The organism is Pseudomonas sp. FW300-N2F2 (assembly GCF_017351655.1).
In the GTDB taxonomy this organism is placed as follows: domain Bacteria; phylum Pseudomonadota; class Gammaproteobacteria; order Pseudomonadales; family Pseudomonadaceae; genus Aquipseudomonas; species Aquipseudomonas fluorescens_AA.
The window spans coordinates 567,643-621,626 of record NZ_JACNDQ010000004.1; the positions used below are offsets into that span (position 1 = coordinate 567,643).

Here is a 53,984-nt window from a genome sequence, read left to right on the forward strand (position 1 = left end):
CGTTGTACGCCAACCTGGTGAAACATGACGCCAGCCTGTTGGAAGCCGCGTCGGACCTGGGGTCGAGCACCTTCAACAGCTTCTGGAAAATCACCGTGCCGCTGTCCAAGAACGGCATCGTCGCCGGCTGCATGCTGGTGTTCATCCCCGTGGTGGGCGAGTTCGTGATCCCGGAACTGCTGGGCGGCCCGGAAACCCTGATGATCGGCAAAGTGCTGTGGCAGGAATTCTTCAATAACCGAGACTGGCCGGTGGCATCCGCCCTGGCGGTGGTGATGCTGGCGATCCTGATCGTGCCCATCATCCTGTTCAACCGCAGTCAGGCCAAAGAAATGGAGGGCAAGGAATGAAGCGCTTCAGTTTTTCAAGCCTGATGCTGGTGCTGGGTTTGCTGTTCATCTACGCACCGATGCTGATCCTGGTGATCTATTCGTTCAACGCCTCGAAACTGGTGACGGTGTGGGGCGGCTGGTCGATCAAGTGGTACGTCGGCCTGCTGGACAACAGTCAGCTGATGGGCTCGGTGGTACGCTCGCTGGAAATCGCCTGCTACACGGCGATTGCCGCGGTGGCCCTGGGGACGCTGGCGGCCTTCGTGTTGACCCGCATTACCCACTTCAAGGGCCGCACGCTGTTCGGCGGCCTGGTCACTGCGCCGCTGGTGATGCCGGAAGTCATCACCGGCCTGTCGCTGTTGCTGCTGTTCGTCGCCATGGCGCAGATGATTGGCTGGCCCCAGGAGCGTGGCATCGTCACGATCTGGATCGCCCACACCACGTTCTGCGCGGCCTATGTGGCGGTGGTGGTCTCGGCACGCTTGCGTGAGCTGGACCTGTCCATCGAAGAGGCAGCCATGGACCTGGGTGCCCGGCCGTGGAAGGTGTTCTTTTTGATCACCATCCCGATGATCGCGCCGTCACTGGCGGCGGGGGGCATGATGTCGTTCGCGTTGTCCCTGGATGACCTGGTGCTGGCGAGCTTCGTCTCCGGCCCCGGCTCGACCACCTTGCCGATGGAAGTATTCTCGGCCGTGCGCCTGGGGGTAAAACCGGAAATCAACGCCGTGGCGAGCTTGATCCTGCTGGCGGTGTCGCTGGTGACCTTCCTGGTCTGGTACTTCAGCCGCCGCGCCGAAGAGAATCGCAAGCGCGCGATCCAGCAAGCCATCGAAGAAAGCGCCGCCGACTCCTGGAAACAACCGGAAGTCCGCCGGGTCGAGACCGCACCGGTCTAACCCGACGCAGCTCTACCTGTGGGAGCGAGCTTGCTCGCGATAGCGGTGTGACAGTCGACGAAGATGTTGAATGTCAGTCCGCCTTCGCGAGCAAGCTCGCTCCCACAGTTTTTTGGGTCGCCTACAAATCCGCAGCCGAACGCAGATCCCATTGTGGGAGCGGGCTTGCTCGCGATAGCGGTGTGACAGTCGACGAAGGTGTTGAATGTCAGTCCGCCTTCGCGAGCAAGCTCGCTCCCACAGTTTTTTTGGGCGCCTACAAATCCGCAGTCGAACGCAGACCCCATTGTGGGAGCGAGCTTGCTCGCGATAGCGGTTCAGTTATCGCCGCTCATTTCTTCAGCGCGTCATGGGCCTCCAGGGCTCGCAGGGAATAGATGTACGCCGCGCCGGCATTCAATGACACGGCGGTGGCCAGGGTGGCGGCGATTTCTTCGCGGGTGGCGCCGGCCTTGATGGCGGCGTCGGTGTGTACGCCAATGCAGCCGTCACAGCGTGTGGTGATGGCCACGGCGATGGAGATCAGCTCGCGGGTCTTGGCATCGAGCACGTTGTTTTCAGCCGCGGCTTCGTCCAGGGCCATGTAGGCCTTGACCATCTTCGGATTGCTCTTGCCCAGGGCGCCAAAGGCGCTCTTGATGGTGGGCAGCAGTTCGGACCAGTTATTGAACATAGCGTTGACTCCTGTGAAAGAGGCGGGGAAGTGAGCCCCTGTAGTCTTGACCATCCGTGACGATCGAGCCCGGTTCAGTGATGAAAAAGATCGGCACGCACGGTTCAGGGCGCCCGGGCCGGCAGCAGCTTCAGGGTTGCGCGGGTATTGGCGACCACTTCTTCCTCGGCCAGGTGCGCCTGGTGATAGACCCCTTCGATGTACGCCTCGGCCTGATCCTCGTAATGCTTGTCGAACGGCACGCCGCTCTGGCCGACGGGGTTGATGGTGACGCTATGGCTGGGGTCGGCGAAGTCGATGATGCGCCGGGTCGAAGGCCCGTAGGTCACCGGCCACGGCGCCGGGCCGATTCTGGCGGAGAGGTTGTTGGGCACTTCATGGGTACCAGGGGCCGCAAATGGCCCAACGTTGAAGACACGGTCCAGCGGCTTTTGCTGACCCAGCGGATGACCATGGGTCAGGGTGTGAGCCTTGCCCCATTGCCATTGCGTGGCATCGTCGCCCAGGGTGGCCCGCAGGTGCGCCAGGCTTTTCTTCCAGGCGACGCTCACCGTGTCGGCACGGGTTTCCGTGCCCAGCGTCGTGCGGTCATCCCACCACGGTGAATCCTTCGATGCCGCCAGGCGTGGCAGGGCCGCGTCGATTACCCGGGTCGACAGCGCGGTGTCGAAGAACCCGTCACCCAGTTCATCGTGCAGGGCGGCGTCGGCCAGGTTGAACAGGAACTGGTTGAACAGCGTGGCGCTGATGGAGTCCAGCGGGTAATCGCCCGGCCATTGGGCCAGTTGTTCCACCCATTTGCGTTCCTGCGGGTCGCTGACCACTTCACGCAGCACCGGCAACAACGGCGCGAGCATGCGAGGGCCGTAGGCGGTGGTGGTGCCCAGTTGCAGCTTCTGGGTGGTTTGGATGTCCCATTTCGCCTGTTTGTCGCTGAGCTGCTGGTTGAGTTGCTGGCCGCGGTCGGCGGGGTTGTAGTAGCCCGGGATCTCGATGCCGCTGGCCGGCACCGGCTGAAAGTTGGCCGAGACGATGTAGCCCCGTGCCGGGTTCTCTTCCTGGGGGTTGCTGCTGAACGGGTAGAAGCCTTCCTTTTCCGACTCCGGGCTGCTGCCATCGAGGATGAACGCGGGTTTCACGCCGGCGGGGCGCTTGGGCAGTAGCGCGGCGGCCCACCAACCGATATCGCCCTTGGCGTTGGCCCACACCACGTTCAGCCCCGGCGCGTGGATCTGGGCCGAGGCGCCACGGGCCTTGACCAGGGTATCGGCGCGGTTGAGCTGGTAAAAGGCGTCGAGGATCGGGTTGCGACTTTCCAGGAACCCCCACCACATGGCGACCGGGGTCTTGCCGGCGTTCGCACCGAGGACATCGTTGACGATCGGGCCGTGGGGCGACTGGCGCAGCACCAGCCTCACCGGCGCCTGGCCCTTGACCGCGATCTGCTGTTCGCTGCGGGTCATGTCCACCCATTGGCCGCGGTACCAGACCTGCTCGGGATTGTCCGGGTTGACCTTCTCGGCGATCAGGTCCAGGTCGTCGTTCTGGAACATGGTGATGCTCCAGCCGAAATCCTTGTTCATGCCCAGCGTGGCGAAGGGCATCAAGGCCTGATAGTGCCCGTAGAGTTCGAAACCCGGCGCGGACAGGTGCGCCTCGTACCACACCGACGGCGTGGAAAAACGGATATGCGGGTCGCCCGCCAGCAACGGCTTGCCGCTGTGGGTACGGCTGCCGGCGACCGCCCAGGCGTTACTGCCCTCGAACTGCGGCAGGCCGTTTTCCGCCAGGGCCTGTTCGCTCAGGCGGGCCAGGGCATTGAGGTCTTTCCAGTCGGCGGCGGCCAGGGCCAGGCCGCGCTTGGGACCGTCGGCCAGCACACCCTGGGGCTGCCAGTCGAGGTCGAAGATGTTCAGGTAATCGGCGCCCAGTTGATCGCGCACGTAGGTCAGCAGCGGTTCGGTACGAAAGGCCGCCGCGAAGCTGTAGGCCATGTAGCCGGTGATGCTTACGGTGTCTTCCGCTGTAAAGGGGCGCTTGGGAATGCCCAGCACATCGAACTCCACGGGCCGGGTGTGGCTGTCCTGGTAGGCATTGATGCCGTCCAGGTAGGCCTGCATGGCGACCCAGGCCGGGGATTGCGGGTCTTGTTCGGTCACATAGGCCGCGGCGCGTTCGCGAATGCGCAGGCTGCGCATCAGTTTGTCGGTGTCCAGCAGCTTCGGTCCCAGCACCTCGGCCAGTTCGCCCCGGGCGAGACGACGCATGATCTCCATCTGGAACAGCCGGTCCTGGGCATGGACATAGCCGAGGGCGCGGTACAGGTCGGTTTCGTTCTCGGCGCGGATATGCGGCACACCACGTTCGTCGTAGCGCACCGTCACCGAGCCCTGCAGCCCTTGCACCTGCATCGTGCCCTGGCGGGTGGGCTGCTTGCTATAGAGGTAGCCGCCCGCGACGATGATCGCGGTGACCATCAATGACAGGAAGGCGATGAGGGTGCGTTTCATGGTGATTCCTTATTCTGATGACAGCGGTTCCATGGTCTCGCTGTTGATTCCCTGTTTAGCATGCCACTGCTTTCCTGCGCATCGCCCCTCGGAGGGATTACTTATTCTTTGGCAGATGTGTCCTTGTCCCACGGACAATAACAACCCACCGCCATCGTATGGGTCGCATTGACCGTCCGACCAGCGCTCAACGCCTCGAGAATCGGCTCGATGAAGCTGTTGCTCGAATTGCAGGTCAAGCCTTCACTGTAAGGGCCGAAGTACGCCAACTGGCCGCTGCGATCCCAGATCGCCACCGCTGGGCTGGCAGGAATCTGGCTTGAACCCGGAAGCGTCGGGAGGGTTTTCAGGCTGTTCAAGGTGGCTGGCAGTTGACCTTGGCTGCCGGCTTTTTGCACGGCATAAAACTCAACGCCTTGCGGTACATACTTATCGATCAGTTCGGCAAGGTGCTGCTGGTTGCCAACGTTGCACGGGCACGCCGGGTCCCAGAAATGCACCAGGCGGATCGCGCCAGGGCCGGCCAGGTCGGCGGGCAGGCGCAGAGGGTCGCCGGAAAACACCGCGGTGTGTTGACTGAAGGCCCGCAGGAAACGGCCCTGGAACCAGTCGTAGGCCACCCACAAGACGACGGCGCATCCGAGGGCAAGCAGGCTGGCAAGCAAGGTCGTGCGGTGGGTCGGGCGCATGGAGTCGATCCTCTGAAGCCGCGTAGCTTGCCATGCTTGCCGCGACAGATGAATATCGCAGGCCTGTAAAGTCTGTTTCGCGCAATGCGCCCATGCCTGGAAACCTTGATGCCTGCCACTTTCGACCCCGATCTCCTGCGTGCCAGCCTGCAACCGCTGGCCCAGTGGCAAGCCCTGTCCGAGCAAGCCCGGGCTTACCAGCGGTTCTATGGGCTGGATTTTCCCCAGCGCAGTGTGCGCAAAGGGTTGGGGCGTTTCGAGGTGGGCGGGTATGAGGTCGTCAGTCAGGTCTGGTGGCCGGAAAAGGCCGTGGCGACGTTGTTTGTGTTCCACGGTTACTACGACCACATGGGGTTGTACCGGCACTTGATCGAGTGGGCCCTGGAGCAGAAGTTCGCGGTGATCGCCTGCGACCTGCCGGGCCATGGCCTGTCCAGCGGCGAACGCGCCAGTATCGAGGATTTCGCCGAGTACCAGGCCACCTTGCAGGGGCTGTTGGCCGAGGCCGCGACGCTGGACCTGCCGCACCCCTGGCACCTGTGCGGGCAGAGCACCGGCGGGGCGATCGTGGTCGATCACGTGCTCAACCACGGGGCGCAGAGTCCGGCCCAGGGCCAGGTCATCCTGCTGTCACCCCTGGTGCGGCCACGGGCCTGGGGCTGGTCGCGCCTGAGTTATTACTTGCTCAAGCCGTTCGTGACGGGTATCGCCCGGCGTTTCAGCGAGAACTCCACCGACCCGCAGTTCCTGCCATTCCTGCAAGCCGACCCGCTGCAGCCGCTGCGCCTGCCTACTGCCTGGGTGGGGGCATTGGCGCAATGGATCAAGCGTATCGAAGCGGCCCCGAGCAGCCCGCGCCAGCCCTTGATCGTGCAGGGGCAGGCGGACATGACGGTGGATTGGGTGCACAACCTGCAAGTGCTGCGCGCAAAGTTCGACCGGCCGCAGGTGTTGATGTTACCTGAAGGACGGCATCACCTGGCGAACGAGGCCTTGGCGTTGCGGCAGGAGATGTTTGGGTTCTTGAGTAAGCGGATGAGTCGGTTTCGGGGTTGACCTGGATATAGCTATCGCGAGCAGGCTCGCTCCCACAGGGGGATTGGGTGAAATCGAATATTGCGATCGGCCACGATCCAATGTGGGAGCGAGCCTGCTCGCGATGGCGTAATCCCAGGCACTGGAGTTCTATCTACTGCCCCAGATTCTGCCCCACCGCCAACCCCGCCCGGATCGCCGCCAAAGCCGCCTGGTAATAAGCCTGGCCCTCGGCCGATTCGGCGAAGGTGGCAAACTCTTCCAGCTCGGTATCCGACAGGTCACGGTAGACGTACAACAACGTGTTGTTCAGGTCCGCGCCGATCTGTTCCATCAGTCGCTGGCGCTGGCCGTTGAGCATGCCTTGGGCCTGGCCGGCCCCCAGCAGGCCGGGGATCATCGAACTCAGGCTGTCGGCCGCCACGCCGGCGATCGCCAGGCTGACTTCGGCGCCGGCTTCGCGGGCGGGCAGGGCCTGGGCCAGGTGGCCGATGATCAACAGGCGGTTGTCGCTGGCTTGCATCTTCGGCAGGCCCTTGGCGTTTTTCGCCAATTGATCGCGCCGGGTCGCCAGCAACTCGGCCGCCACGACCTTGCGGCCCAGGGGCGACTGGAAAAAGGCCAGGGCCGGGTTCGGGTCTCGAAGCTTGCTGCGTATTTGTGCCTCGGCCCGCTGGTCCATGGCCTGGGGGGCGAAACGTTGATTGCTGTTGTTGACCAGGGCCTGGAACACCGCCGGCGGCAGGCTGCTCTGATAGCGCTGCTGGGCGGCGTTCAAGGCATCATTGAAATGCGCCCGCTGTTCCGGCCAGCCGGCGACCTTGTACAACTGGTCGTAGCTGTCTGCCCAGGCGGGCAAAACGCAGAACATCAACAGTGAGAAAAGCAAACGGCGCATAGGGACTCCTGTCAGCAGCCGACTATTCTCCGTGGGGTGTGGGGTCTTGTCGAGAATTCGTATCAAGTTCGTACGGTGGTGCTATCCGACGCAGCGAACCCGCTGCGTGGCGCTGTCGGTTTTGCAGGCACAGGCATACTATGCGCGCCATGCAAATACCTTCTGATCACCCACTGCTGTTACGTATCGTCGACGACCTGGCCGAGCGCGGCTGGTCGCAGCAGAACCTCTTCCTGCCGGACGCGCTGACCCGTGCCCTGGCGGCCGAATGCCGCCAGCGTGCCGCCGAGGGCGAGCTGGCTCCGGCAGCGGTCGGGCGGGGGCCGTTCTCGGAGATTCGCGAAGGCATTCGGGGTGATCGCATCCAGTGGATCGAACCCGGCCAGGCGCCAGCCTGCGACCGTTACCTGGGGTTGATGGACAGCCTGCGCGAGGCGATGAATCGCGGGTTGTTCCTGGGGCTGGAGGATTTCGAAAGCCATTTCGCCCTGTACCCGCCCGGTGCGTTCTACCTCAAGCACGTCGACCGCTTCCGCGATGATGACCGACGCGCGGTGTCTGCGGTGCTCTACCTCAATGACGATTGGCTGCCGGAGCACGGCGGCCAGTTGCGCATGTATCTGGAGGATGGCGTGGAGCGTGACGTGGTGCCCATCGGCGGTTGCCTGGTGGTGTTCCTGTCGGGGGACATCCCCCACGAAGTACTGCCAGCCACCCGGGATCGCCTGTCCTTGACGGGGTGGTTCCGGCGCCGCGGCAACGAGTTGTTCTGACGATGGAAAAGATCCTGGTCAGTCGCTGCCTGCTCGGCCATCGCGTGCGCTACGACGGCGGTGCCAGCGGGCCGTTCGATCAGCTTCAGCACTGGCTCGACGAAGGCCGGATCGTGGCGCTGTGCCCGGAAGTCGCCGGCGGCCTGCCCACGCCTCGGGCGGCGGCGGAGATTCCTGGCGGGCAGGGCGGGCAAGTGCTCGACGGCCACGCAGCAGTGATCACTACCGACGGTGAAGATGTCAGTGCGCAGTTTTTGTCAGGCGCGTATCAAGCGCTGGAACAGGTGCGTGAACACGGCATCCGTATCGCTGTGCTCAAGGCCAACAGCCCGTCGTGCGGCAATCTGCTGACCTATGACGGGACGTTCAGCGGTGTGAAGGTCAGTGGCGAAGGCGTGACGGCGGCGTTGCTCAAGCGCCATGGGGTGCAAGTGTTCAGTGAGCTGGAGTTGGCTGAAGCGGCTTTGGCGCTCAAGGCCTTGAACAACGATTGATGGATTGCTTTTGTGGCGAGGGAGCTTGCTCCCGCTGGGCCACGAAGTGGCCCCGAAATGCTGAAGCGCGGTAGGCCTGACACACCAAGGTGTCAGGTTTTGGGGTTGCTTCGCAACCCAGCGGGAGCAAGCTCCCTCGCCACAGGGCTGTGTACTTGGCACAAGGTTTTGTGTCGCTTAGAGCTGCTCGGCCAACTGCTCGATCTGCTCCTGGCGTTCTGCCTGGCTCAACCGCGCCTGGGGATTGAGGGATGACCATTGTGGATGCGCCCGGGCCTTGTTCAGGGCGTCGGGCAGCTTGCCTTCGCGCCAGGTCTTGTCCTGGGGCGTGGCGATGCGGATGCTGTCCATCGCCGCGTGGCCGCGCAGGTTGAGGGCTTGCAGCAATTGTCGTTGACGCAGGGCCAGCAGTCGCAGCACGCCATCGTCCACCGTCAGTTCCCGTTGCCCCTTGAGCTTGCCCATCAGCCGGTTGCCGTAGCTGCGGGCGGTTTGCAGGGTGCCGCCGACAATGGCTCCGGCCAGGGCGGCGGCACCGAGGGTCAGGCCGCCCACCAGCAAGTCCACGCCGGCACCGGCCGCCGCCCCTGCCGCGATTCCGCCGCCGACGCGTACACCCAGTTGCTTGAGGGTTTCAGGGTTGAACAAATCATCGCCCCAGCGTCCGTCGAGCAGCGGCAGGTCGCTGGCGGCAGCGTCCTGGGGGCGGAACGCGTAGAGCTTGAGCAAGGCTTCGACGCAACGCTGTTCGCGCTGACGCACCGCGTTGCGCAGCTCACTGATGGCCTCGCGTTCCAGCTCGGCATCACTGGCCACGCTGCGTCGGCAGGCAGCGCAGTCGATCAGCAATTCGGCGATCAAGCGCGCCGCGCTCTGCTGGCGGGCCAGGCGTTGGGCCTGTTGGTCGGCGACCAGTCGCTCCAGTTGCCCACGGGCGCTTTCCAGCAACAACGCGAGGCTTTCATACAGGCGCCGCTCGCCGTCCTCGGGCGGGGCGACGCTGTCAAAGCGCACCAGGGCGTGCAGCCCCAATCGCGCCAGGGCTTCGCGCCAGTCGGGCTCGCGATGGTGGGCGCTGCTGACGAAATTCAACACCGGCAGCAGCGGTTTGCCACAACTGGCGAGGACTTCCAATTCATCGCGGTACTTGGCCAACACCGGCTCGCGGGCATCGATCACATACAGCCCGGCGTCGCTGGCGAGCAGTTGTCGTAGCACCTTGGCTTCCTGTTCGAAGCGTTGCCGCGCCTCGCTGCCCTCGAGGAAGCGAGCCAGGCGCGCCGGGCCGTCCAGGCGTTCGCCAGGGCGCTCCAAGCGCTCGAGGTAATCGAGCAGGGCGATGGCGTCTTCCAGGCCCGGCGTGTCGTACAGCTCCAGCAGCGCTTCGCCGTCCACCGACAAACGTGCGCCCTCGACGTGCCGGGTGGTGCTCGGACGGTGGGATACCTCGCCGAAGCCGACGTCCCGAGTCAGGGTTCGTAGCAGGGAGGTCTTGCCGACGTTGGTATGGCCGACCACGGCCAGCTTCAATGGCTTCATGGGTTCAGTCATGGCCGGTCTCCAGCCAGTTCAAGGGCATGCAGTCGGCGAAGGGTAGCTGCAACTGCTGAAGCGCGTTGTGCCAGTCGCCCAGGCGTTCAGCGTCCAGGGCTTCGCCGGGCGGCGCCTGCAACAGCCAGACGCGGGTGGCGCTGGCGCTGCGGGCCAGCTCGGCGATCAGCGCCAGGCTGCCCCGGTCTGGTGAGCGGCGTGGGTCACAGGCAATGGCCAGGCGTGCGGGCGGAAAGCGCGACAGTTGTTCCAGGAGTTTGTGGCGCGACTCGCGGCTGTCGAGAATGCCGGCGCTTTTCACGGTTTCGGGCAGTTTGGGCGGCCAGGGCCGATCGTCCAGTTCGATCGCCACCAGCAGCGCGCCGTCGCTGTCCATCGCGCCGACGGCACTTTCGATGGGGTGCAACTGCGCGGGCGCGGCGTCGTTGACGCCCAGGCGCTCGCTGCTGGGCATCAGCCGTTCACGCAATTGGGCGTAGCCCGGCAGGTTCAAATCCAGGTGCAATGTGGCGCGACCGCGTCGCCAGCGCCACAGGCACAGCAACGCCAGGCCCAGGCGCGGCAGCACGCCATAGACCAGCAGCACGCCGACCAGCCAGGCGGCCCAGGCCTGGCGGGCGCTCTCGATGGCCAGGGCGCCGTCGCCGCTGGCGCGGATCATCTCCACCGTCGGCACACTGAAGCCCAACAGGGCAGGCAGCGCGCCGAGGCCTCGGGTCATGGCGACGAAGGTCTCGCTGCCGAGGAGGGTGGTTTCCCAGACAAAGCCATAACGCCGGGTCGCCATCAGCATCAGTAGGATGACCAGCGCGCTGAGCATCGCCAGCAACCACACGCCGTTGACCAGCGCACCGAGGGCCCAGCGATTGAGCTTGTGCCGTTGCAGCAACAGCAGCAGGGCCGGCGCCAGTTGGGCGGCCTTGGCATCACGGGCGAGTTTTTCGCTGAGCCACAGCCACAGGCGCCCCAGCGCTGCACCTTGCTCGCCCGCGAAGATCAGGCCCAGGACCCAACCGACGAGCAGGATCAGGTTCAGCCCCAAAAGACTGCCCAGTGCCCAGAACACATTGACCGGTGCCTGGCCGTCGCCGAGGGCGGCGAACCCGAGGCCGGCGCCGCTGATGATGGCGAGCACCGCCAGCACGATCAGCGCCAGGCGTGCCCCTTGCAGCCAATGGCGCAGGGCTTGGGTGAGGCCATCGCGCTCGGCCAGCCAGCGGGCGCGGTGGCGGATGCGGGTGGAAAGATCGCCGCCTGCCGCGCGGGCCAGGCGATTGGCTTCCTGGTCCTCGAGGGGGCCGGCGTGCTCTTCACGCAGGCGGATCGTCTCGGTCAACCAGAGGTTCTGCAGTGCTGTCACGGGGGCTTCCGTTGCTCGAATGAGGGTTGAGCATAACCGCTGTGATGCCTGTCGGGGTACGCCGGGCCTCTGGTATCCTCGCGGCCATGAACAAAACTCTCCCCTTAAGCCTGATCGCAGCCCTCGGTGAAAACCGCGTGATCGGCGTCGACAACAGCATGCCCTGGCACCTGCCGGGGGATTTCAAATACTTCAAGGCCACCACCTTGGGCAAGCCGATCATCATGGGACGCAAGACCTGGGATTCCCTCGGCCGACCGCTGCCGGGGCGCTTGAACATCGTGGTCAGTCGCCAGCCGGACCTGGTGCTGGAAGGCGCGGAAGTGTTTTCCACCCTGGAGGCCGCAGTGGCGCGGGCCGAGGCCTGGGCGCTTGAGCAGGGCGTCGATGAGCTGATGTTGATCGGCGGCGCCCAGCTGTACGCCCAGGCCCTGGCGCAGGCGGATCGACTGTACCTGACCCGCGTGGCGCTGAGCCCGGAGGGGGATGCCTGGTTTCCGGAATTTGATTCGAGCCAGTGGGAATTGGTCTCGAACCAGCCGAACCCGGCGGAAGGGGACAAGCCGGCCTACAGCTTTGAGGTGTGGGAGAAGCTGTAAGCCCTGTGGGAACATGTCTGTGGAAGCATGGCTTGCCCGCGATGAAAGCGACGCGGTCTTCCATGGACCGAGGCGCCCGGATCGCGAGCAAGCTTTGCTCCCACAAGTGTCAGGCCATCAAGCGTGCACCAACTCCCCATGCTCCTCGGCATCGAGCAAGGCCTTGTCAGTCTGCTGCATCACCTGGCTGGTAATCGCCCCGGCAGTGATCGAGCCACTGACGTTCAACGCCGTACGGCCCATGTCGATCAATGGCTCGACGGAAATCAGCAAGGCGACCAGCGCGACCGGCAAGCCCATGGCCGGCAGCACGATCAGCGCGGCGAACGTCGCGCCGCCACCGACCCCGGCCACCCCGGCTGAACTCAACGTCACGATCGCCACCAGCGTCGCGATCCAGACCGGATCCAGCGGGTTGATGCCCACGGTCGGCGCGACCATCACCGCGAGCATGGCCGGATAAAGGCCGGCGCAACCGTTCTGGCCGATGGTGGCGCCGAACGAGGCGCTGAAGCTGGCAATCGCCCGTGGGATGCCGAGGCGGCTGGTCTGGGCTTCGATGCTCAACGGGATGGTGGCGGCGCTGGAGCGGCTGGTGAAGGCGAAGGTCAGCACCGGCCAGATCTTGCGGAAGAAGCGCAACGGGTTGATCCCGGCAGCGGACACCAACAGGCCATGGACCACGAACATCAGGCCCAGGCCGAGGTACGACACCACGACAAAACTGCCGAGCTTGATGATGTCTTGCAGGTTGGAGCCGGCCACCACCTTGGTCATCAGCGCCAGCACACCGTACGGCGTCAGCTTCATCACCAGGCGCACCAGGCGCGTCACCCAGCTTTGCAGGGTGTCGATGGCGTTGATCACTTTCTGGCCTTTCTCCACGTCATCCTTGAGCAACTGCAACGCCGCGACACCGAGGAACGCGGCGAAGATCACCACGCTGATGATCGATGTCGGCTTGGCCCGCGCCAGGTCGGCAAAGGGGTTTTGCGGAATGAACGAAAGCAGCAGTTGCGGGATGTTCAGGTCGGCGACCTTACCGGCGTAGTCGCTCTGGATCACTTGCAGGCGCGCCAGTTCCTGGGTACCGGCCACCAGGCCTTCGGCGGTGAGGCCGAACAGGTTGGTCAGGCCGATGCCGATCAGCGCGGCGATGGCGGTGGTGAACAGCAGCGTGCCAATGGTCAGGAAGCTGATCTTGCCCAGGGACGAGGCGTTATGCAGGCGGGCCACGGCGCTGAGGATCGAAGCGAAGACCAGCGGGATCACGATCATTTGCAGCAATTGCACGTAGCCGTTGCCCACCAGGTCGAACCAGCCGATCGAGGCCTTGAGGACCGGATTGCCGGCGCCATAAATCGTGTGCAGGGCGATGCCGAACACCACGCCCAGCACCAGTGCCAGCAGCACCTTCCTGGCCAGGCTCCAGGTGCTATGACGGGTTTGCGCCAGGCCGAACAGCAAGGCGAGGAATACCAGCAGATTGAGGATCAGCGGCAGATTCATCAAAAGAGCTCCATCAGACTTGTGCCAGTCGCCTGAAGCCGCGACTGCGAACCGGGGAGCCTAACAGCCTGATAACTAATGAATTAATACTAAAAAAGCATGTAGATTGTCGTTTATGGAATAAGGCAATGACGTTTACGGATACGCGGCTGGCGTGATCACGATGTAAGCGGTCGCCCACAGGCGAGGACTGTCACAAGCATTTGTTAGCGTCGGATTCTTTGAACCCGGGAGAAATGCCGATGAAACTCGCACCTCGTTTTCTCGCTGTCGCCTTGAGTCTTGGCCTCGCTGGCCAGGTGCTCGCCACCGAACTCAAGCACTGGCCGGCGGAACAGGCCAAGGCCCTGGACGCGATGATCGCGGCCAATGCCAACAAGGGTAACTACGCGGTGTTCGACATGGACAACACCAGTTACCGCTACGACCTTGAGGAGTCGTTGTTGCCGTTCATGGAGAACAAGGGCCTCATCACCCGCGAAAGCCTGGACCCGTCCTTGAAGCTGATGCCGTTCAAGGACACGGCCGACCACAAGGAAAGCCTGTTCAGTTATTACTACCGCCTGTGCGAAGTGGATGACATGGTCTGCTATCCGTGGGTGGCCCAAGTGTTCTCGGGCTTTACGCTCAAGGAGCTCAAGGGCTATGTCGATGAGCTGATGGCGTCCGGCAAGCCGGTGCCGACCACCTATTACGATGGCGACAAGGTGGTCCAGTACAACGTCAACCCGCCGAAAGTCTTCACCGGCCAGGCCGAGCTGTACAACAAGCTGATGGAAAACGGCATCGAGGTCTATGTCATGACCGCCGCTTCCGAAGAACTGGTACGCATGGTCGCCGCGGACCCGAAATACGGCTACAACCTCAAGCCGCAGAACGTGATTGGCGTGACCACGTTGCTCAAGGACCGCAAGACCGGCGAACTGACCACCGCCCGCAAGCAGATCACCGCGGGTAAATATGACGAGAAGGCCAACCTCGGCCTGGAATACACGCCTTACCTGTGGACCCCGGCGACCTGGATGGCCGGCAAGCACGCGGCGATCCTGACGTACATCGATGAATGGAAAAAACCGGTGCTGGTGGCCGGCGACACGCCGAGCAGTGACGGCTACATGCTGTTCCACGATGTGGACGTGGCCAAGGGCGGGATTCACCTGTGGGTCAACCGCAAGGACAAATACATGACCCAGATCAACGGCATGATGGCCAAGCACGCCGCGGCCCAGGCCAAGGAAGGACTGCCGGTGACGGCGGACAAGAACTGGGTGATCGTCAAGCCGGAAGATATCCAGTAACACGGCATCAAAGAGGCAAGGTATTGCCTTTGTGGCGAGGGAGCTTGCTCCCGCTGGGCCGCGAAGCGGCCCCAAAACCTCCAAGTGCGGAGCATCAGGCACACCGCACCCGCCGGTTTACGACTGCTTCGCAGCCGAGCGGGAGCAAGCTCCCTCGCCACGGGGAATCATGTGGTTCCAGAGTTCGAACAGGCGCTAAAAAAATGCCCCGCACTTGGCGGGGCTTTTTTTATTGCGACTAACGACGCTTACAGACCGTCAAGCATCGCCTTGTTACGTACCGCACCCTTGTCGGCGCTGGTGGCGAGCAGGGCGTAGGCCTTGAGGGCCGTGGTGACTTTGCGCGGACGCACTTCCACCGGCTTCCAGCCCTTGTTGTCCTGTTCGATGCGGCGCCCGGCCAGTTCTTCGTCGCTGATCAACAGGTTGATCGAGCGGTTCGGAATGTCGATCAGGACCTTGTCGCCATCGCGCACCAGGCCGATGGCACCGCCAGCCGCCGCTTCCGGCGAAGCGTGGCCGATGGACAGGCCCGAGGTGCCGCCGGAGAACCGGCCATCGGTCAGCAAGGCGCAGGCTTTGCCCAGGCCTTTGGACTTCAGGTAGGACGTCGGGTAGAGCATTTCCTGCATGCCCGGGCCGCCTTTCGGACCTTCGTAGCGAATGATCACGATGTCGCCGGCCTTCACTTCGTCGGCGAGGATGCCGCGCACGGCGCTGTCCTGGCTTTCGAAAATCTTCGCGTTGCCTTCGAACACATGGATCGACTCGTCGACGCCGGCGGTCTTCACCACGCAGCCATCCAGGGCGATGTTGCCGTAGAGCACGGCCAGGCCGCCCTCCTGGGAGTACGCGTGCTCGACGCTACGGATGCAGCCATTTTCACGGTCGTCGTCCAGGGTTTCCCAGCGGGTCGACTGGCTGAACGCGGTTTGCGTCGGGATGCCCGCCGGGCCGGCCTTGAAGAAGTGATGCACGGCCTCGTCGCTGGTCTGGGTGATGTCCCACCTGGCGATGGCCTCGGCCATGCTCTTGCTGTGCACGGTCGGCAGGTCGGTGTGCAACAGGCCGCCACGGGCCAGGGAGCCGAGGATGCTGAAGATCCCGCCGGCACGGTGCACATCTTCCATGTGGTACTTCTGGATGTTCGGCGCGACCTTGCACAGTTGCGGCACGTGGCGGGACAGGCGGTCGATGTCGCGCAGGTCGAAATCGATCTCGGCTTCCTGGGCCGCGGCCAGCAAGTGCAGGATGGTGTTGGTGGAACCGCCCATGGCGATGTCCAGGGTCATGGCGTTTTCGAACGCCTTGAAGTTGGCGATGTTGCGCGGCAACACCGACTCGTCGTTTTCGCCGTAGTAGCGCTTGCACAGCTCGACGATGGTCCGGCCGGCCTGCAGGAACAACTGCTCGCGATCGCTGTGGGTGGCGAGGGTCGAACCGTTGCCCGGCAGGGCCAGGCCCAGGGCTTCAGTCAGGCAGTTCATCGAGTTGGCGGTGAACATGCCGGAGCACGAACCGCAGGTCGGGCAGGCGCTGCGCTCGTATTCGGCAACCTTCTCGTCAGAGGCGCTGGAGTCGGCGGCGATCACCATGGCATCGACCAGGTCGAGGCCGTGGCTGGCGAGCTTGGTCTTGCCGGCTTCCATCGGGCCGCCGGAAACGAAGATCACCGGGATGTTCAGGCGCAGGGCGGCCATGAGCATACCCGGGGTGATCTTGTCGCAGTTGGAAATGCACACGATGGCGTCGGCGCAGTGGGCGTTGACCATGTACTCGACGGAGTCGGCGATGATCTCGCGGCTCGGCAGCGAATACAGCATGCCGTCGTGGCCCATGGCGATGCCGTCGTCCACGGCGATGGTGTTGAATTCCTTGGCAACGCCGCCGACGCGTTCGATTTCCCGGGCAACCAGTTGGCCGAGGTCCTTGAGGTGGACGTGGCCGGGTACGAACTGGGTGAAGGAGTTGGCAATGGCGATGATCGGCTTCTTGAAGTCGTCATCCTTCATCCCCGTGGCGCGCCACAAGGCACGGGCGCCGGCCATGTTGCGGCCATGGGTGGATGTTTTCGAGCGGTAATCAGGCATGGAGCACTCCGGGCGGCTAATCAGGTACTTATCAGGTATCAATGGGGAAGTGAGCTTCTGTCGACGTCTGGAGCACCCGGGTTTGGCCGTGTGTCCGGAAGTGGCCGATGACTTTGCAGGATCGCTGCGCGCCTCGGCATGAGCTCATAAACCCGCCGGGGATGAATGGCGATGAATGCCACGATTCTACACCGCTGGCGCCAGGATGAAATGACGCAAAGCGCTGATCGGGCGCCAATGTCGTGCACGGGATGACGACTGGCAGGGTTCAGCCGGTCAACAACCCCCTGTCACGCTGTCGGACCAGGGCATTGAGCGCCAGCCCCAGCAGGCTGAGCAGGACCAGGCACAGGGCCAGGGTGAGCTGCAAGTCCAGCGGGGTGAGGCTGATCGCGGCACTGGTCAGCCCGCCGACGATGAAGATCAGCACACTGCCGGCGGAGGCGGACGTGCCGGCCCGCCCAGGAAATCTGTTCATGGCTTGGGTGTGGGCGGCTGCGCGGGCAATGGTCGTTCCGGTGGTGCACACGATCATGGGCAGTAACAGGGTGGTGACTGACAAACCCAGGTGATTGGCAAGCCCCAGCATCAGGAGGCCTGCGGCGAGGATCAGGACCAGCCCCGTGATGATTTGCGTCTGTGGATCGATTCGATTGCTCAGCACGGACGCTACCGCGCCCCCGCCGATGTAGGCCAGCCCATAGCCCAGCAGCGCCAGGGAAAAAGCCTCGGGGGAGAGGCGCAACTGGTCGATCAGGACCAGCGGCGAAATGACGATGAACGAAAAGTGGCAGGAAAAAGCCAGCGCCGAGGTTAACCAATAGGCCATGAAGCTGAAGTCGCCGCAGACCTTTCGATAGGAGGCGATGAAATCCAGGCGCCTGGGTTGGCTGTCTGCCACAGGGCGTTGAAGTAAACGACTGGCGCTGATGAATGCACCGATTGCCAGGGCAATGAACACCAGGAAGCTGCCTCGCCAGCCCATCCAGCTTTGCAGCCCGGTGCCGGCCAGGGGCGAAACGGAAATGAAAATCCCCCCGCAGGTGACCAGAAAGATCCGCAGGCGCTGCTGTTCCCGACCGGTGAACAGGTCTTGGATCAGCGCTTGGGACAGTACGAAGCAACCGCATCCCAAGGCCTGGACGACACGCAAGAACAGAAAGGCCCCGTAACCGTCGGCGAGCACGCAACCGGCGGCTCCAACGGCGGAAACGGTGATTCCGATCAACAGCAGGTTTTTTCGTCCCATGACGTCGGAGAGCGGGCCGACCAGCAGTTGGGAAAGGGCAATCCCCACCGCGAACAGGCTGACAGACAGGGCAATGTCCGCGGATGAGCGTTCGAAATGCTCGGACAGGGCGGGGAACGAGGGCAGCACGACATCGATGGGAAAGACGCCGAGCAGTGTCAGCGTCAGCAACAAGCCGACGGTGGCTGGTTTGCGGGCAGCCAGGCGATTTTGCGGATCAGTCATTGACGAGGTCCAAGGCGTACCTGAGGGGCGCTTTCAATCCTAATGCGTCATGCCCGCCAGGCGCGGGGAGATTGAGTAGGAAGGCTCTGGTAATTGCGTGGGAGTTCTCCTGCGGACTTATTCAGACGTGCAAAAAAAATCGCAGCCGAGGCCGCGATCAGAATGCGATTCGAGTGCGCGGGGCGCAGCGCTGCGGCACTGGCCCCGCCCGGTGTCAGCTGTTGGGCAACAACCGGCAGGTGATGCTCTTGATGTAGCGGGTCTCGGCGATGGCCGGGTGTACCGGGTGGTCTGGCCCCTGGCCGCCGCGTTCGAGCAGTTGGATGTTGCGGTCCAGATGACGGGCACTGGTCAGCAGGATGTTTTGCAGGTCGTCTTCGGGCAGGTGCATCGAGCACGACGCGCTGACCAGGATGCCGTCCTTGCTGAGCAGGCGCATGGCTTGCTCGTTGAGACGGCGATAGGCGCCTTCGCCGTTCTTCAGGTCCTTCTTGCGCTTGATGAAGGCCGGTGGGTCGGCCACGATCACGTCGAAGCGTTCTTCGCTGGCCTTGAGCTCTTTCAGGGCCTCGAACACGTCGCCTTCGATGCAGGTCAGCTTCTCGGCGAAGCCGTTCAACGCGGCGTTGCGCTCGACACCGTCGAGGGCGAAGGCCGAGGCATCGACGCAGAATACTTCACTGGCGCCGAACGCCGCGGCTTGCACGCCCCAGCCGCCGATGTAGCTGAACAGGTCCAGCACGCGCTTGCCCTTGGCGTACGGGGCCAGGCGTGCGCGGTTCATGCGGTGGTCGTAGAACCAGCCGGTTTTCTGGCCTTCCATGACCGGCGCTTCGAATTTCACACCGTTCTCTTCCAGGGCCACCCATTCCGGCACCAGGCCGAACACGGTCTCGACGTAGCGGTTCAGGCCCTCGGCGTCACGGGCCGCGGAGTCGTTCTTGAACAGGATGCCGCTGGGCTTGAGCACCTGGGTCAGGGCGGCGATCACGTCGTCCTTGTGGGCTTCCATGGTGGCCGAGGCGATCTGCACCACCAGGATGTCGCCGAAACGGTCGACCACCAGGCCTGGCAACAGGTCGGAGTCACCGTAGACCAGGCGATAGAACGGCTTGTCGAACAGCCGCTCGCGCAGGGACAACGCCACGTTGAGGCGATGCACCAGCAGGGATTTGTCCAGCGGCAGCTTCACGTCACGGGACAGCAGCCGGGCGCAGATCAGGTTGTTGGGGCTCATCGCAACGATGCCCAACGGCTTGCCGCCGGCGGCTTCGAGGACGGCCTGGTCGCCGGCCTTGAAGCCGTGCAGGGGCGTGGCGGCCACATCGATTTCGTTGCTGTAGACCCACAGGTGGCCGGCGCGCAGGCGACGGTCGGCGTTGGCTTTGAGGCGCAGGCTAGGCAGGGACATGACGTCGCTCCGGAAAAAAGAGCGGGAGTATACCGTGTTGCAAGGGTTGACGGGCTTGAAGGACGATCGGTGGCCCGGCGGTGTATCGGATCCATCTTTAAGGGTTAGAATCCCCGCCTGACCCGGAGTGTGTACTCATGTCCAAAGAACTTTCCGCCGAACAGATCCAACAGTCCCTGCAAGGGATCAGTGTGCCGCCCCAGCCGCAGATCATGGTGGATCTGCAGATGGAGCAGTACATGCCCGACCCGGACCTGGAGACTATCGCCAAGTTGATCTCCCAGGACCCGGGTCTCTCGGGAGCCTTGCTCAAGATCGTCAACTCGCCCTATTACGGCCTGCGCAACAAGATCACCTCGATCCAGCGCGCGGTGAACCTGCTGGGCAGCCGTTCGATCATCAACCTGATCAATGCGCAGTCGATCAAGGGCGAGCTGCACGACGACGCCATCGTGACCCTGAACCGTTTCTGGGATACGGCCCAGGACGTGGCGATGACCTGCCTGACCCTGGCCAAGCGCGTCGGCTTGGAGAACGGTGACGAAGCCTATGCCTTGGGGTTGTTCCACGACTGCGGCGTGCCGTTGATGCTCAAGCAGTTCCCCAACTACATGAGCGTGCTGGAGGAGGCCTACGCCAGTGCCAGCGCCGAGTGCCGGGTGGTGGACACCGAGAACCGCGTGTTCAACACCAACCATGCGGTGGTCGGTTACTACACCTCCAAATCCTGGCGCCTGCCGGATCACGTCAGCCAGGCGATCGCCAACCACCACAATGCCCTGGCGGTCTTCAGCGACGACTCTTCACGCAACAACAGCCAGTTGAAAAACCTGCTGGCGATCCTGAAGATGTCCGAGAACATCTGTGCGTCCCACCGGGTGCTCGGCAACCAGGCCGAAGACCACGAGTGGGATAGCGTCGGGAGCCTGGTGCTCGACTACATCGGTTTGTCGGAATACGACTTCCAGACCCAGAAACAGGAAATTCGCGACCTCGCCTCTCGTTGAGTGCGTGGCGTCGCCTGACGCGAGAACCTCATGCCAGAACTGCCGGAAGTCGAAACCACCCGTCGCGGCATCGCGCCCCATCTTGAAGGCCAGCGGGTCAGTCGCGTGGTGGTCCGTGACCGCCGCCTGCGCTGGCCGATCCCGGAAGATCTCGACGTGCGGCTCTCGGGCCAGCGCATCGTGCAGGTGGAGCGGCGGGCCAAGTACCTGCTGATCAATGCCGAGGTCGGCACGTTGATCAGCCATCTGGGCATGTCCGGCAACCTGCGGCTGGTGGAGGTCGGCATGCCGGCCCTCAAGCATGAGCACGTGGACATCGAGCTGGAGTCCGGCCTGGCCTTGCGTTACACCGACCCTCGGCGCTTCGGCGCGATGCTCTGGAGCCTCGACCCGCTCAATCACGAGCTGTTGATTCGCCTCGGCCCCGAGCCACTGACCGACCTGTTCGATGGCGAACGGCTGTTCCAGCTGTCGCGGGGGCGTTCCATGGCGGTCAAGCCGTTCATCATGGACAACGCGGTGGTGGTGGGCGTGGGCAATATCTACGCGACCGAGGCGCTGTTCGCCGCCGGGATCGACCCGCGTCGGGCCGCCGGAGGCATTTCCCGGGGGCGTTACCTGAAGCTGGCGATCGAGATCAAGCGCATCCTCGCCCATGCCATCGAGCGCGGCGGCACCACGTTGCGGGATTTCATCGGTGGGGACGGCCAGCCCGGCTATTTTCAGCAGGAGCTGTTCGTCTACGGCCGGGGCGGGGAATTGTGCAAGGTCTGTGGCACGGGGCTGCGGGAGATCCGCCTGGGCCAGCGCGCCAGTGTCTGGTGCCCACGCTGCCAGAGCTGATTCGTCCGACGGTCTATAGTCAGTAGTCATATTGATTTAGCCGAAGGATCGCCCGATGAAACCGCTTCGACCTGTCGTTCTAGCGCTGCTGCTGAGTGTCGGTTTGCCTGCCCTGGCAAACAGCGGCAGCGGCGACCCACGCTACACCATCCAGAATCCGCCGGCCTTCGCCATGCTCGGTGACCTGCTGATCGCCCGCCCGCTGCTGCTCGCCGCTACGGTGATCGGGGCTGGGGCATTCGTGGTGTCGTTGCCCTTTACCGCGCTGGGCGGCGGGGTCGGCGATGCGGGGAAGGCGTTGGTGGTGGACCCGGCCAGGGCCACGTTCGTGCGGTGCCTGGGGTGTGTGGGGGAAGGGTTTGAGCGGCAGGAGTGAGGCGGGCAGCTGGATCTTGGGTGTTGCTGCTGGCCTCATCGCGAGCAAGCTCGCTCCCACAGGGATCTGCTGCGGTTACACCATTCGTGCCTGAAGCAAAGCTCCTGTGGGAGCGAGCTTGCTCGCGATGGGGCCTGTGGGGCCGCCTAAAAGCTCAATCCTTGCCAGTAATCTTGCGATATTTCGCCATCAACTGCTCTTCAGTCTCCGGATGAGCCTCGTCCAGCGGGATGCAATCCACCGGGCAAACCTGCTGGCACTGGGGTTCGTCGTAGTGACCGACGCACTGGGTGCACAGGTTCGGGTCGATGACGTAGATCTCCTCGCCTTGGGAAATGGCCTCGTTCGGGCATTCGGGTTCGCAGACGTCGCAATTGATGCAGTCGTCGGTGATGATCAGGGACATGCAGGCTCCTGCCGGGGCGTTGGGTCCGGGCATCTGAAAACGTATGGGCGCAATTGTGCCGCATTGGCGAGCGCAGTGCACGCGGGCGCGATGGACTGCGTTGCGCTGCGAGGTGGCTCGCAGCGCCTGCCGGTCATTTCTTGAAGCGCAGGGTCAGCGCATCGGCCACGGCCGGGTGGACAAACTTGGTGATATCACCGCCCAACGCCGCAATTTCCCGTACCAGGGTCGAGGAAATGAAGGAGTAGCGCTCCGACGGCGTCAGGAACAGGCTCTCGACGTCCGGTGCCAGTTGGCGGTTCATGTTGGCCAGTTGGAACTCGTACTCGAAGTCCGAGACCGCACGCAGGCCGCGCAGGAACACATTGGCGTTCTTTTCCTTGGCAAAGTGGGCCAACAGCGTCGAGAAGCCGACCACTTCCACGTTGGGCAGGTGCTTGGTGACCTCGCGGGCCAGTTCCACACGTTGCTCCAGCGGGAACAGCGGGTTCTTCTTCGGGCTGGCGGCGACGGCAATGATCACGTGGTCGAACAGGCGCGCGGCGCGTTCGACCAGATCGCCATGGCCCTTGGTAATAGGGTCGAAGGTACCTGGGTACAACACTCGGTTCATCGCGTCGTCCTGGCGGGAGTCCGTTGGGGAGTCGGATGGTATCGCAGCCTTCTCGGTCGGCCAAGTCGGCTGTTGGATAAGAAAGCACTATAGACGCTGCGAATAATCCGGATATTCATGGGTTTTTCAGGCGTTCGGCCAGGGCTGTCGCCAATTGTGCGGTCAGCCCGTACACCGATAATTGCGGGTTGGCGCCGATGCTGGTGGGGAACAGCGAGCCGTCATGGATCGACAGGTTGCCCAGTTGATGATGGCGGCCCAGGCTGTCGGTGACGGCGGTTTTCGGGTCTTCCCCCATGGCGCAGCCACCCATCACGTGGGCACTGCCCAGGCGCGTGCGGTACAAGGCCAGGTCGAGCCCGTCGATCAGCGTGCGGGCCTCGGCCAGGGTCTTCACGTAGCGGGCGTCGTTGTGCAGGGGCATCACCGCCTTGGCGCCGCCGGCGAATTGTATTTCGGCCATGCTGTGGAAGGCCCGGCGCAAGCCGTTCCAGGTATACGGCGAAACGGGGTAGTCGAGTACGGGCGTGCCGTCGCTGCGCAACTCGACGCGGCCGCCGGGGCTGTCCGGGTGAAAACCGTCGCGCAGCAGTGCCAGCATGGCGTGGGTGTGAGGCAGCCGGGACATGTGCAAGGCGTTCTCGGGGCCGAACCCGCCCAACAGCGTGGCGGCGAGCGCCGGGTGCAAGGGCGGGACTTCGAGCTTGTAGGACATCTTGCCGGTGGTTCCGTCCTGCCATTGGAAGTGATCCGAATAAATCGATTGCGGCGCACCGTAGAACGGGTTGATGACCTCGTCGAATTGCCCGGCGGACATGTTCACCAAGTGCAGGAAGGTGCGTTTGCCCACACGTTCGTGCGGGTCCGGCGCAGCGGAGCGCAACAGCAGGCCGGGGCTGTTGAGGCCGCCGCCCGCCAGCACGTAGTGCCGTGCCTTGACGGTGATGCGCCGACCGGTGGGCGCCACGCAACGCTCGTCCATGGCCTGGCACTCGAGGCCGGCAACGGCATCGTTCTTGATCGTCAGGCGTTCGGCCCGCGCCAGGTAAAGCAGCGCGCCACCCTTGTCCAGTGTGGCCGGGATGGTGGTGACCAGCATCGACTGCTTGGCGTTGGTCGGGCAGCCCATGCCGCAATAGCCCAGGTTCCAGCAGCCGCGCACGTTGCGCGGGATGACGTGCCAGGCGTAGCCCAATTGTTCACAGCCTTTGCGGATCACGTCGTTGTTGGCGTTGGGCGGAACCAGCCACGGCGCCACGCCCAGGCGTTGTTCCATCTGCGCAAACCAGGGCGCCATTTCAACGCGGCCGTGGCCCTTGACGTTGTGCTCGGCGGCCCAGTGATCGAGGGTCTGGTCGGGCGTGCGGAAGCTGGAGGTCCAATTGATCAGCGTCGTGCCACCGACGGCCCGGCCCTGGAGAATGGTGATGGCGCCGTCCTTGCTCATGCGCCCGAGGCCTTCCTGGTAAAGGCTGCTGTAGGCCTGGTCTTCGAGCAGCTTGAAGTCATGGCTGGTCTTGAGCGGCCCTTCCTCGATCAGCAACACCCGGTAGCCGGCAGCACTGAGGATTTCCGCCGTGGTGCCGCCACCGGCACCGCTGCCGATGATTGCCACGTCGGCTTCCAGAGTCAGGTCCTCGGTCAACTGCGCGCCGTTGTAGGTGGTCCAGCCACGGGCCAGGCCTTCGCGGAAGGGATCGGGTACGGGCATGTTCTGGGCTCTCTTATTGTTTTGAGGTAGCGATAGACCCCTTGTGGGAGCGAGCTTGCTCGCGATAGCGGTGTATCAGTCAATCGATAGGTGGCTGATGTGACGCTATCGCGAGCAAGCCCGCTCCCACAGGGGTTGGTTCTGGTTTTCAAACCGTTGGCGGCCCCGGATACCCGCAATGCGCCCAGGCTTCGGATTGGGTGTACCAGGCCATCATCACCAATTGCAGCAACGAGCAGTGACCTTGCTGTAGCAGATCCAGCGAACTGTTTTCCCACCGCGCGAGGAACTGGCGGATGTCATCGGCGCTGGCGTTTTCCCACGCCCCCCAGACCCCGGTCAGTGGCCCGCGGGTAACGCCCAGCGTGAGCACATCGAACAACTGGTGCGTGAGCTTGAGCATGGCGGGGGACAGGTGGGCCAGGCTTTTGTCCAGGCTGCCCAGGGTCGCGTCAATGGCGGCAGGGTTCTGCCCGACGGCCACTGCGCCGTCCAGCATCACGGGGATGACGGCGCGTAAAAACGCCAGGTCGCTGTCGCGCAGGGCCGTCAGGCCGGCGGCCGGCTGGCTTGGCGAACAACCGCTCAGGCTGGCGCCCATCCCGACGGTGGCCAGGAAGGCGCTGGCGCCGAGGCTGAATTTCAGCAGGCCGCGCCGTGACAGCGCGGGGGTATCGGTGAGGCTGGCGTTCATGATTGTGATTACCCGGGCAGACACGCGTCAGCGGACAAACAGCTTCTGAATCAGTTTCTGCAAGGGTTTGCCGTAGGGCGGATAAATCAGCTTCGCCGCGTTGAATCGCTGTTTGGTCAGTACGCCCTTGGCTTTGCTGAAGGTCAGGAAGCCTTCATGCCCGTGGTAATGCCCCATTCCCGAGGGCCCGATGCCGCCGAACGGCATGTCATCCTGGGCGACATGCAACAGCGTGTCGTTCAGGCAGACGCCGCCGGAATGGGTTTCGTGGAGCACGCGATGCTGTTCGGCCTTGTTGTAGCCGAAGTAGTAGAGCGCCAGCGGGCGGGGTCGCTGATTGATGTAGGCAAACGCCTGGTCCAGATGGTCATAGGGCACGATGGGCAGCAGTGGACCGAAGATCTCGTCTTGCATGACGGTCATCTCATCGTTGACGTTGAGCAGCAGGCTGTGGGCCATGCGGCGACCCTGGCCTTGCTCGAACAGCTCGAACAGCTCGATCAGCAACGCGCCCTTGCCGGTGGCGTCGCTGATGTAGCCATTGAGCCGCGCCAGTTGCCGTTCGTTGATGATGGCGGTGTAGTCCGGGTTGTCCGCCAGGGTCGGATAAAACCCGCGAACCGCCTCGCGATACGCTTCGACGAATTCACCGACGCGGTTCTGCGGCACCAGCACATAGTCCGGGGCGACACAGGTTTGCCCGGCATTCAGGGTTTTGCCGAAGGCAATGCGTTCGGCGGCGTCCTTGATGGGTACATCGACCGACACGATGGCCGGCGATTTCCCACCCAGCTCCAGGGTGACCGGGGTCAGGTTTTCGGCAGCGGCCCGCATGACATGCTTGCCGATGCTGGTGGCGCCGGTGAACAACAGGTGATCGAAGGGCAACTTGGAAAACGCCATGCCGACCTCCGCCTCGCCGAGCACCACGCACACCAGGTCCTGGGGGAAGACCCGGGCGAGCAATTGCTTGAGCAGCAAGCCGGTCGCCGGTGTCGATTCGCTGAGCTTGAGCATCACCCGGTTGCCCGCCGCCAACGCCCCGACCAACGGCCCGATGGCCAGGAACAGCGGGTAGTTCCACGGCACGATGACCCCGACCACGCCCAACGGCTGATAGATCACTTTGGCTGAGGCCGGTTGAAAGGCCATGCCCACCTTGCGTCGGGAGGGTTTCATCCAGCCCTGGAGGTGCCGGCTGGCGTAATGGATGCCGTGCAGGCTCGGCATCAGCTCGGCCAACAGTGTCTCGTCGGCGCTACGGTGGCTGAAATCCTGGCTGATGGCATCGATCAAGGCTTGCCGTTCGTTGCTCAATACCTCGCGCAGTGCCTTGAGCCATTGTCGGCGCTGTTCGGCCGGTGGCATCGGATGGGCGGCGTAGGCCTGGCGCTGGGCATCGAAGAGCGACCGCAGCTCGTCCAGTTGTTGTTGAGACTCGTGCAGGTAGGCCACGTCGGCAGGCATCGTCAGGCACCGGATATTATTAGAGTGGGTGTTTTCTAGAGCTTATACTCTAGAAAGTCAATGGCATCCGCAACGGCTGTGGGTTTTTCCTGTGACCGATAGGTCGTAAGATGCCGATCAATTCCTTCGTCGAATTAAAGCCCAAACCATGGCCCCACGAATGAAAACCAGCGAGCGCATCGTGCAAAACAGCCTCGAGCTGTTCAACCAACAGGGTGAGCGCAGCGTCAGCACCAATCACATCGCCGCCCACATGGACATGTCCCCGGGCAACCTCTATTACCACTTCCCCAACAAGCAGGCGATCATCGCCGTGCTGTTCAGTGAATACGAGAACCTGGTAGACAGCTTCCTGCGTCCGCCCCAGGGCCGGGCGGCCACGGTGGATGACAAGCGCTTCTACCTGCAGGAGCTGCTGGCGGCCATGTGGCGCTACCGCTTCCTGCACCGGGACCTGGAGCATCTGCTCGACAGCGATCCGGACCTTGCGGCCCGCTATCGTCGGTTTTCCCAGCGCTGCCTGATCCACGGCACCGCGATCTACGAAGGTTTCGTTGCCGCTGGCATCCTGAAGATGGACCGGGTGCAGATCGAGTCTCTGACCCTCAACGCCTGGATCATCCTCACGTCCTGGGTGCGGTTCCTGTGCACCACGCGGGAAAATTTCAGCCACCTGAGTGAGCAGGCCATCAAGCGCGGCGTCTATCAGGTGCTGGTGCTGGAAGCCGGTTTCGTGACCGATCAGGCCCGCGAAGCGGTGGATGCACTGTTCAAGGAATATTACGTCCCCCTGGCCCAGACCCTGGAGGAAGGGCAGTAGGATCGATCCCCGACTTAGCCACAGGAGCTCACCATGCCCATCGCGCAACTCATCAGCCCCCAAGCCCTCGAACAGCGGCGATCACGGCCCGGGCTGGTCATCCTCGACTGTCGTTTTGCCCTGGAAGACCCGGATTACGGCCAACGCAGTTATGCCGAGGGCCACATTGCCGGGGCGTCGTTCGCGGACCTTGAGCGCGACCTGAGCGGGCCGGTGACCAAAGGCGTGACCGGGCGCCATCCGCTGCCCGAGCCCGAAGCCTTGGTCGAGCGCCTCAGGGCTTGGGGGCTCGATAACGACAGCGACGTCGTGCTGTACGACGACGGCCCCGGCGCTTATGCCGCGCGGGCCTGGTGGTTGCTGGCCTGGCTGGGCAAGCGCGATGGCGTGTCCATCCTCGACGGTGGGCTCAAGGCCTGGCATGCCGCTGGCTTGCCGTTGAGCCTGGATCCGCCGCAGCACAGTCGTGGGACTTTCACGGGGGCGCCGGATGCGAGCTTGTTGATCAATGCGCAAGCGCTGCAACAACGCCTCGGCGAATCGGCCATGACCCTGCTGGATGCCCGGGCGTTGCCGCGCTTCAAGGGCGAAGTCGAGCCGATCGACCCGGTGGCCGGGCATATCCCGGGCGCCCAGTGCGCAGCGTTCACCGACAACCTGGGCGCCGATGGACGCTTCTTGCCGGCCGCCCAGCTCAAGCAACGCTTCGCCGAAAAACTGGGCGAGCGCTCGCCCACCGAACTGGTGGCGTACTGCGGCTCCGGCGTGACGGCGTGCCATAACCTGTTCGCCTTGTGCCTGGCAGGGTATCCCTTGGGGCGGCTGTACGCCGGCTCGTGGAGTGAATGGATCAATGATCCCCAGCGGGGCGTGGCGAAGGGCGAATAGCCCAGCCCCTAACCAATGTGGGAGCGAGCTTGCTCGCGATAGCGGTGTGCCAGGCAACTTCAATGTCGCTGCCCCACCGCTATCGCGAGCAAGCTGAACTGGTCAACTAATTTTGGACACCAGTTACGGTTTCATGCTGCCAGTTTCTCCATAGCTACCGGCGACCGGTAGTCGTTGTAGCTATGGAGTCTGACGTTGTTGTAACGCATCACATAACGCTGCACATCCACGCGGGCTTCATGCTCCGAGCTGTAGCCATCTTCTGGCACCCACTCCGACTTCAGGCTCCCAAAGAAACGCTCCATCGGGGCGTTGTCCCAGCACTCACCTTTGCGACTCATGCTTTGCAGGAGTCCATGCTTGCGCATTTCATTCCTGAATTTGTGGCTGGTGTATTGGCAGCCTTGATCGGAATGAAACAGCACCTCTTTTGGGCAACCTCGCAATTGCACCGCCATTCGCAACGCTTCGCAGGTCAGCGAGGCATCGGAAATCATTGAAAACGACCAGCCCACGATCCGGCGAGCAAACAGATCCAGCACCGCCGCGAAATACATCCAGCGCTTGCCGACCTTGATGTACGTCACATCGCCACACCACACCTGGTTGATCGCCGTGACATCAAACTTGCGCTTGAGCACGTGCGGCGCCACCAACGCTTCCACGCCGGAAGATTTGTACTTGTGCCGCCGGCGCTGACGACTGGCAACACCGGCTTCGCGCATCAAGCTGCGAGCCATATGCCGCCCGACACGATGTCCCTTTGCTTGCAGCTCCTTGGAAAGGGTGCGAGACCCCGCGGATGCTCTGGACTCCTTGTGATGCTCGACCAGCACGGCTTTAAGTTTCTCCCGCTCGGGCTTCACTTTGCCTTGGCGCTGACGCCAGGCGTAAAAGCTGCTGCGGTTGACTCCAAACGCCCGACAGCAATTGTTAATGCCGTACTGCTCGTCCAGCTCATTGATCAACGAGAATGATCTTTGGAGTCCAAAAGCAGGAGAGCACTGGCCTTTTTTAGGATTTCAATGTCCAGGTCTTTTTGCCTGAGCAACGCTTTGAGCTGCTGAATTTCACGCTGATCAGCGGTAATCGCCTTGGCGCCCACCGGGGTCGAACCCAAGCGTTCCTTGCGAACCTGATCGACCCAGCGGCGAAGCGCCGTGGGCCCAATATCCAGGCTGGCGCAGACTTCGGGAACCGACTGTCCCTCGTCCAGCACCATGCTGGCCGCTTTGAGTTTGAACTCACTGGAGTAAGATTTACGCATAACCAAAACACCTCAGATTTGGGCGCCATCATAGCGCCCGATTGAAGTGTCCAAAATCATTAGGCCAGTTCAAGCTCGCTCCCACAGGGAGTTCCTGGTGAACGCTGAACCGGTGAACACCCCAAAAAAATGTGGGAGCGAGCTTGCTCGCGATGACGGTGTGCCAGGCAACTTCAATGTCGCTGTCCCGCCGCTATCGCGAGCAAGCTCGCTCCCACAGGGGATGCCTGGCGAACGCAGAACCGGTGAATACCCCAAAAAAATGTGGGAGCGAGCTTGCTCGCGATGACGGTGTGCCAGGCAATTTCAATGTCGCTGTCCCGCCGCTATCGCGAGCAAGCTCGCTCCCACAGGGGATTCTTGGTGAACGCTGAACCGGTGAACACCTCCCACAGGGGATTTGTGTTGTCTGCAAATGGTCAGCCGCGCCTCAGGCCGGCCAGCCAATCGGGAATCCGCCGCTCCAGGTAATACCCCGGGCGCCGCAGGGTTCCGTCGACAAACCCGACATGCCCGCCCCGGGCGTGCAGTTCAAGTCGGGTCGAGGTGGATAACTCGCCGGGTTCGGGCAGGCTGTGGGGAAACACAAAAGGATCGTCGGCGGCCTGGATGACCAGGGTCGGCGTGCTGATGCTCGCCATGAAATAGCGGCTGGAGGCGCGGCGGTAGTAGTCCGCCGCATCGGAGAACCCGTGCAGCGGTGCCGTCACTCGGCCGTCAAAGTCCCAGAAGGTGCGCATGTTCTCCAGCGGGCCAAGGGCCGCCAGGGTCGCCAGGCCTTCGTGGCGTCCGTCGTGTTGGAACTGGCGTTGCTTGTTGCGCACATAGGCCACCATCTGTCGCATGAAGTGCGCCTGGTAGAACTTGGAAAATCCCTGGCCGATGCGATCGGCGCACTGGTCGAGGCGAAACGGTACCGAGACCGCCACCGCCCCTTGCAACTGGCTGTCGCGGCCGGCTTCTCCCAAGTGCTTGAGCAACACATTGCCGCCCAGTGAATAACCCACCGCAAACAGTGGCGCCAAGGGCCGCCTGGCGCGCAAGTGAGTGATGGCGGCGGCCAGGTCTTCGCTGACGCCCGAGTGGTAGCTGCGGGGCAACAGGTTCGGCTCGCCCGAGCAGCCGCGCCAGTTCAAGGCCGCGCTGGCCCAGCCCTGGCGGCCGAGCGCCTGCTGCAACCCGGCCACGTAAGGCGAGTTGGAAGAGCCGGTCAGCCCGTGCAGCACCAGCACCAGTGGCACCTCGGCGCTGTGGGGGCCGTGCCAGTCGAGGTCGAGGAAATCACCGTCTTCCAGCCACAGGCGCTCGCGTTGACGCTCGATGTGGGTGGTCTGGCGCCACAAAGGGCCCCACAAGGTTTGCAGGTGCGGGTTGCCAAGGCCCGGGGCAGGGACGAAACGTTCAGATGCGGCGGACATCATTATTATTCTCGATGCACTGGTCAGCCGTTCAGCCAATGTCCTTTGGCAAACGCTGCCACAACGCGTAGTACACCCGTCCGGATTTCTGCTCGCGGTGCAAGCGCCAGTTGCCCGGCAAGCCCAGGGTGGACGGGGCAGTCTCGCTTTCAGTGTAGACCCAGGCATCCTCGGCCAGCCAGTGACGCTCCTCGAGCAAGGCGCAGACCGTCGGCAACAGGTTCTGGTTGAAAGGAGGGTCCAGGAACACCAGGTCGAAAGGCGTTGCCGGTTGGCTGTCCAGGTAGCGCAGCGCGTCGGCGGTCTGCACCTGACCGACGGTGCAACGCAGGGTGCCCAGGTGTTCCTTGAGGCTGGAGACCGCCAGGTTGCTGGCATCCAGCGCCTGGCCCATGGCGGCGCCACGGGACAGGGCCTCGAGAAACAGTGCGCCGCTGCCGGCGAACGGATCGAGCACCCGGGCGCCTGCCACGTAGGGCGCGAGCCAGTTGAACAGGGTTTCCCGCACGCGGTCCGGGGTGGGGCGCAACCCCGGGGCATCCGGGAAACTCAGGCGCCGGCTGCGCCATTCGCCGCCGATGATGCGCAACTGGTTCACACCGTTGTGCACAGGTTTCTTGCTGGAATTCGATGGGCGGGCCATTAGTGCTCCGGAACCCCGAGCGGCTGCTCGGCAGGTTTGTCAGTAGGGGGCGGCAACGGCTTTTGCGGCACGCTCGGGCCGGCGGTGACGATGACCATTTTGTCAGTGCTCAGGTGTTTGTTCAGCGCGGCCTTGACCTGCTCGACCGTCAGTTCCTGGGACTGGCGCATGAAATCTTCCAGGTAGCTGAGCGGCAAGTCATAGAACCCCATGGCGCCGAGCTGGCCGACGATGTCGGCATTGCTGGCGGTGGACAGTGGGAAGCTGCCCGCCAACTCACGCTTGGCGTCATCGAGTTCTTTCTGGGTCGGACCGTTCTTGAGGTAGTCGGCGAACACGTCCTGCACCAGTTTCAAGGTGCCCTCGCTCATCTCGGCACGGGTCTGCAGGTTGATCATGAACGGGCCGCGGGCCTGCATCGCCGTGAAGCCGGAGTACACGCCGTAGGTCAGGCCGCGTTTTTCGCGGACTTCAGTCATCAGCCGCGTGCCGAAGCCACCGCCGCCGAGGATCTGGTTGCCCAGGGACACCGCGGCATAGTCCGGATCGTCGCGGTCGATGCCCAATTGCGCGAGCATCAGGTTGGTCTGCTTGGACGGGAACTCGATGTGGCCGATGCTCGCCTTCGGTTCCACCGGTGCCGGGGTTTTCGCCAGGGCCGGGCCTTTGGGCAGCGCGGCGGCGACCTGGCTGGCAATCGCTTCGGCTTCGGCGCGGGACAAGTCCCCCACCAGTGCAATCACTGCGTTGCCGGCGGCATAGGCCTTGGCGTGGAAAGCCCGGGCCTGGGCCAGGGTGATCGGTGGGATGCTGTCGGCGGTGCCGTCGCTGGAATGGGCATAAGGATGCTCGCCGTAGAGGCGCTTCATCAGTTCCAGGCCCGCCAGTTTGCCGGGGTTCTGCTTCTGGTACTCGAAGCCGGCGAGCATCTGGTTCTTGATCCGGGCGAAGGAGTCGGCGGGGAAGGTCGGTTTGCCGACGACTTCGGCGAACAGCTTCAATGCCGGCTCACGCTTGTCGGCTGCGCTGAGACTGCGCAGGGACGCCACGGCCATGTCCCGATAGGCGCCGTTGCCGAAGTCCGCGCCGAGGCTTTCGAAGCCTTGGGCGATGGCGCTGACGTCCTTGCCGGCCACGCCTTCGTTGAGCATGGCGTTGGTCAGCAGAGCGAGGCCGGGGGCGTCGCCGTCCTGGCTGCTGCCGGCGGCGAAGGTCAGGCGCAGGTCGAACATCGGCAATTCCCGGGCTTCGACGAACAGCACCTTGGCGCCGTCAGCGGTTGTCCAGGTTTGCACGTCGAGCTGGCGCCGACTGGGGGCCTTGTCGTTCAGTTCGGCCAAGGATTGCAGCTTGTTGCCGGACTTGGCCTTGTCCAATGCCTGGCTGGCGTTGGAGTTGCTGGACGGCGACAAGTAAAAGGCCAGGGCGCCGGCCAGGGCGATCAGTACCAGGCCGATCGGCACCAGGCGCGATGATTTGCGCTCACTCATGAGCTTTCTCCTCGGGCAGGACGTGCGCAACGCTCAGGCGCGAGCGGGTGAAATACAGCTGGGCTGCCTTCTGGATGTCTTGCGGGGTCACGCTTTGCAGTTCGGCGAGTTCGGTGTCCATCAGCTTCCAGGACAAGCCGACGGTTTCCAGCTGGCCGATGGCGGTGGCCTGGCTGGTGATCGAGTCGCGCTCATACACCAGGCCGGCGATGACCTGGGCGCGCACGCGTTCCAGTTCGTCGGCGGTCGGGGCGGTGGTTTTCAACTGCTCAAGCAAGCGCCACAAACCTGCTTCTGCCTGGGCGAGGGTTTTGTTTTTCTGCGTGTTGGGCGTCGCCGACAAGGTGAACAACGAGTCGCCGCGGGTGAAGGCGTCGTAGCTCGACGAGCCGCCGGACACTAATTCTTCGCCGCGCTCCAGTTGGGTCGGGATCCGGCCGCTGTAGCCGCCGTCCAGCAGGGCCGAGATCAGCCGCAACGCGTTGACCGATGCCTTGTCCGTCGCGGTGGCGATGCTCGGCACGTTGAAGGCCAGCATCACGCTGGGCAGTTGGGTCTGCACATGCAGGGTGATCAGGCGCTCGCCGGGTTCGGCCAGTTCCAAGGGGATTTTCGCGACCGGCACCGCGCGCCGGGCAATCGGGCCGAAATAACGCTGGGCCAGGGACTTGACCTCCTCCGGCGTCACGTCGCCAACCACCACCAGGGTCGCGTTGTTCGGGGTGTACCAGGACTCGTACCAGTGACGCAGTTCCTCGACGGTCATCCGGTCCAGGTCGGCCATCCAGCCGATGGTCGGCGTGTGGTAGCCGCTGGCCGGGTAAGCCATGGCCTGGAAACGCTCGTAGGCCTTGGACATGGGCTTGTCGTCGGTGCGCATGCGGCGCTCTTCCTTGATCACCTCGATCTCGCGGCTGAATTCCTCCGGCGGCAGGCGCAGGCTGGCCATGCGGTCGGCTTCCAGTTCGAAGGCCACGCCCAGGCGGTCGCGGGCCAGCACCTGGTAGTAGGCGGTGAAGTCGTCGCTGGTGAAGGCGTTCTCTTCGGCACCGAGGTCGCGCAGGATCAGCGACGCTTCGCCGGGGCCGACTTTTTCACTGCCCTTGAACATCATGTGCTCAAGGGCGTGGGACAAACCGGTCTGGCCTGGCGTTTCGTAGCTGGAACCCACCTTGTACCAGACCTGGGACACCACCACCGGCGCACGATGGTCTTCGCGCACGACGACCTTCAGGCCGTTGTCGAGGGTGAATTCATGGGTGGGTTGTGGGTCGGCAGCCAGGGCTGAAAGAGGCAGACAAACTGTGCTGAGCAGCAGGCCTGCGGCGCGGCGGGCAAGAGCATTCATTCGTGTTTAAACCTGTTGGGTTGCCTGCTAGGTCTTAGCCTCGGCAGGCGAGGAGGTGCTAGGATACTGATCCGTTTTACTGGCGGCCACGCCTATCGGGCCTTTTATCGGCCCGGGGTTGTCTGGGTTCTGCGGAGAAACCCCGGGTTTGCTCGTTGATCCCGGCGTTTTCGCCGATGATGCCGTACCAGTCCTTCGAAAAAATCGACTTTGAGGCGTCCTGGGACGCTTCGACAAAATGTTGCGCGTGAACAAGCTGGATGAAACGCAGTCTGTTCAGCATTGAATATTTATCACCGAGGCGCCCTCGTGGCGCGTCGCTACCGTGAGATAGCCGTCCTCCATGTTTGGTTCCAACGACGACAAGAAGACCCCAGCCGCGGCTGGCGAGAAAAAAGGCCTGTTCGGATGGCTGCGCAAGAAGCCGCAGGATACCGTCGTCGAACAGCCGCAAGCGCTGCCTGAGCCCGCCGCCGAGGCAGTGGCCGAAGAGGCCGCGCCCATTGTCCTGCCGATCGCCGAGCCGGTGCTGCAACCGGTCGAGCCTGAGCCCGTTGCCGAGCCGATGGCCGAGCAGCCGCTGACCCCGCCCGCCGAACAAACGCCCTGGCTGACCTTGCCGGTGGCGGAAGAGCCCGTCGCGCTGGTCGAGGAAACGGCGCCTCATATCACCCCGCCGATTCCAGCGCCGACACAGGTTGTCGAGGCGCCAGTCGTCGAAGCTGTCATTGAACCGCCAGCCGCCGTCGTTGCCCCCGTGGTTGCGCCTGCCGCACCCGAGCCGGCACCTGCCGTGCTGGAAACCATGGCCCCCGTCGAGCCCGTCCGTAGCGCTGAGGAAAACAAGGTCGGCTTCTTCGCCCGCCTCAAGCAGGGCTTGTCCAAGACCAGCGCCAGCATCGGCGAAGGCATGGCCAGCCTGTTCCTGGGCAAGAAAGTCATCGACGACGAATTGCTCGAGGACATCGAAACCCGCCTGCTGACCGCCGATGTCGGCGTCGAGGCCACCTCGGTGATCATCCAGAGCCTGACCCAGAAGGTCGCACGCAAGCAGCTGACCGACGCCGACGCCCTGTACAAATCCCTGCAGGGCGAGCTGACCAGCCTGCTCAAGCCGGTGGAAAAGCCGCTGGTGATCGCCTCGCAGAACAAGCCGTTCGTGATCCTGGTCGTTGGCGTCAATGGTGCCGGCAAGACCACCACCATCGGCAAGCTGGCCAAGAAGCTGCAACTCGAAGGCAAGAAAGTCATGCTCGCCGCCGGCGACACCTTCCGCGCCGCCGCGGTCGAACAACTGCAAGTGTGGGGCGAGCGCAACAAGATCCCAGTGATCGCCCAGCACACCGGCGCCGACTCCGCTTCGGTGATCTTCGACGCCGTGCAGGCGGCCAAGGCCCGTGGCATCGATGTACTGATCGCCGACACGGCCGGTCGCCTGCACACCAAAGACAACCTGATGGAAGAATTGAAGAAGGTGCGCCGGGTGATCGGCAAGCTCGACGCCGACGCGCCCCACGAAGTGCTGCTGGTGCTGGACGCCGGTACCGGCCAGAACGCCATCAACCAGGCCAAGCAATTCAACCAGACCGTCGAACTGACCGGGCTGGCCCTGACCAAGCTCGACGGCACCGCCAAGGGCGGGGTGATTTTCGCCCTGGCCAAGCAGTTCGGCCTGCCTATTCGCTACATCGGCGTGGGCGAAGGCATCGACGACTTGCGCACCTTTGAGGCCGAGCCCTTTGTCCAGGCACTGTTTGCCGAACGGGAGCATTCATGATTCGTTTCGAACAGGTCGGTAAACGCTATCCGAACGGTCACGTCGGCTTGCATGAGCTGAGCTTTCGGGTCCGTCGGGGCGAGTTTCTGTTCGTCACCGGCCATTCCGGCGCCGGTAAAAGCACCTTGCTGCGCCTGTTGCTGGCGATGGAGCGGCCTTCCACCGGCAAACTGCTGCTGGCCGGCCAGGACCTGAGCACCATCAGCAATGCCCAGATCCCCTACCTGCGGCGGCAGATCGGTGTGGTGTTCCAGAATCACCAGTTGCTGTTCGACCGCACGGTGTTCAACAACGTGGCGTTGCCGTTGCAGATACTTGGCCTGTCCAAGGCCGAGATCATCAAGCGTGTGGACTCGGCCCTGGAGCGCGTAGCCCTGTCGGACAAGACAGACCTGTACCCGGGCGACCTGTCTACCGGCCAGCAACAACGCGTCGGCATCGCCCGTGCCATCGTCCATCGCCCGGCCTTGCTGCTGGCGGACGAGCCCACCGGTAACCTCGACCCGCGCCTGGCGGCGGAAATCATGGGCGTGTTCGAAGACATCAACCGCTTGGGCACCAGTGTGCTGATCGCCAGTCACGACCTGGCCCTGATCGCCCGCATGCGTCACCGCATGCTCACCTTGCAACGCGGTCGATTGATCGGTGATGGGGAGGCTGGCGCATGAGTGCTACTCGCAGCCCGAAAGTGGCCGAACGCGTGGCCCCGAAGGCCTCCGATCCGCAGCCGCAAAAGAAAAAGCGCGACGATGACGACGGCCCGGACTTCGCCACGCTGTTGCGCGCCTGGATCGAAAGCCATCGCGCCAGCCTGCTGGACAGCCTGCGGCGTCTGGGCAAGCAGCCCATCGGCAGCTTCTTTACCTGCATGGTGATGGCGGTTGCCTTGAGCCTGCCCATGGGCCTGTCATTATTGCTGAGTAATGTGGAGCGCCTGGGCGGCTCCTGGCAGCGCGCGGCGCAGATTTCCCTCTACCTGCAGATGGACGCCAGTCCCGCCGAAGGCCAGGCATTGGGTGAGCAGATCAAGGCGATGCCAGGTGTGGCCGAAGCCGAGTACATCGGCCGCGAGCAGGCGCTGGAAGAGTTCCAGCAACAGTCCGGCCTGGGCGACGCGCTCAAGGAACTGCCGGAGAACCCGCTGCCAGGTGTGGTGCTGGTGACCCCGAACGAGGTCGACAAGCCCGCCCTTGAAGCATTAAGACAAAGACTTTCCGAGTTGCCGAAGGTACAACAGGCGCAACTTGATCTAGTCTGGGTCGAGCGTCTTGCGGCGATCCTCAAGCTCGGCGACCGGTTTGTCTTCGGTCTGACGGTGCTGCTGGTTTCTGCATTACTTTTGGTGATAGGCAATACTATTCGTCTTCATATTGAAAACCGCCGCACCGAGATAGAAGTGATTAAACTCGTCGGCGGTACGGACAGTTATGTACGCAGGCCCTTCCTTTATATGGGGGCGCTGTATGGCTTCGGTGCGGGGATTCTGTCTTGGGGCGTATTGGCGTTTGGCCTGGACTGGCTGAACGATGCGGTAGTGGGGCTGGCCGGTTTGTACGGCAGTGATTTCGCGCTGGCCGGAGTGCCAGTCGCCGACGGTCTGTCGCTCTTGCTTGGCGCGGTGCTGTTGGGTTATATCGGTGCATGGATTGCGGTCGCACGCCACTTGCGTGAGCTTGCGCCAAAATAGTGTTTTTTGCGCGTATTGACCTTTCGGTTTTTGTGGGAACTTGTCTTTGGGTTCCCGGTCAATTTTCGCAGTGCTGAACTGCACGAGTTATGTGAGTCGGAGGTTTTTTCGTATGACCACTTCTTTGCAACCTGCTTATGCTCTGGTCCCGGGTGCGAACCTGGAGGCCTATGTGCACACGGTGAACAGCATTCCCTTGCTGACGCCCGAGCAGGAGCGTGAACTGGCCGAGAGTCTCTATTATGAGCAGGATCTTGAGGCGGCTCGGCAGATGGTGCTCGCCCACCTGCGTTTTGTCGTACATATCGCCCGCAGCTATTCCGGCTACGGGCTGGCCCAGGCCGACCTGATCCAGGAAGGCAACGTCGGCCTGATGAAGGCGGTCAAGCGTTTCAACCCGGAAATGGGTGTGCGCCTGGTGTCGTTCGCCGTGCACTGGATCAAGGCGGAAATCCACGAGTTCATCCTGCGCAACTGGCGCATCGTGAAAGTCGCGACCACCAAGGCCCAGCGCAAGCTGTTCTTCAACCTGCGCAGCCAGAAGAAGCGTCTGGCCTGGCTGAACAACGAAGAAGTCCACCGCGTGGCTGAAAGCCTGGGCGTAGAACCCCGGGAAGTGCGCGAGATGGAAAGCCGCCTGACCGGCCATGACATGGCCTTCGACCCGGCCGCCGAAGCGGACGACGACAGCGCTTTCCAATCGCCGGCCAACTACCTGGAAGACCACCGGTATGACCCGGCGCGTCAACTGGAAGACGCCGACTGGAGCGACAACTCCAACACCAACCTGCACGAAGCCCTGGAAGTGCTGGACGAACGCAGCCGCGACATCCTCTACCAGCGCTGGCTGGCCGAGGAAAAAGCCACGCTGCACGACCTGGCGCAGAAGTACAACGTGTCGGCCGAGCGGATTCGCCAGCTCGAGAAGAGCGCGATGAACAAGCTCAAGGTGTCGATTGCGGCTTGACCTGCGATAGCAGCCATGAAAAACGCCCCGATCAGTGATGATCGGGGCGTTTTTGTTTGTGCCGATGATTTGAATTCACCGCTGACCCTGTGGGAGCGAGCTTGCTCGCGATGAGGCCATTACATTCAACATCAATGTTGACTATCGAACCGTCATCGCGAGCAAGCTCGCTCCCACAAGGGTTTTCAGTGTCTGGGCTACTGCGCCCAAGGCGCTCGCCGCGAACGATTGAGCTCCAGCAGGTAGCTGTCGCCCCCCAGCTGGCTCATCTGCTGGCGAATCCAGCCCGCCCGCCGTAGCACATAGGGGCTCGGCCGGCTGGCGCTCCACTTCCGCGGGTTGGGCAATACCGCCGCTAGCAGGCTGGCCTGTTGCCGGGACAAGGCGTCGGCGCTGGTGCGGAAGTGATGGCGTGCTGCGGCTTCCGCCCCGAACACACCGTCATCCCACTCGACGCTGTTGAGGTACACCTCAAGGATCCGCTGCTTGGGCCAGAGCACCTCGATCAGCGCGGTGAACCAGGCCTCCAGGCCTTTGCGCAGCCAACTGCGGCCCGACCACAGGAACAGGTTCTTGGACACTTGCTGGCTGAGGGTGCTGGCGCCGCGAATCGAACCGCCACGCCCATTGTGAGCGAAGGCGGCCTGGATCGCGCCAATGTCGAAGCCCCAGTGCTCGGGGAATTTCTGATCTTCACCAGCGATCACCGCCACCTTGAGGCTGTCGGAAATCCGGTCCCAAGGCTGCCAGGTGCGTTGCAGGTCGATCGGCTCACCGCCGAACCAGGATTCAACCTTGCGCTCGATCATCAGCGCGGTGAACGGCGGCGGCACCACGCGAAACAGCAGCACCAGCACGACGCTGCCGACGGCGAACCAGAGCAGGGCTTTAAGGAATCGTCGAAACAATAAACGCAGCATAGAGATGGCTTGGCCGAACCCGTCGAGCGGGCCATTATACAGACCCTGCCCACCGAGTCTGACTGGAGTTCCCATGTTGCGTAGCTTTCTGATGCTGGCGGCTTTTTTCGGTTTCACGGGCGTGGCGCTGGGGGCATTTGCCGCCCATGGCCTGAAAAATCGCCTGAGCGCCGATTACCTGGCGATTTTCCACACCGGCGTCACCTACCAACTGGTGCACACCCTGGCGTTGCTGGGCGTTGCGTTGCTGGCCACGCACATTCCCGGACGCGTCGTCACTTGGGCCGGGATTTCGTTTGTCATCGGCATCCTGTTGTTCTCCGGCAGCCTGTACCTGTTGACCCTGACCGGCATCAGCAAGCTGGGCATCATCACCCCGTTGGGTGGCGTGGCGTTCCTGATCGGCTGGTTGTGCCTGGGGCTTGCCGCCTGGCGGCTGGGCTGACCTGCCGGTCCATTTCATGACGAATGGCTTGGGTCGCCCAGACTGATCGGGCTAGAATGCCAGCCCCTAAAAATGATGGCGGCATCCGGCATGCGCATTCAGTTGAACGGCGAACCCCTTGAACTGCCCGACGGTGAAACCGTTGCGGCCCTGCTGACCCGTCTGGAACTGGCTGGACGTCGCGTCGCGGTGGAGCTCAATCTGGATATCGTCCCGCGCAGCCAGCACGCCGAAACCACGTTGAACGACGGCGATTCGGTCGAAGTGGTCCACGCCATCGGTGGCGGCTAGTCGCCTCGGTTTCGCAGCATTTCGCAAGAACCTCACCCCAACAGAGGATTTCCCATGAGCATCGTTCGTAGCGACAAGCCCTTCGTCCTGGCCGGTCGTACCTACCAGTCGCGCTTGCTGGTAGGCACCGGCAAATACCGCGACATGGAAGAAACCCGCCTGGCCATCGAGGCCTCGGGCGCCGAGATCGTGACCGTCGCCGTGCGCCGGACCAACATCGGCCAGAACCCGGGCGAACCGAACCTGCTGGATATCCTGCCGCCGGATCGCTACACCATCCTGCCGAACACCGCCGGTTGCTTCGACGCCATCGAGGCCGTGCGCACCTGCCGCCTGGCTCGTGAACTGCTCGATGGCCACAACCTGGTGAAGCTGGAAGTGCTGGCGGACCAGAAAACCCTGTTCCCCAACGTGATCGAGACCCTCAAGGCCGCCGAAACCCTGGTCAAGGAAGGTTTCGACGTGATGGTCTACACCAGCGATGACCCGATCATTGCCCGTCAGCTGGCGGAAATCGGCTGCATCGCGGTCATGCCGCTGGCCGGCCTGATCGGCACTGGCCTGGGGATCTGCAACCCGTACAACCTGCAGATCATCCTGGAAGAAGCCAAGATCCCGGTGTTGGTGGATGCCGGTGTCGGCACCGCCTCCGACGCCACTATCGCCATGGAGCTGGGCTGCGAAGCGGTGCTGATGAACTCGGCCATCGCCCACGCCCAGCAGCCGGTCCTGATGGCCGAAGCCATGAAGCACGCCATCGTCGCCGGTCGCCTGGCGTACCTGGCCGGCCGCATGCCGAAAAAACTTTACGCCAGCGCCTCCTCGCCGCTGGATGGTCTGATCAAGTAAGAGCCATTGATGACTGAATCGAATGACACGCCGGTCCTGCCGGAAGAAGGCGAAGAGCGCCAGCACCGCCGCATCAAGAGTTTCGTGATGCGCGCCGGGCGCATGACTGAAGGCCAGCAGCGCGGCCTGGAGCAGGGCGCGCCGCTGTTTGTCCTGCCCCTGGCCGATGCACCGGTGGATTTTGACCAGGTGTTCGGCCGTTCGGCCCCGCGCTCGCTGGAAATCGGCTTCGGCATGGGCCACTCGTTGCTGGAAATGGCCGCCGCTTCGCCGGAGCAGGATTTCATCGGGGTGGAAGTTCACCGCCCCGGCGTCGGTGCGCTGCTCAACGGCGTGCTGACCCAAGGGCTGACCAACCTGCGGGTCTACGATTGCGACGCCATCGAAGTGCTCAACCGCTGCGTGGCCGACAACAGTCTCGACCGGCTGATGCTGTTCTTCCCGGATCCTTGGCACAAAAGCCGGCACCACAAGCGCCGTATCGTCCAGGCGTCGTTCGCTGAACTGGTGCGCAGCAAGTTGAAGGTCGGCGGTGTGCTGCACATGGCCACCGACTGGGAACCCTACGCCGAGTACATGCTGGAAGTGATGAGCGTCGCCCCGGGCTATCGCAACCTGGCCGAAGACGGCAAGTGCGTGCCACGCCCGGCCGAACGGCCGATCACCAAGTTCGAGCGCCGTGGCGAACGGCTGGGGCATGGGGTTTGGGATTTGAAGTTCGAGAAGGTGGCATAAGTATCACGCGATAAAAACTGTGGGAGCGAGCTTGCTCGCGATGAGGCCATGACATTCAGCATCAATGTTGCTGTCAGGCCGCCATCGCGAGCAAGCTCGCTCCCACATTGGTTTTAGGTGCCTTTGGATCAGCGCCGATCCGCCACCACGCCAATCAACACCAGCACCACCAACAACACCGGCGCCAGGCTGTAGTTGTTGAACTGGCTCAAGCCCCTGACGATCCATGGCGTGGCATAGATCAGCGCGGCACCGCTGCCGATCATGCACAGCAGGGCGATCAAGGGGACGCGCAAGGCGCCGGCGATGCTGCCCAGGCGTTGGTCGACCCAGCCCTTGATGTCGGCACCAAACAGCACCAGCAGGCAGCCTACCAATGCCAGGGAGATTTCCGACAGGTTGCTGCGGCTCCAGCGGGACACGGTGGCCAGCAGGTCGAGTACCAGATCCATTCGATTTCCTTGTGTTGATCAGCTCAGAAATGTCTGCAGCAAGTCATTGAGAAACAGCTGTCCGCGCTCGGTGGCCGCCAGACGTGTCGGTTCGACCTGCAACAACCCGCTTTGTTCGGCCTCGCGCCGGCCTTCGGCCAGGCTTTGCAGGGGCAACCCGGTGCGTTCCGGGTACAGCCGCGCGTCCACGCCTGCGGTCAGGCGCAGGGCGTTCATCAGGAACTCGAACGGCAGTTCTTCATTGGCCAGGGTTTTCTCGCCAGCCTGGAAGCTTTTGGCCGGATTGAGATAGTCCTTGGGCAGTCGGGTCTTCCAGGTGCGCACGATGCGCCCGTCCGGATGGCTGAGCTTGCCGTGGGCGCCGGCGCCGATGCCGATGAAGTCGCCGAAGCTCCAGTAGTTGAGGTTATGCCGCGCCGCCCGGCCGGGCTGGGCGTAGGCCGAGACTTCGTATTGGGCGTAGCCGTGTTCGGCCAGCAAGGCCTGCCCGGCTTCCTGGATATCCCACAGCGTGTCGTCTTCGGGCAAGGTCGGCGGCTGATTCCAGAACACCGTGTTCGGCTCCAGCGTCAGCTGGTACCAGGACAGGTGAGTTGGCTTCAAGGCAATGGCCTGGCGCAGGTCGCTCAAGGCGTCGTCGAGGGACTGGTTGGGCAGCCCATGCATCAGGTCCAGGTTGAAGTTGTCGAACCCGGCCTGGCGGGCCATGCCGGCGGCGCGTACCGCCTCGTCACCGTTATGGATCCGCCCCAGGGCTTCGAGCTTGGCCTGCTGGAAGCTCTGGATGCCGATGGACAGGCGGTTGATGCCCAAGGCCCGGTAAGCGACGAATTTTTCTTGCTCGAACGTGCCGGGGTTGGCTTCCAGGGTGATTTCGATGTCATGGGCGAAGGGTATCCGCGCCTCGACACCCTTGAGCAATCGGCCCAGGGCCTGGGCGCTGAACAGGCTTGGCGTACCGCCACCGAAGAAGATCGAGCTCAGTTCGCGACCATGAACCCCGTGCAGATCCTGATCGAGATCGGCCAGCAAAGCGTCGACGTATTCCTCCTCCGGCAGCTGTGGACTGGCGGTGTGGGAGTTGAAGTCGCAATAGGGGCATTTGCGTACACACCACGGGATGTGGATGTACAACGCCAGGGGCGGCAACACCGGCAGTGGCGCCCGGGGCGTTTGTGCACCGCCATGGATCAGCGGTGCGGGAGCGTCATCGATCATTGCAGGCCCAGGCGTTGACGCAGCAGGGCCATGGCGCGGGCGCGGTGGCTCAGTTGGTTTTTTTCCACCGGCCCCAGCTCGGCGCTGGAGCAATTGCGCTCCGGCACCCAGAACAACGGGTCGTAGCCAAAACCGTGCTCGCCGCTGGCTTGGGTGAGAATGCGCCCGTGCCACAGGCCTTCACAGAGGATCGGCAGCGGATCGTCGGCGTGGCGGACCAGGGCCAGCACACAGACAAACTGCGCGCCGCGCTCGGCTTCGGGCACGTCCTTGAGGGCATCGAGCAGCTTGGCGTTGTTCGCCGCATCACCCTTGCCGTCAGCGTAACGGGCCGAGTAAATGCCCGGTGCGCCGCCGAGGAAGTCCACGGCCAGCCCGGAATCGTCGGCGAGCGCCGGCAGGCCCGAGATGCGTGCGGCATTGCGGGCCTTGAGGATGGCGTTCTCGACGAACGACAGGCCGGTCTCTTCCGGTTCCACCTGGCTGAATTCGCCAATCGAGCGCAACTGCACCGACCCGCCGAGCATGGCCTGCAGTTCCTTGAGTTTGCCGGCGTTATGGCTGGCCAGTACGAGTTGGGTGAGGTTCATCATTCGCCGGGGAACAGTTCCTGGTTGAAGTTGATGGTGTTGATCTTGTCGCCGGTTTGCACCTTGATCTCGAAGGTGCGGGTTTCCTGTTGGTCCACTGGATACTGGGCGATGTAATAGATCGCGCCTTGTTCGGTGATCTGGCGGAAGGAGAGGGGGACTGTCTTGCTGGTCAGGTCCTTCACCGTGCCGCTGACGTCGGCGATCAATGGCTTGCCGCTTTTGATCACCGAGACATTGATCACACCTTGGTTCTTGCTGCGAATCAGCTCGGCAGCCTTGGCGATCTCCGGCGTCAGGAAGGTGGAGTTGAACGTGTTGTAGTGCACGGTGATATCACCGAACACTTCCTTGCGCTCGCCCTTGATGACGTCGGCGGCCATGGCGCCCACGCTCAGGCAAGCGGTGATGAGAAACAACGCTAGACGTTTCATGTCGTGCTCCTGGTGAGGCCGGGGCTTACACCGCGACCTGGTAATCGGCAAGGCCTGGGCTGCTGACCCGATAGATGCCTATTTCACCTAACAGATTAGGCCATAGCTTGCTGGCCCACCCGTGGCGGTGCTGCTGGTCCACGGCCAGGCGATCGATGACCTTGGCTTCGCGTTCGCGGCACAGCGCTTCGAAATCCTTGAAGGTGCAGAAGTGGATGTTCGGCGTGTTGTACCAGGTGTAGGGCAGGAAATCCGAAACCGGCATGCGCCCCTTGCTCGCCAGGTACCAGCGGCAGCGCCAGTGACCGAAGTTGGGGAAGGTGATGATGCACTGGCGCCCGACCCGCAGCATTTCGTCGAGGATCTTGTCCGGGTAGTGCACCGCTTGCAGGGCTTGGGTCATGACCACGATGTCGAAGCTGTTGCTGGCGAAGTTGCCCAGGCCCTTGTCCAGGTCCTGCTCGATGACGTTGATGCCCTTGGCGACGCATTCGGCAATGTTGTCCGGGTCGTTTTCCAGGCCGTAGCCGGTGACCTGTTTGTTGTCCCGCAGCCAGGTCAGCAGTTCGCCGTTGCCGCAGCCCAGGTCGAGCACGCGGCTGCCGGCGGGGATCCATTCCTGGATGATGTCCAGATCGGCTCTCATGGCGTCCTCACAGCGTTATACGGTTCATGTAGTTGCCGAACGCCTGCAGGTAGCGCGGGATCGGGATCAAAAAGGCGTCGTGGCCCTGGGGCGCGTCGATTTCCAGGTAGCAGACGTCCTTGCGCGCGGCCATCAGCGCGTCCACCAGCTCCCGCGAGCGCGCCGGGGAGAAGCGCCAGTCGGTGGTGAACGACATCACGCAGAACTTGGCGGTGGCATTGGCGAAAGTTTTCGCCAGGTTATCGTCGAAGTTCGCCGCCGGATCGAAGTAGTCCAGGGCCTTGGTCATCAACAGGTACGTGTTGGCGTCGAAACGCCCGGAGAATTCTTCACCCTGATAGCGCAGGTAGCTTTCGACCTGGAACTCGACGCTGTGGAAGTCGTAGTTGAGCTTTTCGCTCTTGAGGCCACGGCCGAATTTCTCGCCCATGGAGTCGTCGGACAGGTAGGTGATGTGCCCGACCATCCGCGCCAGCATCAGCCCGCGCTTGGGGATCACGCCGTGTTCCTGGAACGAACCGCCGTGGAATTCGGGGTCGGTGAGGATCGCCTGGCGCGCCACTTCGTTGAAGGCGATGTTTTGCGCCGACAGCTTGGGGGCCGAGGCGATTGCCAGGCAGTGGCGCACGCGGTCCGGGTAGGTGATGGTCCATTGCAAGGCCTGCATGCCCCCCAGGCTGCCGCCGATCACGGCGGCCCACTGGCCGATACCGAGGCGGTCGGCAAGGCGGGCCTGGCTGTGGACCCAGTCTTCCACGGTCAGCACCGGGAAATCGGCGCCGAAGGGCTTGCCGGTGTCCGGGTTGAGGCTGCTGGGGCCGGTGGAACCGTTGCAGCCGCCCAGGTTGTTCAGGCTGACCACGAAGAACTTGCTGGTGTCGATGGGCTTGCCCGGGCCGATGCAGCTGTCCCACCAGCCGGGCTTGCGGTCGTCGATGCTGTGGTAGCCGGCGGCATGGTGATGCCCCGACAAGGCGTGGCAAATCAGCACGGCATTGCTCGCCGTGGCATTGAGGGTGCCGTAGGTTTCGTAGATCAGGTCATAGGCTGGCAACGAACGGCCGCAGGCCAGGGCCAGGGGCTCGCTGAAATGCGCCGTTTGCGGCGTCACCAGACCAACGGAATCGGGGGGAAAGGCAGCTGGCATCGACCCTGCTCGCGTTGAAATGAGGCGTAAGTCTAAAGACCGCTGGGGCGGGCGGCAAGCAAAGGGCGGCGCTGATTGTTCCTTGAGTGAAAACCCTGTGCCGGATGAGTTTTTTGTGGCGAGGGAGCTTGCTCCCGCTGGGGCGCGAAGCGGCCCCTCAGGCTGATATTCCCTATACTCAGTCATGACGCGTTGCCCGGTTTGGGGCTGCTTCGCAGCCCAGCGGGAGCAAGCTCCCTCGCCACAGGGGTCAGATCAGCAGCCGCAGGATTTCCGGCATCATGGTCATCGCCGCCAGGTTGTTGATCACCAGCATGTCGATCAGCTTGAGCACCATGAACGCCAGGATCGGCGAGATATCCAGGCCACCCAGGTTCGGCAGGAGGCGGCGGAACGGCGCCAGGGCCGGCTCGCAGATCTGGTTCACCAGTTCGGCCCCCGGGTTATGGCTGCCCGGCGCGACCCACGACAGGATCACGCTGATGATCATGGCGAAGAAGAAAATCTTCAGGAACAGCGCGGTGACGCCAATGAGCGACCAGATCAGCAATTGCAGCGGGTTGCCGGTGGTGCCGTAGGTCAGCAGCAGGGTCAGGGCCATCAGCGCCAGTTGCACGAGGATCGCCAGGACCAGCGACGACATGTCCAGGCCGAACAGGCTCGGGATGATCCGGCGCAGCGGCTTGAGCAGCGGCTGGGTGGCCTTGACGATGAACTGGCACAGCGGGTTGTAGAAGTTGGCGCGCACCAGTTGCAGCACGAAACGCAGTAGCACGATCAGCAAGTACAGGCTGCCGAGGGTTTGCAGCACGTAGACCGCTGCAGTGTTCAATCCAATCATGAATGGCTCCTTATTGGCCCAGTTGTTCGGCCATTTCGGCCGAGCGGTGCGCGGCGGCGCCGAGTGCTTTTTCCACCAGGGCTTCGAAGCCCCCGGTCTGGAACGATTTGATGGCCGCTTCGGTGGTGCCGGCCGGCGAGGTTACGCGACGACGCAGCTCGGCCGCATCGACGTCGCTCGACACCGCCATGTGCGCGGCACCGAGGGCCGTCTGCAAGGTCAACTGGGCGGCGGTTTCCCGGGTCAGGCCAAGTTTTTCGCCAGCGGCGGTCATGGCTTCGATCAGCAGGAAGAAGTACGCCGGGCCGGAGCCGGAGACGGCGGTGACCGCGTCCAGTTGCTGTTCGGTGTCCAGCCACAGGGCCAGGCCGACGGCCGACAGCAGCGTTTCGGCCTGCTGGCGTTGCTCGGCGCTCACGCGTGGCGTGGCGAACAGGCCGCTGACGCCCTGGCGCAGCAGCGCCGGAGTGTTGGGCATGCAGCGGACGATCGGCTGCTCGCCGAGCCAGTTGTTCATGCTGGCGCAGGTGATGCCGGCGGCAATCGATACCACCAGTTGATGGGGCTTGAGGCTGGGGCGAAGGGCTTCGCAGACGATTTTCATCGCTTGCGGCTTGACCGCCAGCACGATGACGTCGGCACCGTCGATGGCCTGGGCATTGTCGGCGAAGGTTTCGATGCCGTGCTCGGCACTCACTCGGGCGCGGGTCTCTTCACCCGGATCGCTGGCGCGGATCAGCGAGGCGTCCAGGCCCTTGGCCCGCAGGCCGCCGATCAGGCTGGCGGCCATGTTGCCGGCGCCGATGAAGGCAATACGCGTGTTGCTCATGACAGGTCCTTATAAAGAGATGAGTCGGCCATGGTTCAGGATTGACCGTAGTCGCGGGCACCAAACAGGGCAGTACCGATGCGCACCCAGGTGGCGCCTTGGGCAATGGCCGACTCGAGGTCGTGGCTCATGCCCATGGAAAGCGTGTCCAGCGGCAGTGCCAGGCTGGCTTGCAGGCGTTGAACGGCGGCGAAGGCTGCATCCTGGGCGACACGTTCTTCGGTGGGTTCGGGAATCGCCATCAGCCCGCGCAGCTTCAGGCGCGGCAGAGCGCTGATGGCGCTGGCCAGGGCGGGCAGGTCCGCCGGGGCGCAGCCGGATTTGCTGGCTTCACCGCTGACGTTGACCTGGATACAGATGTTCAGCGGCGGCAACTCGGCCGGGCGCTGCTCGGACAGGCGCTGTGCGATTTTCAAACGATCCACGGAATGCACCCAGTCGAAGTGTTCGGCGATAGCGCGCGTCTTGTTCGATTGAATGGGGCCGATGAAGTGCCAGATCAAGGGCAGGTCGTTCAATTCGACCTGTTTGCCCAGGGCCTCTTGCAGGTAGTTCTCGCCAAAGTCCCGCAGGCCGGCGGCATAGGCTTCACGCAGGGCCTGGGCAGGCTTGGTCTTGCTCACGGCCAGCAGTTGGACACTGCCTTCGGCACGTTGGGCGGTCTGCTCCGCCGTGCGGATGCGCGAACTAACCTGAGCAATGTTGTCTGCTATCGTGGACATAAAGGAAGCGCCAGCGGTGAGGTTCGCGGCATTCTACTGGAATTGAGGAGCGCTATGGATATCACTGAACTGCTGGCGTTCAGCGCCAAACAGGGGGCGTCGGACCTGCACCTGTCCGCCGGGCTGCCGCCGATGATCCGCGTGGATGGCGATGTGCGGCGGATCAACCTGCCGGCGCTGGACCACAAGCAGGTCCATGAACTGATCTACGACATCATGAACGACCGGCAACGGGTGGATTACGAAAAGTTTCTGGAGACTGACTTTTCCTTCGACGTGCCGGGCGTCGCGCGATTCCGGGTCAACGCCTTCAATCAGAATCGCGGCGCGGGGGCGGTGTTCCGGACCATTCCGTCGAAAGTCCTGACCATGGAAGACCTGGGGATGGGCGAGGTGTTTCGCAAGGTGACCGAATCGCCGCGCGGGCTGGTGCTGGTGACCGGGCCGACCGGTTCGGGCAAGTCCACCACCCTGGCGGCCATGATCGACTACCTCAACAGTCATAAGCACCATCACATCCTCACCATCGAAGACCCTATCGAATTCGTTCACGAGCCGCGCAAATGCCTGATCAACCAGCGCGAGGTGCACCGCGACACCCAAAGTTTCTCCACGGCCCTGCGTTCAGCCCTGCGGGAGGATCCGGACGTGATCCTGGTGGGCGAGATGCGCGACCTGGAAACCATTCGCCTGGCGCTGACCGCCGCCGAAACCGGGCATCTGGTGTTCGGCACCTTGCACACCACCTCGGCGGCCAAGACCATCGACCGGGTGGTGGACGTGTTCCCGGGCGATGAAAAGTCCATGGTTCGCTCGATGTTGTCGGAGTCGTTGCAGGCGGTGATTTCCCAGGCGCTGATCAAGAAGATCGGCGGCGGCCGTATCGCGGCGCATGAAATCATGCTGGGGACCTCGGCCATCCGGAACCTGATCCGTGAAGACAAGGTGGCGCAGATGTACTCGTCCATCCAGACCGGCGGCTCGCTGGGGATGCAAACCCTGGACATGTGTTTGAAGGACTTGGTGAACAAGGGGCTGATCAGCCGCGAACATGCCCGGGAGCGGGCGCGTACGCCGGATAATTTCTGAGGCGGGGAAGCGGTCCGTAAGGCCTGATACGGTCCCTGTGGCGAGGGAGCTTGCTCCCGCTGGGCCGCGAAGCGGACCCAAAATAATTGGGCCCCCAGAGATCATTGGTCTGTTTTGGGGCGGCTGCGCCACCCAGCGGGAGCAAGCTCCCTCGCCACAGGGGGGCCGGTGAGTTCTTCAGCTCAGCGCTGAACCACGCGCAGCGCACCTGGTTCTTTCGGCAATACCCGCTTGGCCACTACGTAGTGGGTGTCCCAGTACGGCTTGTTCAAGGTGTCGATGGTCACCGACTTGCCACGGCGTGGGGCGTGGATGAAGCGGTCGTTGCCCAGGTAGATGGCCACGTGGTTGACCCGGCGGCTCTTGAGCTTGAAGAAGATCAGGTCGCCGGGCTTGAGATCCTTGCGCTCGACTTTCTCGCCATGACCGGCGGCCATGGCGTTGGACGTGCGTGGCAGGTCGAACGTGGCGTCGTTGAAAGCGTATTTCACCAACCCGCTGCAATCGAAGCCTTTACTTGGGCTGCTGCCGCCCCAACGATAGGGTGTGCCGAGTACATTCACGGCGCGGCTCAGCACGTTGCTGCTCGCTTTGGTCGCCATGGGCGGAACCAGCTTGCTGTTGGCCGTGCCCACGCGCTGGACGCTTGGCTTGTTCTTGCTCGAAGGAGCAGAAACATGGGATTTCGGGGTGTAGCCGTTGACGTTGGGAAGACGTTGCTCACGATTGGTGGCGTGGGCGGCCAGTGGCAATAATAGGCAGATGGTTAGCCATGTCTTGAAAAATGGACGCATTAGGCAAGGCTCTTAAAGGTTAGCGCGCAACTTTATAACAGCTTTTTTTGCCATTCCGAGGCCGTTTGTCGATTCGAAACCCAGCGTAAACCCTGCACAATGGCGACAATTTGGCTTGATTGTCCGACAGAACCCCCGTGACACGGGGGTTTCCCCGGTTCGTGTTGCCCAGGACCGCTTGTCGGCGAGACACAAAAAAGTCACAAAAAGTCCGAACAAATTTTTCTATCGAGGCAAAAGAGGCCATTCATGAACAGCTATCAGCAGGACGCAATCCGCGATACCCACAGCAAAGTCATTGGGTATCTGCTGTGGATTTTCGGTTTTACCGGCGCCCACCGTTTCTATTACGGCAAGCCGGTCACGGGCACGATCTGGTTCTTCACCTTCGGCCTGCTGGGCATCGGTTGGCTGATCGACCTGTTCCTGATCCCGGCCATGGACCGCGAGGCGGACCTGCGTTTCACCCCAGGGCCGATCGAGTACAGCGTGGCGTGGATTCTGCTGACGTTTCTCGGGGTGCTGGGCGTACACCGGATGTATCAGGGCAAGTGGATCAGCGGGATTATTTACCTGCTGACCGGCGGGGTGTTTTTTCTCGGGGTGCTGTATGACTTCTGGACGCTGAACGATCAGGTGTCGATTCGTAATGCGCAGAAGCGTGGGGCTTTTCAGTAAGACCGAGTCGCCTGTATCGCGAGCAAGCTCGCTCCCACATTGGATCGAGGTGTTCACACGTCATGTGTTCACCGAGGATCCCCCTGTGGGAGCGAGCTTGCTCGCGATAGGAACGGCGCGGTATCAGGCCTGGTGGGTGATCCGCCCATCCATCAGGGTATAGCGCACCACCCCCGGCAGGCTGTGACCGAGGAACGGGCAGTTGTCGCCCTTGGAGCGCCAGGCTTCACCGGCCACAGTGGACGCGGCAGGGTCGAACAGCACCAGGTCCGCCGGGGCGCCCACCGCCAGTTTCCCCGCTGGCAATTGCAGCGCCTGGGCCGGGCCGGCGCTCAGGCGGGCCAGCAAGGTCGGCAGGTCCAGCAAGCCGTCTTCCACCAGCGTCAGGGCCAGCGGCAGCAGCAGTTCGACGCTGCTGATGCCTGGCTCGGTGGCGCCGAACGGGGCCAGCTTGGCATCGCGCTCGTGGGGTTGGTGATGGCTGGAGATGGCCGAGATCACCCCGGACTTCACCGCCTCGCGCAGGCCATCGCGGTCGGCGCGGGTGCGCAGCGGCGGCTGGACGTGGTAGACGCTGTTGAAGTCGATCAGCGCCTCGTCGGTCAGGATCAACTGGTACAGCGCCACATCGGCGGTCACCGGCAAGCCGCGGGCCTGGGCCTGGGCAATCAACGCCGCGCCGCGGGCGCTGGTCAGCTGGCTGAAGTGGGCGCGCACGCCGCTTTGCTCCACCAACAGCAGGTCCCGGGCCAGGGCCACGGTCTCGGCGGTTTCCGGGATGCCCGGCAGGCCGAGGAAGCTGGCGGTCGGGCCTTCGTGGGCCAGGCCACCTTCGGCCAGGTCGTGATCCTGGGAATTGAAGATCACCGTCAGGCCGAAGGTCGCCGCGTATTCCAGGGCGCGGCACAGGGTACGGGTGTTGCGGAAACTGTTCAGGCCGTTGCCGAACGCCACGCAACCGGCGTCCCGCAGGGCGATGAGTTCGGCCAGTTGCTCGCCGTCGAGGCCTTTGCTCAGTGCGCCGATCGGGAAGACCTTGGTGTTGCCGGCTTCTCGGGCGCGGTCGAGGATCAGTTCGGCCACGGCCGAGGTGTCCAGCACCGGTTTTGTCTGCGGTGGGCAGCACAAGCTGGTCACGCCACCGGCAGCGGCGGCCCGGGTTTCGCTGACGATGCTGCCTTTGCGGCTGTAGCCCGGTTCGCGCAGGGCGACGTTCAGGTCCACCAGGCCCGGCGCGGCCACCAGGCCCTGGGCGTCGAGGATTTCAGCCGCCACGAAACCGGTGGGCGCGGCGCCCAGGGCGACGATCTTGCAGGCATCGATATGAATGTCAGTCACTTGATCCAGGCCACTGGCCGGATCGATCACGCGTGCGCCGAGAATGCTGAGCTTCACTGGGCGTTCTCCTGGTCGAATTGGCGCTGGGCCGTTTGCCCGCTCATGGCCATGGACAGCACGGCCATGCGGATGGCGATGCCGTAGGTCACCTGGTTGAGGATCACCGAGTGCGGGCCGTCGGCCACCGCCGACTCGATCTCCACGCCGCGGTTGATCGGCCCCGGGTGCATGACGATGGCATCCGGCTTGGCCCCGGCCAGGCGGGCGGTGGTCAGGCCGAACAGGCGGTAGAACTCGCCTTCGCTGGGCAGCAGGCCGCCGGTCATGCGCTCGCGTTGCAGGCGCAGCATGATCACCACGTCCACATCCTTGAGGCCTTCGGTCATGTCGGTGTAGACCTTCACGCCGTATTGCTCGACGCCGATGGGCAGCAGGGTTTTCGGCGCGATCACGCGGATGTCCGGGCAGCCGAGGGTCTTGAGGGCCAGCATGTTCGAGCGGGCGACCCGCGAGTGCAGGATGTCGCCGACGATGGCCACCGACAGGTTCTCGAAGCTGCCCTTGTGCCGACGGATGGTCAGCATGTCGAGCATGCCCTGGGTCGGGTGGGCGTGACGGCCGTCGCCGCCGTTGATGATCGCCACTTGCGGGCACACGTGTTCGGCAATGAAATGCGCTGCGCCGGAGTCGCCGTGGCGCACGACGAACATGTCGGCGGCCATGGCTTCGAGGTTGCGCAAGGTGTCGAGCAGGGTTTCGCCCTTGCTCGCCGAGGACGTGGACACGTTCAAGGTAATCACGTCCGCCGACAGGCGCTGGGCCGCCAGTTCGAAGGTGGTGCGGGTGCGGGTGGAGTTTTCGAAGAACACGTTGCACACGGTCTTGCCGCGCAGCAACGGGACTTTCTTCACTGCCCGGGCACCGACCTCGAGGAAGGAGTCGGCAG

At 63.2% G+C, this 53,984-nt stretch carries 56 protein-coding genes (2 of these 56 only partly in view); 22 read left to right on the forward strand and 34 right to left on the reverse strand.

What is annotated here, in order from left to right; genetic code table 11:
- Together J4E63_RS29205 and J4E63_RS29210 are read left to right on the forward strand one after the other, a co-directional pair.
- Window positions 1-350: the final stretch of an ABC transporter permease subunit gene (locus tag J4E63_RS29205; RefSeq protein WP_057449505.1), read on the forward strand. 571 nt of this gene lie to the left of the window's left edge; only the last 350 of its 921 coding nucleotides appear in the window; the start codon falls outside the window, past its left edge; the stop codon is at window positions 348-350.
- Complete coding sequence (locus J4E63_RS29210) at window positions 347-1,234, forward strand: ABC transporter permease subunit (RefSeq protein WP_207284058.1); 888 nt, start codon at window positions 347-349, stop codon at window positions 1,232-1,234. Before J4E63_RS29205 ends, J4E63_RS29210 begins: the two co-directional genes overlap by 4 nt.
- A 331-nt stretch (window positions 1,235-1,565) precedes the next feature.
- Here the strand turns inward: J4E63_RS29210 and J4E63_RS29215 are convergent, their stop codons facing one another.
- The 3 genes from J4E63_RS29215 to J4E63_RS29225 form a co-directional block, all read right to left on the reverse strand.
- Window positions 1,566-1,907: a carboxymuconolactone decarboxylase family protein gene (locus J4E63_RS29215; RefSeq protein ID WP_014340738.1), complete on the reverse strand. Its 342-nt coding sequence runs from the start codon at window positions 1,905-1,907 to the stop codon at window positions 1,566-1,568.
- Window positions 1,908-2,011: 104 nt separating this feature from the next.
- Window positions 2,012-4,417 (reverse strand): penicillin acylase family protein, encoded by a 2,406-nt coding sequence (locus J4E63_RS29220; protein WP_207284059.1) that lies wholly within the window; start codon window positions 4,415-4,417, stop codon window positions 2,012-2,014.
- 101 nt (window positions 4,418-4,518) lie between these two features.
- A complete protein-coding gene (locus J4E63_RS29225) occupies window positions 4,519-5,106 on the reverse strand; it encodes a DUF6436 domain-containing protein (RefSeq protein WP_207284060.1) in 588 nt (195 codons plus the stop codon).
- 108 nt (window positions 5,107-5,214) lie between these two features.
- On the opposite strand from J4E63_RS29225, the gene J4E63_RS29230 reads away from it, so the two are divergent.
- Window positions 5,215-6,162 (forward strand): alpha/beta hydrolase, encoded by a 948-nt coding sequence (locus J4E63_RS29230; RefSeq protein ID WP_207284061.1) that lies wholly within the window; start codon window positions 5,215-5,217, stop codon window positions 6,160-6,162.
- Between the two features lie 133 nt (window positions 6,163-6,295).
- On the opposite strand, the gene J4E63_RS29235 is transcribed toward J4E63_RS29230, so the two are convergent.
- On the reverse strand, window positions 6,296-7,039 hold the full coding sequence (locus J4E63_RS29235) for a DUF2059 domain-containing protein (protein ID WP_207284062.1): 744 nt from the start codon (window positions 7,037-7,039) through the stop codon (window positions 6,296-6,298).
- Between the two features lie 140 nt (window positions 7,040-7,179).
- Here J4E63_RS29235 and J4E63_RS29240 point away from each other — a divergent pair, with 140 nt between their 5' ends.
- Both J4E63_RS29240 and J4E63_RS29245 read left to right on the forward strand, forming a co-directional pair.
- Window positions 7,180-7,812, forward strand: a complete 633-nt coding sequence (locus J4E63_RS29240) for a 2OG-Fe(II) oxygenase (RefSeq protein ID WP_060740168.1) — start codon at window positions 7,180-7,182, stop codon at window positions 7,810-7,812.
- Window positions 7,813-7,814: 2 nt separating this feature from the next.
- Window positions 7,815-8,306, forward strand: a complete 492-nt coding sequence (locus tag J4E63_RS29245; RefSeq protein WP_207284063.1) for a DUF523 domain-containing protein — start codon at window positions 7,815-7,817, stop codon at window positions 8,304-8,306.
- 177 nt (window positions 8,307-8,483) lie between these two features.
- Here J4E63_RS29245 and J4E63_RS29250 read toward each other — a convergent pair whose 3' ends face one another.
- Both J4E63_RS29250 and J4E63_RS29255 read right to left on the reverse strand, forming a co-directional pair.
- The gene (locus J4E63_RS29250; RefSeq protein WP_207284064.1) at window positions 8,484-9,857 is read right to left on the reverse strand and encodes a GTPase/DUF3482 domain-containing protein; all 1,374 of its coding nucleotides are present in this window, start codon (window positions 9,855-9,857) and stop codon (window positions 8,484-8,486) included.
- Window positions 9,850-11,217, reverse strand: a complete 1,368-nt coding sequence (locus J4E63_RS29255) for a DUF2868 domain-containing protein (protein ID WP_207284065.1) — start codon at window positions 11,215-11,217, stop codon at window positions 9,850-9,852. Before J4E63_RS29255 ends, J4E63_RS29250 begins: the two co-directional genes overlap by 8 nt.
- An 86-nt stretch (window positions 11,218-11,303) precedes the next feature.
- On the opposite strand from J4E63_RS29255, the gene J4E63_RS29260 reads away from it, so the two are divergent.
- Window positions 11,304-11,816: a dihydrofolate reductase gene (locus J4E63_RS29260; RefSeq protein WP_060743114.1), complete on the forward strand. Its 513-nt coding sequence runs from the start codon at window positions 11,304-11,306 to the stop codon at window positions 11,814-11,816.
- A gap of 117 nt (window positions 11,817-11,933) precedes the next feature.
- Here the strand turns inward: J4E63_RS29260 and J4E63_RS29265 are convergent, their stop codons facing one another.
- Entirely contained in the window at window positions 11,934-13,325 is a 1,392-nt protein-coding gene (locus J4E63_RS29265; RefSeq protein ID WP_092254381.1) for an L-cystine transporter, read from the reverse strand.
- Window positions 13,326-13,567: 242 nt separating this feature from the next.
- Between J4E63_RS29265 and J4E63_RS29270 the strand changes: the two genes are divergently transcribed.
- On the forward strand, window positions 13,568-14,623 hold the full coding sequence (locus tag J4E63_RS29270) for a phosphorylcholine phosphatase (protein WP_060740173.1): 1,056 nt from the start codon (window positions 13,568-13,570) through the stop codon (window positions 14,621-14,623).
- 248 nt (window positions 14,624-14,871) lie between these two features.
- On the opposite strand, the gene ilvD is transcribed toward J4E63_RS29270, so the two are convergent.
- From ilvD to J4E63_RS29285, 3 genes are all read right to left on the reverse strand, one after another.
- A complete protein-coding gene (gene ilvD, locus J4E63_RS29275) occupies window positions 14,872-16,713 on the reverse strand; it encodes a dihydroxy-acid dehydratase (RefSeq protein ID WP_207284066.1) in 1,842 nt (613 codons plus the stop codon).
- Between the two features lie 268 nt (window positions 16,714-16,981).
- Window positions 16,982-18,187, reverse strand: a complete 1,206-nt coding sequence (locus J4E63_RS29280) for an MFS transporter (protein ID WP_207284067.1) — start codon at window positions 18,185-18,187, stop codon at window positions 16,982-16,984.
- A 214-nt stretch (window positions 18,188-18,401) separates the two neighbouring features.
- Entirely contained in the window at window positions 18,402-19,598 is a 1,197-nt protein-coding gene (locus tag J4E63_RS29285; protein ID WP_060740176.1) for a class I SAM-dependent rRNA methyltransferase, read from the reverse strand.
- 191 nt (window positions 19,599-19,789) lie between these two features.
- Here J4E63_RS29285 and J4E63_RS29290 point away from each other — a divergent pair, with 191 nt between their 5' ends.
- The 3 genes from J4E63_RS29290 to J4E63_RS29300 are packed head-to-tail and all read left to right on the forward strand — an operon-like array spanning window position 19,790 to window position 21,824.
- Entirely contained in the window at window positions 19,790-20,605 is an 816-nt protein-coding gene (locus J4E63_RS29290) for an HDOD domain-containing protein (protein ID WP_192262654.1), read from the forward strand.
- A gap of 30 nt (window positions 20,606-20,635) precedes the next feature.
- Complete coding sequence (gene mutM / locus J4E63_RS29295) at window positions 20,636-21,448, forward strand: bifunctional DNA-formamidopyrimidine glycosylase/DNA-(apurinic or apyrimidinic site) lyase (protein ID WP_060740178.1); 813 nt, start codon at window positions 20,636-20,638, stop codon at window positions 21,446-21,448.
- A gap of 55 nt (window positions 21,449-21,503) precedes the next feature.
- Window positions 21,504-21,824, forward strand: coding sequence for a hypothetical protein (locus tag J4E63_RS29300; protein WP_060740179.1), 321 nt, complete (start codon window positions 21,504-21,506; stop codon window positions 21,822-21,824).
- A gap of 154 nt (window positions 21,825-21,978) precedes the next feature.
- On the opposite strand, the gene J4E63_RS29305 is transcribed toward J4E63_RS29300, so the two are convergent.
- The 5 genes from J4E63_RS29305 to J4E63_RS29325 all read right to left on the reverse strand — a co-directional run bounded on the left by J4E63_RS29305 (window position 21,979) and on the right by J4E63_RS29325 (window position 26,715).
- The gene (locus J4E63_RS29305; RefSeq protein ID WP_060740180.1) at window positions 21,979-22,230 is read right to left on the reverse strand and encodes a YfhL family 4Fe-4S dicluster ferredoxin; all 252 of its coding nucleotides are present in this window, start codon (window positions 22,228-22,230) and stop codon (window positions 21,979-21,981) included.
- A gap of 133 nt (window positions 22,231-22,363) precedes the next feature.
- Window positions 22,364-22,843, reverse strand: coding sequence for a pantetheine-phosphate adenylyltransferase (coaD, locus tag J4E63_RS29310; RefSeq protein WP_003177462.1), 480 nt, complete (start codon window positions 22,841-22,843; stop codon window positions 22,364-22,366).
- A 115-nt stretch (window positions 22,844-22,958) separates the two neighbouring features.
- A complete protein-coding gene (locus J4E63_RS29315) occupies window positions 22,959-24,554 on the reverse strand; it encodes a GMC family oxidoreductase (RefSeq protein ID WP_207284068.1) in 1,596 nt (531 codons plus the stop codon).
- Window positions 24,555-24,702: 148 nt separating this feature from the next.
- Entirely contained in the window at window positions 24,703-25,248 is a 546-nt protein-coding gene (locus J4E63_RS29320; RefSeq protein ID WP_207284069.1) for a twin-arginine translocation pathway signal protein, read from the reverse strand.
- 27 nt (window positions 25,249-25,275) lie between these two features.
- Complete coding sequence (locus J4E63_RS29325; RefSeq protein ID WP_207284070.1) at window positions 25,276-26,715, reverse strand: coniferyl aldehyde dehydrogenase; 1,440 nt, start codon at window positions 26,713-26,715, stop codon at window positions 25,276-25,278.
- Window positions 26,716-26,863: 148 nt separating this feature from the next.
- Between J4E63_RS29325 and J4E63_RS29330 the strand changes: the two genes are divergently transcribed.
- Together J4E63_RS29330 and J4E63_RS29335 are read left to right on the forward strand one after the other, a co-directional pair.
- Window positions 26,864-27,535, forward strand: coding sequence for a TetR/AcrR family transcriptional regulator (locus tag J4E63_RS29330; protein ID WP_060740184.1), 672 nt, complete (start codon window positions 26,864-26,866; stop codon window positions 27,533-27,535).
- Between the two features lie 33 nt (window positions 27,536-27,568).
- Entirely contained in the window at window positions 27,569-28,423 is an 855-nt protein-coding gene (locus J4E63_RS29335) for a sulfurtransferase (RefSeq protein ID WP_207284071.1), read from the forward strand.
- A 131-nt stretch (window positions 28,424-28,554) separates the two neighbouring features.
- On the opposite strand, the gene J4E63_RS29340 is transcribed toward J4E63_RS29335, so the two are convergent.
- The 6 genes from J4E63_RS29340 to J4E63_RS29360 form a co-directional block, all read right to left on the reverse strand.
- Entirely contained in the window at window positions 28,555-29,391 is an 837-nt protein-coding gene (locus J4E63_RS29340) for an IS3 family transposase (protein WP_259333607.1), read from the reverse strand.
- Entirely contained in the window at window positions 29,388-29,645 is a 258-nt protein-coding gene (locus tag J4E63_RS31040) for a transposase (protein ID WP_237140769.1), read from the reverse strand. The genes J4E63_RS29340 and J4E63_RS31040 overlap by 4 nt, the downstream gene beginning before the upstream one ends.
- Before the next feature lie 464 nt (window positions 29,646-30,109).
- Window positions 30,110-31,108, reverse strand: a complete 999-nt coding sequence (locus J4E63_RS29345; RefSeq protein ID WP_207284072.1) for a hydrolase — start codon at window positions 31,106-31,108, stop codon at window positions 30,110-30,112.
- Between the two features lie 31 nt (window positions 31,109-31,139).
- A complete protein-coding gene (rsmD, locus tag J4E63_RS29350) occupies window positions 31,140-31,751 on the reverse strand; it encodes a 16S rRNA (guanine(966)-N(2))-methyltransferase RsmD (protein ID WP_060740186.1) in 612 nt (203 codons plus the stop codon).
- A complete protein-coding gene (locus J4E63_RS29355; protein WP_207284073.1) occupies window positions 31,751-33,241 on the reverse strand; it encodes a pitrilysin family protein in 1,491 nt (496 codons plus the stop codon). Before J4E63_RS29355 ends, rsmD begins: the two co-directional genes overlap by 1 nt.
- Window positions 33,234-34,589: a pitrilysin family protein gene (locus J4E63_RS29360; RefSeq protein WP_207284074.1), complete on the reverse strand. Its 1,356-nt coding sequence runs from the start codon at window positions 34,587-34,589 to the stop codon at window positions 33,234-33,236. Before J4E63_RS29360 ends, J4E63_RS29355 begins: the two co-directional genes overlap by 8 nt.
- A 343-nt stretch (window positions 34,590-34,932) precedes the next feature.
- Between J4E63_RS29360 and ftsY the strand changes: the two genes are divergently transcribed.
- The 4 genes from ftsY (at window position 34,933) to rpoH (ending at window position 39,020) form a co-directional block, all read left to right on the forward strand.
- The gene (ftsY, locus tag J4E63_RS29365; RefSeq protein WP_207284075.1) at window positions 34,933-36,366 is read left to right on the forward strand and encodes a signal recognition particle-docking protein FtsY; all 1,434 of its coding nucleotides are present in this window, start codon (window positions 34,933-34,935) and stop codon (window positions 36,364-36,366) included.
- Window positions 36,363-37,034 carry a cell division ATP-binding protein FtsE gene (ftsE, locus tag J4E63_RS29370; RefSeq protein WP_060740190.1) on the forward strand — a complete coding sequence of 224 codons (672 nt, stop codon included), beginning with the start codon at window positions 36,363-36,365 and terminating at the stop codon, window positions 37,032-37,034. Before ftsY ends, ftsE begins: the two co-directional genes overlap by 4 nt.
- On the forward strand, window positions 37,031-38,053 hold the full coding sequence (gene ftsX / locus J4E63_RS29375) for a permease-like cell division protein FtsX (RefSeq protein WP_092203093.1): 1,023 nt from the start codon (window positions 37,031-37,033) through the stop codon (window positions 38,051-38,053). The genes ftsE and ftsX overlap by 4 nt, the downstream gene beginning before the upstream one ends.
- Before the next feature lie 112 nt (window positions 38,054-38,165).
- Window positions 38,166-39,020, forward strand: a complete 855-nt coding sequence (gene rpoH / locus J4E63_RS29380) for an RNA polymerase sigma factor RpoH (RefSeq protein ID WP_003177476.1) — start codon at window positions 38,166-38,168, stop codon at window positions 39,018-39,020.
- Window positions 39,021-39,217: 197 nt separating this feature from the next.
- Here rpoH and mtgA read toward each other — a convergent pair whose 3' ends face one another.
- The gene (gene mtgA / locus J4E63_RS29385) at window positions 39,218-39,940 is read right to left on the reverse strand and encodes a monofunctional biosynthetic peptidoglycan transglycosylase (protein ID WP_207284076.1); all 723 of its coding nucleotides are present in this window, start codon (window positions 39,938-39,940) and stop codon (window positions 39,218-39,220) included.
- A gap of 73 nt (window positions 39,941-40,013) precedes the next feature.
- On the opposite strand from mtgA, the gene J4E63_RS29390 reads away from it, so the two are divergent.
- From J4E63_RS29390 to trmB, 4 genes are all read left to right on the forward strand, one after another.
- Window positions 40,014-40,385, forward strand: coding sequence for a DUF423 domain-containing protein (locus J4E63_RS29390; protein ID WP_192262661.1), 372 nt, complete (start codon window positions 40,014-40,016; stop codon window positions 40,383-40,385).
- 90 nt (window positions 40,386-40,475) lie between these two features.
- Window positions 40,476-40,676, forward strand: a complete 201-nt coding sequence (gene thiS, locus J4E63_RS29395; protein WP_060740194.1) for a sulfur carrier protein ThiS — start codon at window positions 40,476-40,478, stop codon at window positions 40,674-40,676.
- Between the two features lie 54 nt (window positions 40,677-40,730).
- Window positions 40,731-41,525, forward strand: coding sequence for a thiazole synthase (locus J4E63_RS29400; protein WP_060740195.1), 795 nt, complete (start codon window positions 40,731-40,733; stop codon window positions 41,523-41,525).
- 9 nt (window positions 41,526-41,534) lie between these two features.
- Window positions 41,535-42,260: a tRNA (guanosine(46)-N7)-methyltransferase TrmB gene (trmB, locus tag J4E63_RS29405; protein WP_207284077.1), complete on the forward strand. Its 726-nt coding sequence runs from the start codon at window positions 41,535-41,537 to the stop codon at window positions 42,258-42,260.
- Window positions 42,261-42,388: 128 nt separating this feature from the next.
- Here the strand turns inward: trmB and J4E63_RS29410 are convergent, their stop codons facing one another.
- The 9 genes from J4E63_RS29410 to J4E63_RS29450 form a co-directional block, all read right to left on the reverse strand.
- Window positions 42,389-42,712 carry a DUF3392 domain-containing protein gene (locus J4E63_RS29410; RefSeq protein WP_060740196.1) on the reverse strand — a complete coding sequence of 108 codons (324 nt, stop codon included), beginning with the start codon at window positions 42,710-42,712 and terminating at the stop codon, window positions 42,389-42,391.
- Window positions 42,713-42,730: 18 nt separating this feature from the next.
- A complete protein-coding gene (gene hemW, locus J4E63_RS29415) occupies window positions 42,731-43,930 on the reverse strand; it encodes a radical SAM family heme chaperone HemW (protein ID WP_259334269.1) in 1,200 nt (399 codons plus the stop codon).
- On the reverse strand, window positions 43,927-44,523 hold the full coding sequence (gene rdgB / locus J4E63_RS29420; RefSeq protein ID WP_060740198.1) for an RdgB/HAM1 family non-canonical purine NTP pyrophosphatase: 597 nt from the start codon (window positions 44,521-44,523) through the stop codon (window positions 43,927-43,929). Before rdgB ends, hemW begins: the two co-directional genes overlap by 4 nt.
- Complete coding sequence (locus J4E63_RS29425; RefSeq protein ID WP_060740199.1) at window positions 44,520-44,954, reverse strand: DUF4426 domain-containing protein; 435 nt, start codon at window positions 44,952-44,954, stop codon at window positions 44,520-44,522. The genes rdgB and J4E63_RS29425 overlap by 4 nt, the downstream gene beginning before the upstream one ends.
- Window positions 44,955-44,979: 25 nt before the next feature.
- Complete coding sequence (metW, locus tag J4E63_RS29430; protein WP_060740200.1) at window positions 44,980-45,600, reverse strand: methionine biosynthesis protein MetW; 621 nt, start codon at window positions 45,598-45,600, stop codon at window positions 44,980-44,982.
- Window positions 45,601-45,607: 7 nt separating this feature from the next.
- Complete coding sequence (locus tag J4E63_RS29435) at window positions 45,608-46,747, reverse strand: homoserine O-acetyltransferase (RefSeq protein ID WP_046063237.1); 1,140 nt, start codon at window positions 46,745-46,747, stop codon at window positions 45,608-45,610.
- A gap of 250 nt (window positions 46,748-46,997) precedes the next feature.
- Window positions 46,998-47,588, reverse strand: coding sequence for a YggT family protein (locus J4E63_RS29440; RefSeq protein WP_207284078.1), 591 nt, complete (start codon window positions 47,586-47,588; stop codon window positions 46,998-47,000).
- Between the two features lie 10 nt (window positions 47,589-47,598).
- Window positions 47,599-48,417, reverse strand: a complete 819-nt coding sequence (proC, locus tag J4E63_RS29445) for a pyrroline-5-carboxylate reductase (protein WP_207284079.1) — start codon at window positions 48,415-48,417, stop codon at window positions 47,599-47,601.
- A 35-nt stretch (window positions 48,418-48,452) separates the two neighbouring features.
- Complete coding sequence (locus J4E63_RS29450; RefSeq protein WP_207284080.1) at window positions 48,453-49,139, reverse strand: YggS family pyridoxal phosphate-dependent enzyme; 687 nt, start codon at window positions 49,137-49,139, stop codon at window positions 48,453-48,455.
- A 54-nt stretch (window positions 49,140-49,193) separates the two neighbouring features.
- On the opposite strand from J4E63_RS29450, the gene J4E63_RS29455 reads away from it, so the two are divergent.
- Window positions 49,194-50,228 carry a type IV pilus twitching motility protein PilT gene (locus J4E63_RS29455; RefSeq protein WP_060740204.1) on the forward strand — a complete coding sequence of 345 codons (1,035 nt, stop codon included), beginning with the start codon at window positions 49,194-49,196 and terminating at the stop codon, window positions 50,226-50,228.
- Between the two features lie 182 nt (window positions 50,229-50,410).
- Here the strand turns inward: J4E63_RS29455 and J4E63_RS29460 are convergent, their stop codons facing one another.
- Window positions 50,411-51,022 carry a C40 family peptidase gene (locus J4E63_RS29460; RefSeq protein ID WP_060740205.1) on the reverse strand — a complete coding sequence of 204 codons (612 nt, stop codon included), beginning with the start codon at window positions 51,020-51,022 and terminating at the stop codon, window positions 50,411-50,413.
- A 249-nt stretch (window positions 51,023-51,271) separates the two neighbouring features.
- Between J4E63_RS29460 and J4E63_RS29465 the strand changes: the two genes are divergently transcribed.
- The gene (locus J4E63_RS29465) at window positions 51,272-51,700 is read left to right on the forward strand and encodes a TM2 domain-containing protein (protein WP_060740206.1); all 429 of its coding nucleotides are present in this window, start codon (window positions 51,272-51,274) and stop codon (window positions 51,698-51,700) included.
- A gap of 123 nt (window positions 51,701-51,823) precedes the next feature.
- On the opposite strand, the gene J4E63_RS29470 is transcribed toward J4E63_RS29465, so the two are convergent.
- Together J4E63_RS29470 and J4E63_RS29475 are read right to left on the reverse strand one after the other, a co-directional pair.
- Window positions 51,824-53,095 carry a dihydroorotase gene (locus tag J4E63_RS29470; protein WP_060740207.1) on the reverse strand — a complete coding sequence of 424 codons (1,272 nt, stop codon included), beginning with the start codon at window positions 53,093-53,095 and terminating at the stop codon, window positions 51,824-51,826.
- Window positions 53,092-53,984, reverse strand: partial view of an aspartate carbamoyltransferase catalytic subunit gene (locus tag J4E63_RS29475; RefSeq protein WP_003177495.1) — the 3' portion only. 112 nt of this gene lie beyond the right edge of the window; the window shows 893 of its 1,005 coding nt (coding positions 113-1,005); its start codon lies off the right edge, out of view — the gene reads right to left on this strand; the stop codon is at window positions 53,092-53,094. Before J4E63_RS29475 ends, J4E63_RS29470 begins: the two co-directional genes overlap by 4 nt.

What these genes read in the sequence shown, in the direction of transcription:
- J4E63_RS29345 (WP_207284072.1), bottom strand. Translation starts at nt 31,108, where the DNA reads ATGTCCGCCGCATCTGAACGTTTCGTCCCTGCCCCGGGCCTTGGCAAC.
- trmB (WP_207284077.1), top strand. Translation starts at nt 41,535, where the DNA reads ATGACTGAATCGAATGACACGCCGGTCCTGCCGGAAGAAGGCGAAGAG.
- J4E63_RS29240 (WP_060740168.1), top strand. Translation starts at nt 7,180, where the DNA reads ATGCGCGCCATGCAAATACCTTCTGATCACCCACTGCTGTTACGTATC.
- thiS (WP_060740194.1), top strand. Translation starts at nt 40,476, where the DNA reads ATGCGCATTCAGTTGAACGGCGAACCCCTTGAACTGCCCGACGGTGAA.
- J4E63_RS29260 (WP_060743114.1), top strand. Translation starts at nt 11,304, where the DNA reads ATGAACAAAACTCTCCCCTTAAGCCTGATCGCAGCCCTCGGTGAAAAC.
- J4E63_RS29305 (WP_060740180.1), bottom strand. Translation starts at nt 22,230, where the DNA reads ATGTCCCTGATCATCACCGACGACTGCATCAATTGCGACGTCTGCGAA.
- J4E63_RS29270 (WP_060740173.1), top strand. Translation starts at nt 13,568, where the DNA reads ATGAAACTCGCACCTCGTTTTCTCGCTGTCGCCTTGAGTCTTGGCCTC.
- J4E63_RS29390 (WP_192262661.1), top strand. Translation starts at nt 40,014, where the DNA reads ATGTTGCGTAGCTTTCTGATGCTGGCGGCTTTTTTCGGTTTCACGGGC.
- J4E63_RS29320 (WP_207284069.1), bottom strand. Translation starts at nt 25,248, where the DNA reads ATGAACGCCAGCCTCACCGATACCCCCGCGCTGTCACGGCGCGGCCTG.
- rdgB (WP_060740198.1), bottom strand. Translation starts at nt 44,523, where the DNA reads ATGATGAACCTCACCCAACTCGTACTGGCCAGCCATAACGCCGGCAAA.
- ftsX (WP_092203093.1), top strand. Translation starts at nt 37,031, where the DNA reads ATGAGTGCTACTCGCAGCCCGAAAGTGGCCGAACGCGTGGCCCCGAAG.
- J4E63_RS29210 (WP_207284058.1), top strand. Translation starts at nt 347, where the DNA reads ATGAAGCGCTTCAGTTTTTCAAGCCTGATGCTGGTGCTGGGTTTGCTG.
- rsmD (WP_060740186.1), bottom strand. Translation starts at nt 31,751, where the DNA reads ATGGCCCGCCCATCGAATTCCAGCAAGAAACCTGTGCACAACGGTGTG.
- J4E63_RS29315 (WP_207284068.1), bottom strand. Translation starts at nt 24,554, where the DNA reads ATGCCCGTACCCGATCCCTTCCGCGAAGGCCTGGCCCGTGGCTGGACC.
- J4E63_RS29335 (WP_207284071.1), top strand. Translation starts at nt 27,569, where the DNA reads ATGCCCATCGCGCAACTCATCAGCCCCCAAGCCCTCGAACAGCGGCGA.
- J4E63_RS29460 (WP_060740205.1), bottom strand. Translation starts at nt 51,022, where the DNA reads ATGCGTCCATTTTTCAAGACATGGCTAACCATCTGCCTATTATTGCCA.
- J4E63_RS29245 (WP_207284063.1), top strand. Translation starts at nt 7,815, where the DNA reads ATGGAAAAGATCCTGGTCAGTCGCTGCCTGCTCGGCCATCGCGTGCGC.
- ilvD (WP_207284066.1), bottom strand. Translation starts at nt 16,713, where the DNA reads ATGCCTGATTACCGCTCGAAAACATCCACCCATGGCCGCAACATGGCC.
- J4E63_RS29465 (WP_060740206.1), top strand. Translation starts at nt 51,272, where the DNA reads ATGAACAGCTATCAGCAGGACGCAATCCGCGATACCCACAGCAAAGTC.
- metW (WP_060740200.1), bottom strand. Translation starts at nt 45,600, where the DNA reads ATGAGAGCCGATCTGGACATCATCCAGGAATGGATCCCCGCCGGCAGC.
- J4E63_RS29225 (WP_207284060.1), bottom strand. Translation starts at nt 5,106, where the DNA reads ATGCGCCCGACCCACCGCACGACCTTGCTTGCCAGCCTGCTTGCCCTC.
- J4E63_RS29355 (WP_207284073.1), bottom strand. Translation starts at nt 33,241, where the DNA reads ATGAGTGAGCGCAAATCATCGCGCCTGGTGCCGATCGGCCTGGTACTG.
- J4E63_RS29330 (WP_060740184.1), top strand. Translation starts at nt 26,864, where the DNA reads ATGGCCCCACGAATGAAAACCAGCGAGCGCATCGTGCAAAACAGCCTC.
- J4E63_RS29325 (WP_207284070.1), bottom strand. Translation starts at nt 26,715, where the DNA reads ATGCCTGCCGACGTGGCCTACCTGCACGAGTCTCAACAACAACTGGAC.
- J4E63_RS29435 (WP_046063237.1), bottom strand. Translation starts at nt 46,747, where the DNA reads ATGCCAGCTGCCTTTCCCCCCGATTCCGTTGGTCTGGTGACGCCGCAA.
- J4E63_RS29450 (WP_207284080.1), bottom strand. Translation starts at nt 49,139, where the DNA reads ATGTCCACGATAGCAGACAACATTGCTCAGGTTAGTTCGCGCATCCGC.
- J4E63_RS29250 (WP_207284064.1), bottom strand. Translation starts at nt 9,857, where the DNA reads ATGACTGAACCCATGAAGCCATTGAAGCTGGCCGTGGTCGGCCATACC.
- J4E63_RS31040 (WP_237140769.1), bottom strand. Translation starts at nt 29,645, where the DNA reads ATGGTGCTGGACGAGGGACAGTCGGTTCCCGAAGTCTGCGCCAGCCTG.
- J4E63_RS29220 (WP_207284059.1), bottom strand. Translation starts at nt 4,417, where the DNA reads ATGAAACGCACCCTCATCGCCTTCCTGTCATTGATGGTCACCGCGATC.
- J4E63_RS29285 (WP_060740176.1), bottom strand. Translation starts at nt 19,598, where the DNA reads ATGTCCCTGCCTAGCCTGCGCCTCAAAGCCAACGCCGACCGTCGCCTG.
- proC (WP_207284079.1), bottom strand. Translation starts at nt 48,417, where the DNA reads ATGAGCAACACGCGTATTGCCTTCATCGGCGCCGGCAACATGGCCGCC.
- J4E63_RS29360 (WP_207284074.1), bottom strand. Translation starts at nt 34,589, where the DNA reads ATGAATGCTCTTGCCCGCCGCGCCGCAGGCCTGCTGCTCAGCACAGTT.
- J4E63_RS29410 (WP_060740196.1), bottom strand. Translation starts at nt 42,712, where the DNA reads ATGGATCTGGTACTCGACCTGCTGGCCACCGTGTCCCGCTGGAGCCGC.
- J4E63_RS29455 (WP_060740204.1), top strand. Translation starts at nt 49,194, where the DNA reads ATGGATATCACTGAACTGCTGGCGTTCAGCGCCAAACAGGGGGCGTCG.
- ftsE (WP_060740190.1), top strand. Translation starts at nt 36,363, where the DNA reads ATGATTCGTTTCGAACAGGTCGGTAAACGCTATCCGAACGGTCACGTC.
- mutM (WP_060740178.1), top strand. Translation starts at nt 20,636, where the DNA reads ATGCCAGAACTGCCGGAAGTCGAAACCACCCGTCGCGGCATCGCGCCC.
- coaD (WP_003177462.1), bottom strand. Translation starts at nt 22,843, where the DNA reads ATGAACCGAGTGTTGTACCCAGGTACCTTCGACCCTATTACCAAGGGC.
- J4E63_RS29440 (WP_207284078.1), bottom strand. Translation starts at nt 47,588, where the DNA reads ATGATTGGATTGAACACTGCAGCGGTCTACGTGCTGCAAACCCTCGGC.
- J4E63_RS29280 (WP_207284067.1), bottom strand. Translation starts at nt 18,187, where the DNA reads ATGACTGATCCGCAAAATCGCCTGGCTGCCCGCAAACCAGCCACCGTC.
- J4E63_RS29265 (WP_092254381.1), bottom strand. Translation starts at nt 13,325, where the DNA reads ATGAATCTGCCGCTGATCCTCAATCTGCTGGTATTCCTCGCCTTGCTG.
- J4E63_RS29230 (WP_207284061.1), top strand. Translation starts at nt 5,215, where the DNA reads ATGCCTGCCACTTTCGACCCCGATCTCCTGCGTGCCAGCCTGCAACCG.
- rpoH (WP_003177476.1), top strand. Translation starts at nt 38,166, where the DNA reads ATGACCACTTCTTTGCAACCTGCTTATGCTCTGGTCCCGGGTGCGAAC.
- ftsY (WP_207284075.1), top strand. Translation starts at nt 34,933, where the DNA reads ATGTTTGGTTCCAACGACGACAAGAAGACCCCAGCCGCGGCTGGCGAG.
- mtgA (WP_207284076.1), bottom strand. Translation starts at nt 39,940, where the DNA reads ATGCTGCGTTTATTGTTTCGACGATTCCTTAAAGCCCTGCTCTGGTTC.
- J4E63_RS29425 (WP_060740199.1), bottom strand. Translation starts at nt 44,954, where the DNA reads ATGAAACGTCTAGCGTTGTTTCTCATCACCGCTTGCCTGAGCGTGGGC.
- hemW (WP_259334269.1), bottom strand. Translation starts at nt 43,930, where the DNA reads ATGATCGATGACGCTCCCGCACCGCTGATCCATGGCGGTGCACAAACG.
- J4E63_RS29215 (WP_014340738.1), bottom strand. Translation starts at nt 1,907, where the DNA reads ATGTTCAATAACTGGTCCGAACTGCTGCCCACCATCAAGAGCGCCTTT.
- J4E63_RS29300 (WP_060740179.1), top strand. Translation starts at nt 21,504, where the DNA reads ATGAAACCGCTTCGACCTGTCGTTCTAGCGCTGCTGCTGAGTGTCGGT.
- J4E63_RS29400 (WP_060740195.1), top strand. Translation starts at nt 40,731, where the DNA reads ATGAGCATCGTTCGTAGCGACAAGCCCTTCGTCCTGGCCGGTCGTACC.
- J4E63_RS29235 (WP_207284062.1), bottom strand. Translation starts at nt 7,039, where the DNA reads ATGCGCCGTTTGCTTTTCTCACTGTTGATGTTCTGCGTTTTGCCCGCC.